The organism is Collimonas sp. OK307 (assembly GCF_900113705.1).
Classification (GTDB): domain Bacteria; phylum Pseudomonadota; class Gammaproteobacteria; order Burkholderiales; family Burkholderiaceae_D; genus Collimonas.
This window is the reverse complement of the sequence record NZ_FOQI01000004.1, coordinates 1-57374: the sequence shown is the minus strand read 5'-3', so window position 1 is coordinate 57374 and position 57374 is coordinate 1. Positions and strand designations below refer to the sequence as shown.

The following is a 57374-nucleotide window of genomic DNA, read 5'->3' as shown; positions in this document are numbered from 1 at the left end:
CTGGTCGGCGGAAAACAGGTTGACGCAAATCCGTCTAGGGCATGAATGGCCCGGGATCGGCAATCGTTCCTTCGATTGCCCGCAAGGCGACTTGCCATTGCATTGCCAAGAGCATGTATCCGGTACGCCTAACCCCTACTTTCGGCGGGTCGAGATATCGGTATTCGACAACGCCAATTCGGAGCGACGCATAGTCAACCTGTCGCAGGTGGTGCCGAATGCGCGTTAACAGCATGTTGAAGAAAGGCGCGTCCGGATTTACCCTGGTCGAAATGATTATTGCCATCACCATCCTGGCGATGGTGGCGATACTTGGCTGGCGCGGGCTTGACGGCATTGTACGGTCGCGCATCGCGTTGACTAATGAAATGGAACAGACGCGCGGCATGCAATTGACGTTTGCGCAACTGCAAAGCGATTGTGCGCAAATCGCGCCCGTCAGCCTGATGTCGGGGCGTCCCACCCTGCTGGCTACACCGGGTCGTTTGTTGATGGTGCGGCTGGTGTTTGCCGAGCAGCAGCCGACCCGTGTCCAGATAGTCGATTACCGTTTGCGCAACGGCCAGCTAAGGCGGCAAGAATCGGCGCCGACGCGCGACTTGAATGTACTCGATACCATGTGGCAGAGCGCACTCGAAGATACCGCCGATGGCAGCGCGAGTAGTCAGTCGGTGCTGTTGCAATCTGATATCGCCAGCATGCAGATGCAGTTGTGGGGCAGCGATGGCCAGGGCTGGCGGCCTGCAGCCGCTGCCAATACCGGCAACCAGGGCACCGGCAGTGTCAACACCAACGCCAACCATTGGACCGGTTTGCAAGTCGCCTTGCAACTGCTCGGCCACGATAACACCATGGCCAAGACTTTCCTGCTGGGGGCGTCATGAGCAAACAGTTGCAGAGGCGATGCGCGCAACGCGGAGTAGCGGTGGTGACGGCCTTGTTGCTGACGACATTGGCGATAACCATTGTCGCCAGTTTGTTTTGGCAACAGCAAGTGCAGGTGCGCTCGATTGAGAACCAGCGCCTGCAATTGCAGAGAGACTGGATCATGCGCGGCGCGCTGGATTGGGCCAGCATGATTTTGCGCGCCAGCGCCAGGCAGTTCAACTACGACCACCTGGGCCAACCGTGGGCCACTCCCTTGGCCGACACGCGCCTGGATCAATATGCCCAGGACGGCCAATCTGCCGATGCCGCCGGTGATGCCATTCTTTCCGGCAGCATTATCGATGCCCAGTCGCGCTATAACCTGAATAACCTGAGTCTCAATGGCCTCCCGGTTCCGGATGAGGTGGCAAACTTCAAACGCCTGCTAGGTTATTTGCACCTGCCAACCGGCCTGGCTACAGCTACCGCACAAGCCATCGCCGACAGCCAACCCGTCACGGCGCCCGCAGGACAGCAGACTGCCGCCAAATCGGGCAGTGGCACTTTGCCCATGCTGCAGGTAAACGATCTGCTGTCGGTACCTGGCTTCACGCCGGATATCGTACGTAAATTGCAAGATTATGTTGTGGTCCTGCCGTTGGCCGGAGCTGCTACCCCGATCAATGCGAATACCGCGCCAGCGGAAGTGCTGGCCGCCTATTTCGACAATTTATCGTTACCCGAGGCCAATACGGTGGTAGCGATGCGACGCACGGCGCCATTTCGCGATACGGACAATGTGCAGGCCCTGATGGGAAACCGGTTAGGGAAGATATTTTCGCCAACGGCAAAAATAGGACCCTCCAGCAATTTTTTTTTGGTGTACGGCAAGATTCGCATGGGGCGCGCTGCACTTAATACCGTATCCTTGATACAGCGCCCCGCCAACAACCGAGCCAGCAGCGAAATCGTGTGGATTAGAGAACAATAAATGGAAGAAGCGTTTTGAGTACCTTATTTATCCGCTTACCCGCCCGGGCCACGCTCGACAGCGCGGCGACGGTCGCCATGCCCGATTGCCGCTTCGCGCTGGTAGCCGATAGCGGCCGCATTGAACGCCAGGGAGTTGAGCAGCTATCCGGTTTGGCCGAAACCATCGCCGCCGCCGCTCGCGTGGTGTTGATACTGGCCGCTGCCGACGTCAACCTGTTGCAATTACAGGTTCCGCCGCTATCCGACGCCAAGCTGAAAATGGCGTTGCCGAATCTGGTGGAAGAACAACTGCTGGTCGATCCTTTCGACTGCGTGATCGTCGTCGGCCGCAAGCGCAGTGGTGCTGCAGAGACTGCAAATAAGCTACGCCTGATCGCCGTGGTGCAAAGAGACTGGCTGGAGTTGTTGGTCAAAACCCTGCTGGCGCTGGGCGCCCGCAATCTGCAGGCGTGGCCGGCCCAGCTGTGCCTACCCTTGCGCGAACCGGAAACGGCAGTCGCCGCCATTACCGATCACGGCGGTGATATCGATGTCGCAGTGCGTATCTCCGCAGAGCAGGGCATAGGCTGGTCTTTATCGCCCGCTTCGGGACAGTCGGTGGCGCAGGAGGTACTGGACGGCATCGCGGCCATCTTGCCGCAGCAGTCAATCATCTTGTATGTGCCGCAATCCAGCCTGGCGCTATTTCAGGACCTCGAACAAGGGCAAGGAAAAACAACGGTGCTGGCCGACGACTGGTCGCACTGGATTACGGGCGCAGAGGAACTGCCCCGTAGTGGCATGGATTTGATGAGTGGCCTGACGGCAAGCGCGGCCGGCACCGAGTTCAGCTGGCGCCGCTGGCGCTGGCCGCTGGGGTTGGCGGCAGCTTTGTTATTGGTGAATATCGTTAGCCTGAATTACGACTGGTTGCGCATGCGGCACGAAGCCGCCAGCCTGCGTGCCGGCATGATGCAGAGTTATCGTGCAGCCTTCCCGAAAGAAACCGTGATCGTCGATCCGATCGCGCAGGCCAAACAAAAGATCGCTGCTGCACAGCGTGATGGCGGCCAGCTCGCGGCGGATGATTTCCTGGCACTGTCCGCTGTCTTCGGCGCCGCGTGGGCCGGATCGCCGCAGAGTGCGGACAGTACCGCGATCAGCAGCCTCGAATATCGCGACCACCATTTGTTGGTGCGTTTGAAAAACGCCGCTGATGCCGACGCGGCGGAAGCACAAGTCAAGAGCGCGCTGGAGAGCAGCCAACTAACGCTGAGCAAGCCGGCTACCGGCGTGTGGCAAATCGGAGGTCGTAAGTAATGCAAGTAACGTCGACAAATAATCCGATACAGCAAACCTGGCAAAAAATCAGCACGCCGCTCAGTCTCTATTGGGCGCAAAGGAATCAGCGCGAACAACGCTTGCTGGCTGCAGCTGGAGCATTGATTCTGATCGCCGTGATTTATCTGCTCTTGCTGGATCCGGCGCTGAGCGGGCGCGCCCGCTTGCAAAAAGACTTGCCGGCGTTACGCCAGCAAGCCGCCGAATTGCAAGCCCTGACCGCCAAGGCAATCTCATTGTCTGGCCAGCAGGCAGAGCGGCCAGCGTCGCCACTCACCAAAGAGGCGGTTGAGACGGCATTGAAAAGCAAGGGGTTGAATCCACAAAGCGTGGTGCTCAGTGGCGACATGGCGAAAGTCCAGTTATCGGCGGTGGCGTTTGCCGGCTTGCTGGACTGGCTCGACGAAGCGCAAAAAACCGCACATTGGCAAGTAGCCGACGCCAATGTCACTGCACCGGGCGGAACCAATGCGCAGCCGGGTATTGTCAATGCCACGGTCACCTTGTGGCAGCAAAAGCATGAGTAATGGCCTCGCCAAAGGCCTCGCCAATGGCTCCGCGAAGCAATTGCAACTGCGGGAAATTTGATGCACGGTTTGAGCAGAGTATTGATGTGGGCGGCGGCCGCGCTCTTGAGTGTGCTGATCACGATATCGGCTTTTCTGCCTGCTGCGTGGCTGGCGCCGCTGGTGGAAAGTCGCACCGGCGGCAGGCTCACGCTGGGTGATGCGCAAGGCTCGTTGTGGCGAGGTTCGGCTTTTGTCGGGGCCGCGCCAAGCGGCAAAGACGCGGTGACGGCTTTATTGCCGGGGCGGTTTGCCTGGCGCTTGTCGCCATTGGTTTTACTGGGGCGGGTCGAGGTGACATTGGAGAATGCGGAAGTGCTGTCGAGCGCAGTCAGCATTCGCGGCAGCTGGAGTACATGGACCATCAGTCCGTCCAGCCTGGCTTTGCCGGCTGAGCGTTTGGCGGCACTGGGTGCGCCTTTGAATACCTTGCAGCCGGCGGGGCGGATGAAGCTGGGCTGGCAGCAATTGACGTTGGCGCGCGCCAGCAGCGGCGGCGTCGATTTAAACGGTGTCATGACGCTCGACATGCTGGCGATGGCATCGCGCTTGTCGCCGGTCAAGCCGCTCGGCAGTTATCGCATGCGGTTTGACTGGCAGGGCCGCCAGGCGAACCTGACGCTGGCGACGCTCGACGGGGCGATGCTGCTGAACGGTAGCGGCAAATTGCAAGACGGTCACTTGCAGTTTTCGGGTACCGCGGAAGCGGCGGCAGGACAAGAGGAAAAGTTGGCGACTTTACTGAGTTTACTCGGACAACGGCGTCAAGTGAATGGCAGAAACGTTATCGGACTAGAGTTCAAATCATGAAAGATAAAATGTATTTCACACTACTTTCAAGCACAAGCAACTGGCGCAATGCTGCGGCCGTCGCCCTGCTGACCTGCGCTACCGCGGTCCATGCGCAGCCGGTGCAGCCGATGCAACCGACACCCGGAAGCGGCAACAATGCCGCTGGCGGCGTGAACGGCCAGGCCGTGATGAATTTCGTCGGCGCCGATATCGAATCCGTGATCAAGGCCGTCGGCCAGTACACCAATACCACTTTCATCGTCGATCCGCGCGTCAAGGGTACCATCAACCTGGTATCGGAAAAGCCGTTGACTAAATCCCAGGCTTTCGATTTGCTGGCTTCGACGTTGCGGCTGCAAGGTTACGCAGTGGTGCGCGGCGACGGTTTTGTCAAAGTAGTGCCGGAAGCAGACGCCAAATTGCAAGTGGCGCCGACCCGGCCGGCGAATGTCAGGGGAGATCAGATTGCAACCCAGATCTTTTCGTTGAACTATGAATCGGCGACCAATATCCTGCCAGTGCTGCGGCCGCTGATTTCACCGAACAACACCATCAATGCCAACCCGGGCAATAACACGCTGGTGGTAACCGATTACGCCGAAAACCTGCAGCGCCTGGGGAAAATGATCGCGGCCCTTGATGTGCCGGCGGTCAGCGATCTGGATGTGATCCCGGTGCGTTACGCGGTGGCCAGCGATATCGCCGTGATGGCCAGCAAATTGCTGGATTCCGGTTCTGCCGCACCTGGCGCCGGCGACAGTGCCCGCACCATGATCATGGCCGACTCCAGGACCAATTCGGTGATCGTCCGGGCGCCGTCCGTGGGCCGTGCAAACCTGGCCAAGTCACTGATCGCCAAGCTCGACCAGCCGACCGCCAACGCCGGCAACGTGCATGTGGTTTATCTGAAAAACGCCGATGCCGGCAAGCTGGCCAAAACCTTGCGCGCGATTGTTTCGCAGGATGCTTCGGCCTCAACCAGCAGCCAATCCAGCAAGAATTCCAGTGGCGGTTCCGGCAGCATGCTGCAAGGTTCGGCCACTGGCGGGGTACTGAGTTCGAACAATTCGACGTCGCCGTCGTCGCCAACGCCATCGTCGTCTTCCGATGCGTCATCGCAATCGTCCGGCGGCAGCGGTAGCGGCGCCGCCGGCTTTATCCAGGCAGACGACTCCACCAATACCCTGATCATTACCGCCAGCGAACCGGTTTATCGCAACATCCGCGGTGTCATCGACCAGCTCGATACCCGTCGCGCACAGGTGTATGTGGAAGCCTTGATCGTCGAAGTCACGGATAGTGCTGCCAGTGAGATCGGGGTGCAGTGGCTGGCGTTGAGCGGAGATAAGAACAGCAATTACCGGGTCGGTGGCGGTACCGGATTTACGGGCACCAACACCGGGATCGTTGGTAACAATCTGTTCAACACGGCAATCGGCCAGGCTGTCAATACCGGTACCAGCGCTACGGTACCGACGGTCGGTAGCGGTTTGCAGCTCGGCATATTCCGCCAGATTGCCGGCAAAATCGGTTTGGGTGCTTTAGCCAGCGCCTTGAATTCCACTACCGGCAGCAATGTATTGTCGATGCCGAATCTGCTGACGCTGGATAATGAAGAGGCCAAGATCATCGTAGGTCAAAACGTGCCATTTGTAACCGGTTCGACCCTGACCACCGGCGCCGGCACGAGCAGCCCGTTCACCACCATCGATCGCAAGGACGTTGGTACCGCATTGAAGATAAAGCCGCATATTTCTGAAGGCGGCACGGTGCGTCTTGAAATTTCGCAAGAGGTGTCGGCGGTGATTGCCAACACGGCCAATGCTGCCAACGGACCGACCACTACCAAACGTTCCCTGGATACCAATGTTGTGATTGACGACGGCGAGATCATCGCCTTGGGTGGCCTGATTGGCGATAACAACCAGAACGGCGTGCAAAAAGTGCCGCTGCTGGGCGATTTACCATTTATCGGTAACCTCTTTAAATATCAGTCTGGCTCCCGCGAAAAAACCAATTTGATGATATTTTTGCGCCCGGTTATTGTGCGCGACAAAGAGACCAGCAATCTGTTAGCCGTAGATCGCTATGACTACATGCGCAAGCAACAGATTAAAGTGCAGCCTGGCAGCAGCATTCTGACAAATTTCGGCTCATCGGTGACATCCAAGCTTGAAGATGGCGGCCCGTTCATCGATCTGCGCAAGCAGCAGGACGGGACAGATGGCGCAGGCACACAGCATCAGCCAGCGTCTGAGCAATTCCAGTTGCCAATGCCGAAACCGGTGACAGCACCGGCGCCAGGCTTTGTGAATGACAGAGCGCCATGAACGACCCCAGAATGACCGACACGCGTCTGCTGCCATACGCCTTTGCCCGCGATTTTTCGTTGCTGGCACAGCGTACCGAGGATGCGAATGGCGCTGACAATGCGGTGGAGTTGTGGATCTCAGAAGCCACCCAGCCTAGCGCCATTGCCGAAGTCAGCCGCCGCTTTGGCCGTGTCAAATTCCGCAAACTGTCGCGCGACGAACTGGAAGAGGCGATTGCCAAAGCCTATGCCGGCGCCGGCGGCGACGCCGCGCAAGTGGTGGATGAATTTGAATCCGACCTCGACCTCGCCAAGCTGATGCAAGACATGCCGGCGATCGAGGATTTGCTGGAGTCGTCCGATGATGCGCCGGTGATCCGCATGATCAACGTATTGCTGACCCAGGCTTTGCGCGAGGGCGCCTCAGACATCCATATCGAACCGTTCGAGCAGATTTCAGTGGTGCGCTTCCGCATCGACGGCAGTTTGCGCGATGTGGTGCGGCCCAAGAAAGCTGTCCATGCCTCGCTGATTTCCCGTATCAAGATCATGGCGCAACTGGATATCGCCGAAAAACGCCTGCCGCAAGATGGCCGCATCACTTTGCGCGTCGGCGGCAAGCCGGTCGATGTGCGGGTCTCGACTTTACCTACCGGCCATGGCGAGCGTGCGGTGCTGCGCCTGCTGGACAAGGAAGCCGGCCGGCTCGATCTGCAGCATCTCGGCATGAGTCCAGCAGTGTTGCCGCAGTTCGATCGCCTGATTGCACAGCCGCATGGCATCGTGCTGGTCACCGGGCCGACCGGTTCCGGCAAGACCACCACGTTGTACGCAGCGCTCTCGCGCTTGAATACCAGCAGCACCAATATCCTGACGGTGGAAGATCCGATCGAGTACGAACTCGCCGGGGTCGGCCAGACCCAGGTCAATGCGCGTATCGACATGACATTTGCCAAAGCCTTGCGGGCGATCTTGCGGCAAGATCCGGATGTCATCATGATCGGTGAAATCCGCGATCTGGAAACTGCCCAGATTGCAGTGCAGGCGTCGCTCACCGGCCATCTGGTGCTGGCGACCTTGCATACCAACGATTCTGCCGCCGCGGTGACCCGTTTGCTGGACATGGGCATCGAACCGTTCCTGTTGTCGTCGTCCCTGCTGGGCGTGGTGGCGCAACGCCTGGTCCGGAAACTGTGCACCCATTGCCGCCGTCACGATGGCCAGCTGTGGCATGCGGTCGGTTGCGAGCAATGCGGCCATACCGGTTATCACGGCCGGGTCGGCGTCTATGAGTTGTTGCTGACGACCGATGAAATTACCGCGCAGATCCACAACCGGGCTTCGGAAGCGGAGATACAGCAAGTGGCGCAGCGCAATGGCATGCAGACCATGCGCCAGGATGGCGAGCGCTGGCTGGCCGAGGGCATTACTACCCAGGCCGAATTGTTACGCGTCACGAAAGAGTAAGTAACTAAAGGGTAATTGAGGAATAAGCGAAGAGTAGAGGAGCAGCGTGCCAGCATTTCGTTACGAAGCGGTAGATACCGCCGGCAGCACCACCAAAGGTGTGGTGAATGCGGACAGCGCCAAGATGGCGCGCGCCGACCTGCGCGCCCAAGGTTTGCTGCCGCTGACGGTAGAAGCGATTGCGCAGCAGGTGGATGCTGCCGGCAACTTGAAACGGCGCGGTTTTGGCGAACATCTGTCGACGGTAGAAATCGCCTTGTTTACGCGCCAGCTAGCCAGCTTGCTGGAAGCCAGCCTGCCGCTGGAGCAAGCGTTGACGGCGCTGCTGGAACAATCCGAGCGTAGTTACCAGCGCGACCTGATCGCATCGATCCGATCCGATGTGATGGGCGGCGCCTCGCTATCCAGCGCGCTGGCCGGGCATCCGCGCGATTTTGCCGAAATTTATCGGGCGCTGGTTGCGTCGGGTGAGCAGATCGGCCAGTTGTCGCGCGTGTTGTCCCGACTTGCCGACTACATCGAACGGCGCAACTCGCTGGTGCAGAAGGTTAAACTGGCATTCACCTATCCGGCGATCGTGACTGTGGTGGCGTTTGTGATCGTCATCTTTCTGCTGACGTACGTGGTGCCGCAGATCGTTTCCGTGTTCGCCAACACCAAGCAGAAATTGCCGATGCTGACGGTAATGATGCTGGCCACTTCCGATTTTGTCCGCAACTATGGCTGGATCGTCCTGATTGCGGTGATTGCACTGTTCTACGCATGGCGCACGGCGCTCAAAAATCCCGCCACCAAGATGCGCTGGCATACCTGGCTGTTGAGTGCGCCGCTGTATGGCAAATTCGAACGCAGCTTGAATACCGCGCGCTTCGCCAGCACGCTGGCGATTACCACCGGCTCTGGCGTACCGATTTTGAAAGCGCTGCAAACCAGCCGCGATACCTTGTCCAACGTCGCCATGCGGCAGCAGGTCGATACTGCCGCCACCAGTGTGCGCGAGGGTGTCGGCCTGGCGCGCGCACTGGCGGCCCACAAGCATTTTCCGCCGATGCTGATTCACATGATACGGGCCGGTGAAGTGACCGGTGAATTGCCCGCCATGCTGGAGCGCGCGGCCAGTGCCCAGGAGCAGGATCTGGAACGGCGTGCGATGACCATTGCGGGCTTGCTGGAACCGGCCTTGATTCTGGCGATGGGGGTGGTGGTGTTGTTGATTGTGCTGGCAGTGCTGATGCCTATTATTGAAATCAACCAGTTGGTGCGCTAGGACAAAATCAGGGAAAAACGTGAATCTACCATTAACAAAAAAACTGGGGCGGCCAAGCAAGCGCCTGCCGGAATTTCTCAGCCTGCTGCTGTTCATGCTGCTGTGTGCCTGCACGGCATACTGGGTGATGCAGCTGATCAAACCGCCACTGCGCGCGGTGACAGCGCCGCCGCAAGCAGAGCAGGCGCAGGTCGACGTCTCACTGGCGGCAGGTTTGTTCGGCGGCCGCGGCACGGTTACCGTTGCCAGCAATTACCAGCTGTTGGGTGTGGTGGCTGCTAAAAAGGATGAAGACAGTGTGGCGATTCTGAGCGCCGACGGCAAGCCGGCGCAGGCGGTGCGACAAGGTAAGGAATTATTGCCGGGCACCAGCATCAAGGAAGTGCATGCCACTTATGTCTTGTTGTCTGAGGGGGGAGTGTTGAAGCGCGTGATGCTGCCGGAAGATGTGCGTTCCAAGTCGGGAATGGTCAGTCCCGCGCCGATACCGGCGTCGGGCCGGGCACCGGCCGCCGCTCCTAATCAAGATCTACCACCGGAACAGCCGGCGGTGCCGGTGCAGGACAAGTAGGGTGGGCACCTGTACCCAAGTGCGACATAAAATTTCCCCATGCCGATTATCTCGTTAATACGTGGGTAATAGGGCTGCCTTACATATTTATTGCAGTCGCAGAGGACTTTAGTCGGGTTATTAAATTAAGAAAATCCCGATATCATAAAGACCAGCCCCGCTTTAGACTGTTTGCTCCAAGTCAGAAGGGGGGAGTAGCATGAACCACATTTTTCCATCGTGGCTAGTGGCATTCGCATTGATAACGTGGGGCTCCTATGTCAGCGCCCAATCATGCAGCATTTATTTCACTTCCCCGCCTGCGGACAGCGTATTGCGCACAGGTACTGTAATCATCCGAGCCGCTGGTGCGCCAGCGGTTTGGTCAACCAATTGGGATCTTGTCGGTATTGATAAAAATGACGGTTTTTTCTTTGGTGAGCTAGGAGCTCTTCCCAATCCAATGCCATTTTTTGACTATGACAATCCGGTCGGACTAGACGAAGGCCGTACCACGTTCAAAGTGTATGGCGAGATTGGTTTGGGAATACCACCGCTTTGCGAAGCGTCAGGCTCGATGCGTTTGTTCTATATCAGGCCAGGGGATCAGTGTTATGCAATGGTGGAAGAGCTGGATAAACTCCCGCTGCCGCCAAATGACCCAGTCAATGGCTTTGTTGCCAATCAGCGTTGTATCGCCAAATACTCTTGTGGCAACCGCCCGCAAATGCAAGATAAAGCCTGGCTGACCACGGTCGTGCCGGCTTTTGTGCAGCCATTTTTGGATAAATCGGGGAAATGGAATGGAGTGATTGGAGAATGCCGCCTGCAAAGCAGTAAGCTACCGTCGTATATTCGAAAGCGTTCTTGCGAGAAATGGATGGCAGATTACCATATTGCGCAAGATCTTCAACATGCGTTGAATGCTAATGGATGCGGCACGTCACGCGACTGGGACGAAGTGGGCGGCTATATCAAGGAATGTGTTGCGGAACAGAATAATGCACTTGAGGCCGCAGTGATCAATTTAATTGTGGCGAAAAATCGCAATAAGGTAAGACAGATTTGTACCCAGCAGGATGGAATGCAGAGTCTTGCTTCTCAACACTGGGAGAATTGACATGAAACTAATTTACAGGATTATTCTGTTATGCCTTGCAACTTCCAGTGCACAGGGTGCTGCCATCGGAGGATATAGAGGCGACGCGCCAAATGTGGAATTGCGAATTAGTATCAATGGTCAAGCAGTCTTAGGTGAGCGAGAGTTGGAGGAATTGTCATTGTCGGCAACAGAACAGGAGCTTCGCGTCGCCTTTGATCAGAGTTTAACTTCGCTCACAAGAGGACAAAGCGTGCAGCTTACGGTTGAGATGATTGAGTCGAATGGCATTCGAAGCGATGTCACTGCGAATCCTGCGATGTTCTATGATGCAGTCGGTAGAGACACGCTGTCAGTAAGTAATGATGGTTTTGTCACCGCGCTGCCCGACAGTTCCGGATCCGTCATAGGGCAGCTGTTGGTACTGTATAACACGCCGGAAAAATCTGGTTTTAATTATGTATATTTTGATATAGACCCAAATAAATAGGGGAGGACTTGTTTCCGAAGGTAGATAAAAATTTACTGCCCCTATCTGTTGATGGATTGCCGCCGGGGATGAACCCAGCGGCAATCTTGTTGCTTACAGCACGTAGCGCGACAGGTCTTCGTTCACTACCAAGGCCCCCAGGCGCTGATCGACATAAGCAGCATCGATCACCATGGTTTTATCGGTGGCGTTAGTCGCCGAAAACGAGATTTCTTCCAGCAGCTTTTCCATCACCGTGTACAGCCGGCGGGCGCCGATGTTCTCGGTTTTTTCATTGACCGAGAACGCGATTTCCGCGAGTCGCTGCACACCTTCTTTAGCAAATTCCAGCGTGATGCCTTCGGTAGCCAGCAACGCTTCATATTGCTTGGTCAGGCAGGCGTCGGTACCGGTCATGATTCTTTCGAAATCGCTGATCGACAACGAATCGAGCTCGACCCGGATCGGGAACCGGCCTTGCAATTCCGGAATCAGATCCGACGGTTTCGCCAGATGGAAGGCGCCGGATGCGATAAACAGGATGTGATCGGTCTTGATCATGCCGTACTTGGTGTTGACCGTGGTGCCCTCGACCAGCGGCAGCAAATCGCGCTGCACGCCGGCGCGCGAAACATCGGCGCCGCCGTTTTGCGAACGGGTAGCGATCTTGTCGATCTCATCAAGAAACACAATGCCGTTTTGCTCGACGTTGGTGATCGCTTTCTGCTTCAGCTCATCTTCGTTGACCAGTTTGGCGGCTTCCTCTTCGATCAAGACTTTCATTGCATCCTTGATCTTGATCTTGCGATTTTTCTTGCGGTTGCTGCCGATACCGGAAAACATGGATTTGATCTGCTCGGTCATTTCTTCCATGCCGGGCGGCGCCATGATTTCCATTTGCGATGCCGCTTCCGACAATTCGATCTCGATTTCCTTATCGTCGAGCACGCCTTCGCGCAGCCGTTTGCGGAAAGTCTGGCGGGTATTGCTGCCTTTATCAGCAGAGCTGTCACTGTCTCCGGAACTCTGCTCAGGATGGAAGCCGAAATCGCGCGCCGGCGGCACCAGGATATCGATGATACGGTCTTCTGCAGCATCTTCCGCGCGGGTGCGGACTTTGCGCATTTCAGCTTCGCGGGTTTGCTTGATACCGATGTCGATCAGGTCGCGGATGATGGTGTCGACATCGCGGCCGACATAACCGACCTCGGTGAATTTTGTGGCCTCGATCTTGATGAACGGCGCGTCGGCCAGCTTGGCCAGGCGGCGCGCGATTTCGGTCTTACCGACACCGGTAGGTCCGATCATCAGGATATTCTTAGGCGTGATTTCGTGACGCAGCGGTTCTGCTACCTGCTGCCGGCGCCAGCGGTTACGCAACGCAATCGCCACCGCGCGCTTGGCGCGATCCTGGCCGACTACATGTTTATCCAGTTCTGAAACAATTTCTTGGGGAGTCATGTTCATGTTTTTTTCCGCGTTTGATAGGTGAGCTCGCAAGCCATGCAGGGCCGGGCCTACTTTTGAATCAGGCAAATGCCTGCCCAGGCTTGCCGGGCAGGGCGGCAATGAAATCTTAGTCGAGGGTTTCGATGATGTGCGACTGGTTGGTATAGATACAAAGATCACCTGCAATCACCAGCGATTTCTTGACGATATCCGCCGGCGACAACTCGGTGTTTTCGTGCAGCGCCGTGGCTGCCGACTGGGCGAATGTCCCGCCCGAACCGATCGCCCCGATGCCATTGGTAGGCTCCAGCACGTCGCCGTTACCGGTGATGACGAGTGTGGTTTCGCGGTCGGCCGTCAACAGCATGGCTTCCAGCCGCCGCAACATGCGGTCGGTGCGCCATTCCTTGGCCAGGTCGACCGAGGCCCGCATCAAGTTGCCCTGGTGTTTTTCCAGTTTTGATTCAAACAGATCGAGCAAGGTGAACGCATCGGCCGTGCCGCCGGCGAAACCGACCAGTACCTTGCCCTGGTACAGCTTGCGGACTTTGCGGGCGGTGCCCTTCATGACGACATTGCCGAGTGTTACCTGACCATCGCCACCCAAGGCGACACTGTTGCCGCGTCGCACTGAAAGAATGGTGGTGCCGTGAAATTGTTCCATTTTTGCTAGCCTCAGAAAGTGCGGACAGATTTGGAGATCAGACCGCTCATGCCGGGCGCTGGGTGCCCGTGCTGCATGATGTGATTCGCTATCGAATAATAAATCGATACTGTTCCAAAAAAATGGGGGCGGCTGACGTGATTACAAGCGCTGAATTACGTAGATTTAGCGTTGTTTTTTTATTACTGCAGAGATTTGATTTTATTGAAACTTAATTTAAAACTTAATTCGTTAAGCTTAATTCTTGCGCGGCACCACACGTACCACTTCTTGTATACCTACGACCTTGAACAAGGCTGTCACAAGGTGGTTGACGCTATGGAATTCAATCGCATTGCCGTTACTGGCCAGCATTGACAAGCCATTCAGCAGTTCGCCGGCTGCGCTGAAATCCACCCGGACCAGGCGCGAGCAATCCATGATCGCAGGGCTGTAGGCATTGGCGTGGGTTTGAATTTTGGTCAGCAGCTCGTCGGTCCGGCCTTCAATCAATATCGGCATGAGCAGGCTGTTGTTGCCGCTCGTGCTGTTGCTTGCACTAAGGGTATTGTCCTCGGCGGCGGTGATGATCTTGGCGTGCGGTTTGACAAATGGCGGTGGCGAGACTTCAAACGTGATCGAGTAATCTATGCTTGCATCTTCGTAGGCTTCTTCGAGATTGAGCAGATGCAGGATTTCCAGCAGCAACAGCCAGGGGGCGGCGGTTTCGTCGCGCCGTCCGACCAGCAGGATCTCGCGGATCTTGACGGCCAGTTCATCGGCGCCGACCAATATCAGGTCGAGCCCGGATTTTTGCAGTTTTTTCAACATGCGCAGCAACAGGCCGCAGCCGATCGGATCGACCGAGCTGACCCGGGTGAATTCCAGGCGTACTGCCGGGTGGGTGGCGCTCAGTTTTTGCGCGCGCTCCAGCTGCTTGCCGATGTTGGCGTCGAGTTTGCCGGAGAAGGCTACCGCCGGTAGCGCGCCGGGCTTTTCCTGATTCTTCGCCTGCGGATCGAGAGTCATTATATCGATCCAGGTCGGCGGTGAAGTTTCAAATTTGTTGGCAAAATCGACAGACAGATTATCGAACTCCTGTTGCTTGCCGGTGATCTGGTACAGATCCAGCAGCATCCACCAGACAATATGCGTCGATGAACCGAGATCGTTTTCGGCAATTGCATTCAACAGCAGCGCTTCGGCAATGTCGCTCTGATCGCTGGCGAACAATACCGCTGCTTCTTCAATCACTTCCGGTGTATCGGATACGGATACTTCGATGCTGCCGCTGCGCGATTGATCGTCCAGGTATTCGGTGGTTCTGCTCATCACCGGCAGCGTCATCTGGGTCGTGTTAGAGCCCTGGGTAGTTGTGATCGGCGCGGCGCTGTTGGCCTCGAGAGATGCTTTGTGAGCGGGCGGCAGATGGACGAATTCAGACGACATCTCTGACTCGATCGCATCGATTTTCATGGTCGTCGTGCTACGCACCGCACCATCGCGCAGCGTGGTGGAGTTGGTCTGCCGCTCCGGGCTTTCACCAAACAGAACCGGCGCTTGATTGTCTGCCGCGGCTGGTACTTTTTCATCCACCGGTGAAGCGCCGTTTGGACGATTATTTTTGCCGAAGAGCGAGAAAATCCCCACGTGTTAATCCCGAAAGTAAGTTGCTGTTAAAGCTTTATGAGTAGCTATGTTTTTATTGAAAACCGGGTTGCGAGATACCGCTAACTACGGCTAACCGGCCGATACCTGTCCCGCAAATTTTCAGATGCGCTTTTGTCATCGTTTTTGCCATTGCTTTGCTATGTTTATGGCCACATTTTTGTTTTGATGCTGTTCTCGCTTTTGCGTGTTTTTATATATTCCGAAGAATAAAAAAGCACGATCAATCGATACCTCTAAAGGTAACACAAAGCAACTCGGGAAGTATGTCTGGAACACCCTAAGTTATGACATAAATATGTTGCAACATTTACATGTTGAACGTAAAAAATAGACATTTTGCCTATAAATACATAGTTAAAAGCAGACCGGAATTGTGCTGCCTGCATGCTTTTGCAAGCATGATTTCCTGGCTTGGCAATTCCGGCTTTCAGATACGAAAATTTAGAACCTGGTGCGTACGCCAAGAATCACGCTGCGGCCTGGTTGTGGTGCAACATCTTTCAACACCGAAGTCGCCAGACGGATGTCTTGATTCAACAAGTTCTTGGCCAAGGCAAACCAGGTGAGCTGGTAGGAACCGAGTTTCTGGGTATATGAAAGATTGGCGTCAATCTTGGTGTATGCCGGCGTCGCGCTGTCTTCAAAGGTTGCCAGCCGATCTTGTTGCAGCGCGCGCAGGATGGTGACGCCGCTACGCCATGGCCCTTGCACATAACCAAGGTCGATGCCGTAACGGCTAGCTGGCTGCAAAGGCAGGTTACCCATTTGCTTGAGTTTGCCGCGTGCAGTGTCGGCAAAGCCGCGTATTGAAAATCCCTCGCCGCGCAAGTTGTAGCTGATTTCCGCTTCGGCGCCACGGATGATGGCGTCGGCTTGCGACCAGAACCGCTCGGTGAAGTCGCCGTGGTCGTGATCATGGTCGTCTCCGTGATGATCGTGATCATCTTCAACCGGCTCGACCGTGCGGCCATAAACGAAATTGTCCACGTGGTTTTCGAACAAATTGGCTTTCCAGCGTATCAAGCCTGTGGTTTTCTGCAATGTGAGTTCAATGTTGCGTGAGGTCTCTTTTTTCAAAGCAGGATCGCCGATGTCGAAAGTGGCGGTAGCCTCATGCGGGCCGTGCGAATACAACTCTTCTGCGGTAGGTGCACGTTGTGCAATAGAGATGGTCGGCCCGAAACTGTACCCGGAAGCGAAGCGCCAGAGGCCGCCTATGGAGTAAGACGCCAGATTGAACTTGCGATCGGGCAGCGCGGCCGTTTCATCGGGTTGACGTTTCACCGATTCCAAGCGCAAGCCGGCGCTGGCGAGGTGGGGACCGAATTCACGTTCTTCGACTAAAAACGCGGCAAATGAGGTGGATTTTGTTTTAGGGACCGTGTCGGGTAAGCCGCTCGCAGCACCGAGCGAGGAGAAGCGTGCATCTTCGGTTTGCATGCCGAAAGTACCGTGCCATCCGGCCACAGGTTTGTGCGCCAGTTCCCATCGGCTTTCTGTCGATTGATTCGAGAAAATCGTGTGCGGAGTGCCGTCTTCCCCTTTCTCTGTGTGCGTGTAATCGGTATGGCCGAGCTTGAATGTGAATTTTTCGAAACCGACGAACGGGTCATCGATCTGGCCAGCGATGTCGTAACGGTTTTGATGCAGATCGATGAACGATTTTTCCTCGGTGGGGATACCGTAATGGTCAGCCAGGGTTGCCACCGATGCCCCTATATGACCCCAGGATGCAATATAGGAGGCGCCGAAGCCGACTCCGGTTTCATGGGTGAACGAGTTTGGCAAGCGCCCCGACGCTGAAGCAGGGGCGTTCTGGGTGGCATGTCCGGGAATTTTGTAATTTCCGGTGTCGCGCCAGTTGCCGTCCAGATGCATGCCTATCGGTCCGGTCGAGCCGTCCAGCATCACCGAGGTGCTTCTGCCATTGTCGCCGCTGCTATAGCGCACTTCGGTTTCGCCGCTGAGTTCCTCTTGCAACTGCGTCGGAATGCGGTCATTGACGACATTGACCAGGCCGCCGATCGCGCCGGAACCGTACAACAGTGCGGCCGGCCCGCGCAGGATTTCAATTTGACGGGCCGTCGCAGCCTCGGTGGCTACCGCGTGATCGTTGGACAGGCTGGAGACGTCTGCCACCGACATGCCGTTTTGCAGAATCTTGACGCGTGGACCTTCCATGCCGCGAATGATAGGGCGGGAAGCGCCGGCGCCGAAACCGGATGCCGATACACCGAGTTCCTGCGACAAAGTGTCTCCCAGCGATGTGCCGGTCTTGTTGCGTAATTCTTCACCGGACAATATTTTGGTCGGACTCAGGAGCTGGGTGTCGACATGGGGGTTGAGCGGGTTGGCGCTGACTACGATTTGTGGCAACGGTTTAATCTGCTCCGCGGCGTCGGGTTGAACATCTGCGGCGGAGGCTGCAGAAGAGAGAACGGTTAGCGCGGACAGAACCGCGCTGGATAACAGCGTACGTTGGACATGCATGATGATTCCTGGACAGGTAATGGTCGTCGGTGTTCGAGTCGATGCAAAATCGATGTGCAAAGCCGCACAATCAATCGCGCACGATCAAAGGCGACGGCAACAAATAACGATTTGTTTCGAATGGTGTGCTTCGCGATAAGCGAAGCCGGTAACTGCGTCCTGTCAGGAGCGGGGTGGTGCGCGAGGCGAGAAATGGCAGGTGAACGGGGCATGCCATGAAGCGAATGCCTGCCACAAGGCCAGCACATGTTTGCCGGGCAATGGCGGTAGTGTCAGCGGTGCCGAGTAGATTGTTGCCGCCAGGGTGGCATCGTCGAATGCGGCGCAAGAGTGATGTACTTTGCCGCCGCCTTCGATGGTGCGCTCGATTACCGACGTCATGTGCGTCAGTTGGGTCGATTGTTTGTTTTCCCAAGCCGCATGGACGATGCTATGCGTCAGCCCCAGCCATTGCGCGAACAGGATCGCCAATACCAGCACGGGCACAAAGGCGGCGTGCCGAAGGCGTCTTGAGCGGAATACCTGAGTGGACATCAAGGAATCTGGTAGCGTTGAAAACAACGACAGCGAAAGAGGGCAGCCATCAAGGATCAGGCTAAAAGCTACAGGAAAACCAATCAAGGCCGCAATGCTACCTACCTTGGCTTAAATTTTCCCATAGCCCCCGGGGCCGCTATCGAAGATCAATCGCCGTAAAGCTTTTGTTTCAGTTCGCGACGTTGCTGCGCTTCCAGCGACAAGGTTGCAGTCGGGCGTGCCAGCAAACGTGGAATGCCGATCGGTTCGCCGGTTTCTTCGCACCAGCCGTATTCACCGGCGTCAATCGATGCGATCGATTGCTGTACTTTCTTGAGCAATTTGCGTTCGCGATCGCGGGTACGCAATTCCAGGGCGTGTTCTTCTTCGATGGTGGCGCGGTCTGCCGGATCTGGTACCAGGACGGTTTCACGCAAATGCTCAGTGGTTTCTCCGGCGTTCTTGAGCAGGTCGATTTCTAACTGCTGCAAACGCGCTTTGAAGAAAGCCAGTTGCGCCTCATTCATGTAGTCCTTTTCGCTCATCTTGAGGATTTGCTCTTCGGTCAACAGAACGGATTCGGAGGTTGGTTTGGTTGTTTTAGTAGCCACTTCGCTTGCTTTCGATACGACGTTTTTATCAATTTTATCCGTTAATCCGGCACTTGCGGGCTTGTCGCTGGTGCTGCTAGCGCCGGATCTGGCCGTTGGGGAACTCGGTTTCTTTGTAACAGAACTACTGGTCTTTGCCGTTGTATTTAGCGTGATTTCATTTCGTGTTACTTCACTACGCGTTACCTTATTGCGTGTTGCCTTCTCTGCCGCCGGAGCGGAGCTGGTAACAGATTTGGCCGTCGCCGTTTTCTTGGCTAGGGATTTTACAACAGGTTTGGGGCTAGGTTTGGCAACTTTGGACGCAGCCTTACTTGCGGTTGCAACAGGGGACTCGGACTTCAGTGGCACCCTGGTGGAGATTTTTGCTGCTTTTTCAGCTATTTTTGCGCTGCTGGTTGCTACCTTAACTGCGCCTTTATCAGCGCTTTTACCTGCTTTACTGGCGGGAGTACTGGCTGGCCGGGTTTTCGGCGTCAATTTGCCTAGCGACGCCGCTGCCTTCTTGGCAACGGCCTTTTTAACGGTCAGGTTCATGGTCCTCTCCCTTAAATCAGCAGCCAGACGACGATGCGATTGGCCCGCTATCCAGTGATTTCCCAGCGCAAAACTGCCATAGTTTATACCAAACATTGCTCCAAACCGCGAATAAAGATGTCTTTCGGCAGATTCTTGCCAATGAAGACCATTTTGCTGCCGCGTGTCTCATTTGCATCCCATTTGCCGCCGACGTCGCTGCCCATGATTTGATGCACACCCTGAAACACAACCTTGCGGTCGGCGCCATCCATCAACAATACGCCTTTGTAGCGCAACATGCGCGGTCCGTATACTTGCACCAGGCCACCGAGGAATTCATCCAGGCGCGCAGTATCGAAGGGCCTTTCACTTTTGAACACAAAAGCGGCTATTTCATCATCGTGATGTGCATGATAATGGTCGTGATGGCCGTGGCCCTCATGTTCATGGGAGGGATGGTCGCAATCGTCGCCGCTGTGCTCGTGCGCGTGCTCTTCCGTTGCCAAAAAGTCAGGGTCGATTTCCAGCTTGGCGTTGAGATTGAAACCGCGGATATCCAGGATTTCGTCGATCGGCGTGTGTTGCGGATCCAACGTAATGATCGGTGCACGCGGATTGATGCGTTTCAGGCGACTGGTCAAGACAGCAACTTCTTCCGCGCTCACCAGATCGGTTTTGGAGAGCAGCAACTTATCGGCAAAACCTACCTGGCGTTGCGCTTCTTCCTGTTGGTCGAGCTGCGACATTGCATGCTTTGCATCGACCACGGTGACGATCGCATCCAGCATGAAGTGCATTGCGACTTCATCGTCGACAAAGAAGGTTTGCGCTACCGGCCCCGGATTGGCCATGCCGGTGGTTTCGATAATCACGCGGTCAAAGTTCAGCTCGCCGGCTGCACGGCGCCGCGCCAGCGTGGTCAGGGCGACGATCAGGTCGCCGCGCACGGTGCAGCAGATGCAGCCGTTGTTCATTTCGACGATTTGCTCGGTGCTGTCTTGCACCAGGATTTCATTATCGATATTTTCCTGGCCGAATTCATTTTCAATCACGGCGATTTTATGGCCGTGCTGCTGTTGCAGGATGCGGTTGAGCAGAGTGGTTTTGCCGGCGCCGAGGAAGCCCGTCAGGATCGTGGTGGGAATGAGTGCCATAGTGAGATTCGGAAAAATGAAAACTAAAAACGATAAAAACCGGGTGGGAATTCAGCCCGGCAAACTGCTGTCATGAATGCAACAGACTAGTGCGCGCAATCGGCGCACCAGCCCTTGATGGTCAGTTCGATCTCATGACCTTGAAAGCCCTTGCCCAGTGTGTCTTGTAACGCTTGTTGCAGTTGTTTGCGCAGCTTGGCCGGTGTAGTGGTGCCGGCGTGGCTGTCGCCTAACGCCAGGATGCTGTCCAGGAAACCGGCGTCGCCGCTGCCGTCCAGGCAAAATACCTTGGCGCAGCGGGTGCATTTGAAATGCCCGTGCTGATGCTGGGCCTGATGCGTCGCACTGCCGTGCGGGCTGGAATCGCCGTGCTCGGCGCCGGCGCTATAGCGGAACACGCGATCGTCACCGGAAATCTTGTGCGCCAGGCCGGCGTCGGTCAGGCAATCGAGGGCGCGATACAGGGTTACCCGGTCCATCTCGGTAAACTGGTCCTGCATGTCCTGGTGTGAAAAAGCGCAACGGGCCTCCAGCAGGGCCGCCAGGACCTTGATGCGTGCAGGAGTGATGCGCAGTGCAACTTCGCGCAACTGCGCTTCGGCCAACGCCGCCGCATGCTGATGGGTGTTGCCCTTGGCGCTTGCGGCGGTAGCGGCAGATTTCAGTTTTTGGCCTGGGTTCATAATGCAGTATGGGTAGGTTAGATTTCAATTATGCCTGAAATGCAATTCAGTTGCATATTTGATGTGGTATGTGGATCGCAGCGTCCAGCCCAAGAGGTTGCAGCTTGCTGCTCATGCATCTGGGCTTATGTATCCGAGATTTTTTTTGCGCGCGGGTGGGCCGCATCATAAACCTGCGCCAGGCGCTGGAAGTCGAGCGAGGTGTATATCTGGGTAGCGGCGATCGATGCATGTCCCAGCAACTCTTGTACTGCGCGCAGATCGCCTGAGCCCTGCAGCATGTGCGAGGCGAATGAATGGCGCAGCACATGGGGATGGACGTTGCTGGCGATGCCGAGCGATTGCGCATGATGTTTCAGGCGCAATTGAATCACGCGCGGCGATACACGGGTACCGCGTTCGGTCAGGAACAGAGCTGCGGCATGCCCGTCCTTATCATCTTGATCATTTTTGAGCAGCGCCTGGCGTAGCGGCAGCCAGGCCGCAATCGCTTGTATTGCCGGTTTGCCCACTGGCACGCTACGTTTCTTGCCGCCTTTACCGGTGACGGTCACTTCGGCCGCGTCAAGGTCGATCCAGCCCGACGATTCATAGCCTGCTTGCTTGCAATAGCGCAGGTCCAGCCCTGCCAGTTCCGAGACGCGTAGCCCACTGGAATACAGCAGTTCAAACATCGCGTGATTGCATAACGCCATGCTGGAGCCGGCATCGGCCAATGGATTGCCACTGGCCACCAGATGAATCGCATCGTCGGGGGCCATGGCTTTCGGTAGCGGCTTGGCGCGCTTTGGCGCTTTTACGCCTTCGACCGGATTGCTGGCGAGCGTGGTCTGCTCTGCCAGCCATTCGAAAAAGCCGCGCCAGGCTGACAACTTGCGCGCAATCGAACTTGGATTCAATCCGCGCGAGTGCAGTTGCGCGGCAAATTTACGGATGTGAAAGTGCGTGACGGCGGCGAACTCCCAGCCGTCGCCGAGTGCCTGCGTGAAGCTTGCCAGTTCCTTCAAGTCGCGGGCATAGTTGCTGATCGTATGTGCTGATAGCTGGCGCTGTCCTGCCAGGCTATCCAGATAGCGGCTGAGGTAGGTCTGGTTGGTGTCGCCGCTCACGATGGCCGGGGATAAAGGGTAAACGGGTTAATCGAGCAGGCAGGCCAGCGCAGCACTTGCGGTCTCGCCAATCTGCACCAGGAAATCGGTTGCCATGTCGGCGCTAAAGCGTTGCGGATCAGGCGAGCCCAGCACCAGCAGGCCGAAGGTTGCCGAGGCGGTGGCGCTGCTGCTGGTGTTACGTAAGGGCAGTATGGCGACGGACTGGACATCCTGCTCCAGCCAGGAGGCTGCTTCGAAATCATTGTTGCTGCCGCAAAACGGCAGGCTCAAGCCACTGGCGAAAATCTTGGCATCCTCGGAAGCCGCGGCTGCAAACCAGGTGTGTGAATACTCCTCGGCGACGCCCCACAGCCGCAAGGTAGCCTGAGGTACTGCAAAACCGGTGCGCAGGCCGTCGACCAGCGTGTGCGGCAGGTCGACGTCGTTGCGGGCCAGCAGCAGGCTGCGGGTCCAGCTGTACAGTTTATGCGCGCTCGCATCATTTTCCTGGGCGTTGCGCACCATGTCGGCCAGGCGCAAATCCTGCAGTTTGATTTTTTCGCGGAGTATTTCCATTTGCCGCTCTTGTAGCGACACGGCCCGCCCTAACAGGGGGCTGGTGAGGCGAATCTTGGCCAGCAGTTCAGCGTGTTCTTCGAAAAAATGCGGGGAATCGATCAGATATTGGGCGATAGCATCGGGATCAAGTTGGAGGGTCATGTATGTCGGTGATGAAGAAAGGGAATGATCAAGAGTACACCGCTATGCCGGTGCGTGACAACTTTGGAGTCTTACGCTAATCGTCAGGCAATAAAAAAGGCCCACATGGCAAGCCATGTGGGCCTTTTACATCTCTAATCAAGCAACCTTACCCGCTTGCTGCTGCGGGTTCGGTCAGCTTAAATTAGAACTTGTGGCGGATACCAACAGCAACAGCTGTTTGGTTGCCAGTGTTGCCGAGGCTGTCGCCGAATACGCCTGGATTGACAGCATCCTTAGCGCGCAGGTTTGACACGAATGCGTACAGGTCAGTACGCTTCGACAGGAAGTAGTCAGTACCCAGGTTGAATTGGGTCAGCTTGCCCTTGTCGGAGCCTGCATCAGCAAATGTCAGCTTGTTGTATTGAACGCTAGCCAACAGGTGCAGAGGAGCAGTAACAGCGTAGTTCACGCCCAGTTCGAAGATGTCAGCCTTGGTGTTGTTGAAGCTGCCAACTGTGAAGCTGCCTGGTTGCAGGTTGCCGGTAACGCCCAGAGTCGATGTGTATGCCAGAGGTTGCTTAGTACGCGACCAGTTACCATACAGACGTGCTGGACCAGCTTGGTAGCTAGCGCCCAGGCTGAATGTTTTCAGAGCTGTGTCGCCAGCGTTGCCGTGACCAGCGAACGATGTGTTGCCCAGGATCGAAGTGTCGCTGGCGTTAGTGCCGCCAGGAGTGCCCAGTTTCGATTGGTAGTAAGCAGCGAACAGACCCAGTGGGCCGTTAGCGTACTGACCGCCCAGACCGAACGATTGACCGTTCGAAGTTTGGCCAGCTGCTTCGCCGAAACCGTAGATTGCGCTAGCTGTGAAGCCGGACAGATCTGGTGTGTTGTAACGGATGGAATTGTTGGTACGTGTACCTTCCAAACGGTTGAAGTTGTGACCGACGGAACCAGTTACGCCACCGAAATCTTGAACCGAAGTCCATTGGCTGACGTCGTCCAGGATGTCAGTTTGACGACCCAGCAGAACGGAACCGAAGTTGCCGCCCAGACCGACTACCGATTTACGACGGAACAGGTTAGTAGTGCCCTTGTCTTGGCCGTTCAATGCGCCGGTGTCGTTGTTGAAGCCAGCTTCCAATTGGAACAGAGCCTTCAGACCGCCGCCCAGATCTTCAACGCCTTTGAAACCCAGACGCGAACCTTGGATAACGCCGGAGTTAATGCTGAATTTGCTGCCAGTGCCGCCAGTGGATGTCAGAGCTTTGCTTGTGTAAACGACGCCAGTATCAACGATACCGTAGATGGTTACGGAGCTTTGAGCTTGTGCTGCACCTGCGATTGCGCCGAGTACGGCCAGTGCGATTAGTGATTTCTTCATTTGACGTCCTTTATTTAGAAAACTGTCTTAAGGATCCGTACATCTTGCCGGATGGATGAACATTAAGGGGTCTCGCTGGCAATGCCTGCGGTTTGGTTTCCTGTGACGCTATAAATTGGTCGAAATTGAAGAAGATTGTTAATTGTGTTGTATTTTTGTGACAAGCATGGAAGGGCTTTAGCTGTGCTTGCAGCGGCCCGGATTTGCGCAAACAGGGATATTGCGTCGTGTGCAATTTGGCAATTGCACCTGTTGCGTAACTAATATTAGGCTTTTTGCGAAGGCTAGTGAAGAGTTCTGGTTCGTATTTAGCGCTCCAAGGCTATTGCAAAAACAGAATATGCGTTGCCGTACAGACGATCCAGCCGGCCGAATAGCTGTTACCTGAATCGAGAGCCTCATATTTTAAAAGTCGAGTAACGTCAATTTGGCGAAATTAGAAGATTTTGATGATATTTGGGCGATGTTGCATGATTTCTTCGTTATTGTCCAAGAGCGGTGCCGGACAATGCTGCCACCGCAAAAATTTTTTGTCGGCTGGGAGTTGATGTTGCGTAAAAGATCCACATATCGTAAAAATCAAGCAAAAATAAAATTCCATCCATTTATCGAGCATAATTTACGTTTTGGTAATGAGTACTTATGGCTAAACGTGAAGACTTAGCGATTATTCGCGCAGCACGCGCCGGGCAGGCGGCTGCCCAGCTAGCCCTAGGCAAGCGCTATTTATTCGGCGGTAACGGCTTGCCGCAAAGTTTGTCGACAGCGCTGCATTGGCTGGAGCGGGCCGCGCAACAACAAGAATCCGAAGCCTGGATGTTGATTGGCAGCCATATCCCGCTTGAGGTGGCGCAGGCGGCCAGCGACCCGCTGGCATTGTGCGTTTGGTATGAACGTGCTTTTGACGCGGGCCAGATGCAGGCCGGTCTGGTGTTGGCGCAACTGGTACTGCACCGCGAAGGCAGCGATCCGAATGCGTTGCACGGACTGCGCGGCAAAGTTATCAAAGTGCTGGAGACCGCTGCCAATGCCGGCATCGCCGAAGCCCAATGGCTATTGGCCCAGCATGCCGACAGCGTGCCGGCCCAGGCGTCCGGTCGCGCGGTCATGTCAAACCCGCCATTGTCCGGGACCCAGCCAGCTTCCAAACCTGAACAAGACGCAACCTTGAAATGGACTGCGCGTGCCGCAGATGCCGGCGTGACGCAGGCTCAGCAATCGCTGGCGCAGCTGGCCTGGGAAAATGCCGATTGGCCGGTTTTCCTGGAGCGGGCGTTGCCGCTGGCCAGGGCGCTTTCAGAACAGTATGTCGATATCCTGGCGCAATTGAATGTGCCGTCGGAAACCCTGGAGCGGCAGCTGGGCGAAGAAAACCTGTCTTTGCTGGTGCGGTGTGCCCAAGTGTTGCAGACCAGCGATACCGTCGATGCTGCCGAAGTGCAGCAGTTTCTTGAACTGGCAGCGTATGGCGATGACAAAGCCGCCCAGCTGGCGCTGGGGCTGTGGCATGCCCGCATGAACAGCGAAGGCGAGCGCTTGCTGGTGGGGAGCGGTTCGGCTAACTACAAAAAGGCCATTCGCTGGCTGACGCTGGCAGGCGAGGCCGGTTTGGCTGATGCCTGGTACGCGTTGTCGCGGATTTATCTGAAATCCGAGTTTTCCCAGCGCAATCTGGTGGATATGCAGCGCCATCTGGAGCATGCAGCCGAAATGGGCCATTGCGCGGCGCAACTGGAATGCGGCCTGAGTGCCTGGCGCACCCGGCGCGAGAAACTGGCTAACGACGTGCGTGCGGTGTATTGGCTGCAAAAGGCCGCGGCTCAGGGCAGTAGTGAAGCGGCGGGATTGTTGGCAAAAATTGCCGATAGCGCGCAGCCGGCGCCGTGGGCCGAGGTCGCCCGGCAGCAATTGACGCGTGAACAAATCACGGCGCATCCGTTTCTGGCGGCACGGATCGAGTTGGCGACCTTATTCGGATTGAGCCGGCCGGAAGCGCTGTTGCTGGATTTGAACCTGGCCGACTGCGGGCACTGCCTGGTAGTCGATATCCGCACCCAGTACGCGCGCAGCAAGCGGCGTCTGATCCAGATCCAGACTGGCGACGAGCGTCAGGCATTGAGCCGGATCGCACGTTTGTTCGAAGATGTGGATTGCGGCCCGGACGGGCCGGAAGGAAATTACCGGCAACGCCTTTACCGCTTCAAAACCGCGGTGCCGGCAGCGGCGCCGGAAACTGAGGTGGATTGACCAAATCAGCTGATGCCGCTTTGCTTTAGCGCGTCAGCTAATTTCTATTTCGCCCTCGAATACCGACACTGCCGGACCAGTCATCAATACCGGCTGGTCGCTCCCGGCCCAGGCAATCGACAGTTCACCGCCGTGGGTTTGCACCTTCACCGGGGTGTCCAGCAAGCCGCGACGAATACCTGCCACCACTGCGGCACAAGCACCGGTGCCGCAAGCCAGCGTTTCGCCCGCGCCACGCTCGAATACACGCAACTTGATATGGTGGCGATCAATTACTTGCATGAAGCCGGCATTCACCCGTCTTGGAAACCGGGGATGATGTTCTATCAACGGACCGTCGATCAACACCGGTGCTGCTTCGCTGTCTTCAACCACCTGCACCGCGTGCGGATTGCCCATCGAAACCACTGATATCCAGATTTGTTTGCCCTGGATGTCCAGCGGCCAGAGCACATCCTCGCCCATCGCCTGGCTGCTCAGATTACTGGCATCAAACGGCACCGCGACGGGCGCCAGGATCGGTGCGCCCATATCGACAGTAATGCGGCCGTCGTTTTCCAGTGTCGGTTCAATGATGCCGGACATGGTTTCCACCCTGATCGTGCGCTTGCCGGTCAGGCCCTTGTCGGTTACGAATTTGACGAAGGCGCGGGCGCCGTTGCCGCATTGTTCGACTTCGCCGCCGTCGGCGTTGTAAATCCGATAGCGAAAATCGACGCCGTCCGCCTGCGATTTTTCAACCACAAGCATTTGATCTGCGCCCACGCCAAAGCGGCGGTCGCCCAGTTGCTGCCATTGCGCCGCAGTGAAATCGACATGCTGGTGAATCGCGTCAATCACGACGAAATCATTACCAGCGCCGTGCATTTTTGTAAATTTGAGTTTCATAAGAACATTATGCTGGAAATGGTGCTACTGCGCAGCGCTGTCGGCATGATCTGGCGCGGGTGGTGAATAAACATCGGCTTGCCCGGGCGGCCGCGTCTTGAAGCGCTTGTGCGCCCAAAAATATTCGGCAGGCGCTTCCAGGATGCGGTCTTCGATAAAGGCGTTCATGCGGCGGGTTGCCTCTGTGATATCGTCGCCCGGATAATTTTCCCAGGCCGGATAAAAGGTGACCTTCCAGCCTTTGTAACCGGGCAAAAAGGTCGCGATCATCGGCACCACCCTGGCTTTGGTAGCAGCCGCAATCCGCGCGGTGGCGGTGAGAGTCGCCGCCTGGACGCCAAAAAACGGTACGAATTCGGCGTCCTTCATGCCGAAGTCCATATCCGGCAACATGATAAAGGGAAACCCTTCGCGCATTGCCCGGATGATGGGTTTGACGCCCTGCTCGCGGGTAAACAGTTTGACCGGGCGAAAACGCGAACGCCCCTTCAACAGCGCAGCATCGATCACGCCATCTTGCTGGCGTGTATAGATAGTGCAAATCGATGTCGAAGAATTCAGCACCAAGGCAATACCGGGAATTTCCAGGCAAACGAAATGCGGGCACAACAGAATGGTCGGGCCGGCCTGCAAGGTGTCGAGCGGCAGATCCGATTCAATCTTGATCAGGCGCCGCAAACGGTTTTCCGACGCCCACCACAACACACTGCGCTCCAGCACGCTGCGCGAGTAAGCCTGGAAGTGGCGACGCGCCAACACCACGCGTTCAGCTTCCGGCATGTCAGGAAAGCAAAGCCGCAGATTGGTCAGCGTGATATGCCGCCGTGGTTTCATGATGATAAACAGCAATGAGCCCAAGGCTTCGCCTACCGGGCCCAGGATCCACAGCGGTAAAAAATGCGCCAGCCACAACAAACCGAGCAAGGCCCTCATGCCTGCGACTCCCGGGCTGCAGACGCCGATGGTGCAGCGACTCCGGGCGGTGTCTTGTACCGGTTGTAGCTCCAGATATATTGCGCCGGGCAGCGAGCGATCAGCTTTTCCATGGCCAGGTTGATGGCCAGCGTGCGTTGTTCCGTGGTGTGACCAGGGGTTTCATCGAATGGCACGAAGCGGATCACATAACCGCGGCCGTACGGCAAGCGTTCGGCGTACGACAGGATAATCGGCGCGCCGCTCATTTGTTGCAGTTTGGCCGGCAAGGTCATGGTGTAGGCCGGACGCCCGAAAAAATCGACCCATATGCCTTCGCCGTTCTGTGGCACCTGATCCGGGAGCAAGCCGATTGCCTGGCCCTTCTTGAGTGCCTTGAACAGGGTGCGGACACCTGCCAGGTTAGCGGGCGCCAACAGCAGGTTATGGCGGCTGCGCGCACCCTCGATCAATGGTTTGAGGGCGGCCTTGCGGGGCGGCCGATAGAGTGCGGTAAGAGGAGTCTTGGTGGCGATAGCCTGGGCTATGATTTCAAAGCAGCCGAGGTGCGGAGTCAGGAAAATCACACCGGTTTTGGCGTCCAGCGCTGTCTGCGCCAGTTCCCAGTTTTCGATGGTGGCGGTACGCAGCACACGCTGCGGCTCGGCGCACCAGATAAACGGCAGCTCGAACATGCTCTTGCCGGATTCACTGATGGCTTGCGGCAAAGCCGTTTGGTAACCGGCCCGGAACAGGTTGTCTTTTAATTTGTTGCGATAGGCGCCGGAGGCCAGGTACACCAGCCAGCCGCCCAGCGTCCCTATTGCGTGTAGGAAAAATAAAGGTAGGGTCGAGAGCAGGCGAAATAGCGTTACAAGCATTAGCAGAGCTCAAAAAGAGCCAAAAGTGGTTGGATTTTGCCGAATTTTTTCAAGAGGCGTAAAATAGCACAATAGTCTGAAAACCGGACGGCGTTGAAAAGCGCTTTTGGAACGCAGATAGATTGCCGGTCGGAATCATTGAATTCATCGGAATCATCATAATATATAGTAATTGTAGCAATTAGCATCATCCGCCGAGTTAATAGACAACTTGCGAGGCGGAATACAAATTTCGCTAAAGCGTCGCAGGCTCAACAGGTTTGACTGCGACATGGTCACCACTTGTTTTTTGTTGGAGCTTGCAATGGCACATGAATACCTCTTTACTTCGGAATCCGTTTCCGAAGGTCACCCTGATAAAGTCGCGGATCAAATTTCCGACGCGATTCTCGACGCAATTTTCACCCAGGACCCGCAAGCCCGGGTCGCTGCCGAAACCCTGTGCAATACCGGCCTGGTCGTGCTGGCAGGTGAAGTTACCACCTTTGCCAACGTCGATTACATCGCCGTTGCGCGCGAAACCATCAAGCGCATCGGCTACGACAACGCCGACTATGGCATCGATTACAAGAGTTGCTCGGTGCTGGTCGGTTACGACAAGCAATCGCCGGATATCGCCCAAGGCGTGGATGAAGGCAAGGGCCTCGATCTCGATCAAGGCGCGGGCGACCAGGGATTGATGTTCGGTTACGCCTGCGACGAAACGCCGGAACTGATGCCGGCTGCAATTTATTACGCCCACAGAATCGTCGAGCGCCAGTCGCAATTGCGGAAAGACGGCCGCCTGCCATGGTTGCGTCCGGACGCCAAATCGCAAGTCACGCTGAAATACGTCGATGGCATACCGGTCGCGATAGACACCGTGGTGTTGTCGACCCAGCATGCGCCGGAAATGCAGCACAAGGCAATCGAAGAAGCTGCGATCGAAGAAATCATCAAACCGGTAGTGCCGAAGGAATGGCTGCAAAATACCCGTTACCTGGTCAATCCGACCGGCCGTTTCGTTATCGGCGGTCCGCAAGGCGATTGCGGCCTGACCGGGCGCAAGATCATTGTCGATACCTACGGCGGTGCTGCACCGCACGGCGGTGGCGCATTCTCCGGCAAGGATCCATCCAAGGTCGACCGTTCGGCTGCCTATGCCGGCCGTTATGTGGCAAAAAATATCGTTGCCGCCGGCCTGGCTTCACGCTGCCAGATCCAGATATCCTATGCAATCGGCATCGCCAAGCCGACTTCGGTGATGGTGACCACTTTCGGCACCGGCAAGATCAGCGACGAAAAGCTGGCGCAACTGGTGCTTGAACATTTCGACCTGCGTCCGAAGGGGATCGTGCAAATGCTCGACTTGCTGCGTCCGATTTACCAAAAGACTGCAGCCTATGGCCATTTTGGCCGCGAAGAGCCCGAGTTCACGTGGGAGCGCACCGACAAGGCTGCGGCGTTGAAAGCTGCTGCGCTGTAATTGCAGTAATTGCTGCACAGGCCTGGCGGGGATATGCTTCCCTGCCGGGCTGTAATCACGCCAAACCAAGTCAAATTTTCGGCGATGCCAGAATCGTGCTTTGCACGAGGGTAACGACTTGCTACACTGACCACTTCAGTGACTCCCTAAAAGAATGATCCGGCAGCAGCACGTGATGTATTGCGCGTATTGCGCTTGATTCAACCAAGTCCCCACATGGCCTCCGCCCCCAAACCTGCTCCTGAATTCGCTGTTGAGTCCGCTACCGAAGCGCCATCCGATCCTGGTCAGTTGCGGCCGGTGATCACTACTTTGCCGCGCTTTCGCCTGGCGGCCTGGCTGGTGGCGTTAGTCGCACTGTTCCTGGTGATGAGCCTGCACATGCTGACGGCGCTGCTGGCCGGTTTGCTGGTGTATGAACTGGTTCGCACCTTGACGCCATTCGTTCAGCGTCGTCTCACCAGCCAACGGGCCCATTTGATTTCCGTGGTATTTCTGTCGGCGATTATTATCGGACTGCTGACGCTCGTCATTTTCGGATTGATTGCATTCTTCCACGGCGGTCCCGATCGCCTGCAAGTGCTGCAATCCAAATTATTGGTGGTGGTGGACCAGGCGCGCACCCAACTGCCGACGTGGCTGCAGCAATACCTGCCGGATGACATTGACGATATCCGTCAAATCATGAGCGACTGGCTGCAATCGCATAGCGGCGAAGTGCAACTGGCTGGCAAGGAAGCGGTGCAGGTATTCGTACATGTGCTGGTAGGCATGGTGCTGGGCGCCATGGTGGCCCTGAACGCGGCCCACCCGATGCCGCTGCTGCAACCGCTGGCCAGCGAATTGCTGGGGCGGGCGCATTTGCTGGCAGATGCTTTTCATCGCGTGGTGTTTGCCCAGATCAAGATTTCCCTGCTGAATACGATATTGACGGCGATCTTCCTGTTGGTGGTGCTGCGGCTCGGCGGCGTTCATCTGCCATTGACCAAGACCATGATCATCGTCACCTTCCTGGCGGGTTTGCTGCCGGTGATAGGCAACCTGATTTCCAACACGCTGATCGTCATGGTGGCCCTTTCGGTATCGGTCTATGTGGCATTGGCGGCGCTGGTGTTCCTGGTGCTGATCCACAAGCTGGAATATTTTCTCAATGCGCGGATTGTCGGCTCGCAAATCAACGCCCGCAGCTGGGAGTTGCTGCTGATGATGATCCTGGCCGAGGCGGCATTCGGCTTGCCCGGGTTGGTGGCCGCGCCGATTTATTATGCTTATATCAAGAGCGAGTTGCATGAGATGGGCTGGGTCTGAGGGCAAGCTGGTTATTTGCTAAGCCGGATAGCCGGAATATGTGCCTCAGCTAGCCGAAACCCTGCTGTTTTGCTTTAAAATAGCGGCTCGTATCCAAGGAGCGTTGCGACAGACATGGTCTGCCAGGCTTGGTACAGTCATTTTGCAACTGCGCTCACGTTACTTTTTTTCTAACGAAAGGAGGGCGTGATGAACGCCGCAGTTATGAACTCAACGACAACTTCCTCTTCAACCCGCGATTACGTGGTTGCCGATATCAGCTTGTCCGGCTGGGGCGACAAGGAAATCAAGATCGCCGAAACCGAAATGCCGGGCCTGATGGCGATCCGCGAAGAATTCGCCGCTGCACAACCGCTCAAAGGCGCACGCATTACCGGTTCGATCCACATGACGATCCAGACCGCAGTGCTGATCCAGACGCTGGAAGCATTGGGCGCCAAGGTACGTTGGGCATCTTGCAATATCTATTCGACCCAGGACCACGCCGCCGCCGCGATCGCCGCTGCCGGCACGCCGGTTTTTGCCTTCAAGGGCGAGTCGCTGGACGACTACTGGGATTTCACGCACCGCATTTTCGAATGGCCGGGTGAACAGCAAGCCAACATGATCCTGGACGACGGCGGCGATGCAACACTGTTGCTGCACCTCGGAACCCGTGCAGAAAAAGACATTTCGGTTTTGAACAATCCAGGCTCCGAAGAAGAGATCTGCCTGTTCAACGCAATCAAGAAAAAGCTGGCGACGGCGCCAAACTGGTATTCGACACGCCTGGCTCAAATCAAGGGCGTGACCGAAGAAACCACAACCGGCGTGCATCGCCTGTACCAGATGCACAAGGAAGGCAAGCTGGCGTTCCCGGCAATTAACGTCAACGATTCCGTTACCAAATCCAAGTTCGACAATCTGTACGGTTGCCGCGAATCGCTGGTCGATGGCATCAAGCGCGCTACCGACGTCATGATCGCCGGCAAAGTTGCCGTGATCGCGGGTTATGGTGACGTCGGCAAGGGCTCGGCACAAGCCATGCGCGCATTGTCTGCGCAAGTCTGGGTAACCGAAGTCGATCCGATCTGCGCCTTGCAGGCGGCGATGGAAGGTTATCGGGTCGTGACCATGGAATACGCCGCCGAACATGGCGACATCTTCGTCACCTGCACCGGCAACTACCATGTGATCACCCACGCTCACATGCAAAAGATGAAGGACCAGGCAATCGTCTGCAACATCGGTCACTTCGACAATGAAATCGAAGTCGCCGCGCTGAAGCAATACACTTGGGAAAACATCAAGCCGCAAGTCGACCACATCATTTTCCCGGACGGCAAACGCATCATCTTGCTAGCAGAAGGCCGCCTGGTTAACCTGGGTTGCGGTACCGGCCATCCGTCGTACGTGATGAGTTCTTCGTTCGCCAACCAGACCATCGCCCAGATCGAATTGTTCGTGAACACCAAAGCCTACCCGGTCGGCGTGTACACCTTGCCAAAACACCTGGATGAAAAAGTCGCGCGCCTGCAGTTGAAAAAACTGAATGCGCAGCTGTCGGTATTGACCGAAGAGCAAGCCGCTTATATCGGCGTCAAGCAAACCGGTCCGTACAAGCCGGAACACTACCGCTACTAATCGCGAGGCGGCGATCGGCGCACATATTGTGCCGATCGCCGTTCTTTCATCACCAAGAGGAACACACGATGCGTTTACTGATTACCTGGCTGATCAACACTTTGGCCTTGCTGGCGGTGCCATATTTGATGCACTCGGTGCAGTTTGCCAGTTTCGGCGCGGCGCTGATCGCGGCGCTGGTGCTGGGTTTCGTCAATACCCTGATTCGTCCGATCCTGTTACTGCTGACTTTACCGGCGACTTTGCTGACGCTGGGCTTGTTCATCTTCATCATCAATGGCCTGATGTTCTGGCTGGTGTCGCATCTGGTGAGCGGATTCTACGTGGCCAGTTTCTGGTCGGCGGTTGGCGGTGCTATCTTGTACAGCATTGTTTCGTGGGCACTCTCCACTTTGCTGTTGAAGAAAAATTGAATGATTGAGTGATACGGAAAATGGCAAAAAAGAATTTCAGCATTGAGTTTTTCCCGCCCAAGACCCCTGAGGGCGCGGAAAAATTGCGGGTGACGCGTGCCAAGCTGGCCGAGTTGCATCCCAGGTATTTTTCGGTCACCTTCGGCGCCGGCGGTTCGACGCAGAAGGGGACGCTGGATACCGTGCTCGACATCCGCAGCGAAGGTCATGAGGCGGCGCCGCATCTGTCGTGCCTGGGTAGCTCGCGCGAATCGCTGCGTTCGATTCTGGCGCAATACAAGGATAACGGCATCAAGCGCCTGGTTGCGTTGCGGGGTGACCTGCCTAGCGGTTACGGAGCGATGGATATTTCTTCCGGCGAATTCCGCTATGCCAACGAGCTGGTGGAATTCATTCGCGCTGAAACCGGAGACTGGTTTCATATCGAAGTCGCGGCCTATCCTGAAATGCATCCGCAAGCCAAGTCGCCGCAAGACGACGTGCAGCGTTATGTCAGCAAGGTGAAAGCCGGCGCCAACGGCGCCATTACGCAATATTTCTACAATGCGGATGCTTATTTCCGCTTTGTCGAAGAAGCGCAAAAACTGGGCGCGACGATACCGGTGATCGCCGGCATCATGCCGATCACTAATTATTCGCAGTTGATGCGTTTTTCAGATATGTGCGGCACCGAGATTCCGCGCTGGATTCGTCTCAAGCTCGCCAGCTACGGCGACGACACGGACTCGATCCGCGCCTTCGGCCTGGATGTGGTGACCCAGCTTTGCGAACGTCTGCTGGCAGGCGGTGCACCCGGCTTGCATTTCTACACGCTGAATCAATCGGCCGCGACTATCGCGATCTGGCAGCGTCTTAAGTTGTAAATTCACGCATTTATAACAATTGCTTCGGTGATGATCGCATCCAGCGCAACATCATGCGCTGCGCCGTCAAATTCGGCCAGTCCGCAGGCATAGGCAATGCCAATTGCCTGCGGGCGCAGCAATGCCGACGGCGCCAGCGTCCGATCATAAAATCCACCGCCGTAGCCCAGGCGTATCCGATGCTGGTTGAAGCCGACGCAGGGAATTAGCAGGGCCAGCGGTATGGCCGCTACGTCGCTGGCCGGGATGGCAACGCCGAACCCGTCTTTGACCATGGCTTCACCCGGAATCCAGCTGGCAAAGCGCAACGGACTATCGCTGCCGACCACCACCGGCAATGCCAGCCGCATTCCGCGCGCCGCCAGTTCGGCATAAGCCGGGCGCAAATCCGGTTCGCCGCGAATCGGCCAATAGACGCCGAGCGTGCCGTCCGGATGCGTATCCATCCAAAGTGTGGCCCAGGTAATTACCCGCCGTCCAAGTTCCGCGTCCCACTCCTGGCGGCAAGCCGCGCTGATCGACTTGCGTGTCGCCAGCAAGGTACGCCGCAGCAGCGTTTTGTCCGCGCCCGGCGTTGCATCACTGGCATCACATGCTATGCTAGACATCATCATCCGCATTCGTAAAATTAAGGTTGGCAGTTATATGTTTAAAAAGAAATGGCTCGCAGTGATCGCCGTCGCCGTGGCTTCTTCCGCTGTGATGACAGGCGCAGCTTATGCGCAAAAACGCTCCAATAGTGCCGCAACCGGGGCCGCTCCTGCCAGTTATGCAAGTCCGGACGATGCTTTCCTGGCCTTGCGCGATGCCTCACGCGCGAACAATGCAGACAGGACAGAGTTGCTGGCTTCTACTTTAAGCGATTATGACATTCCTTCCTATGTCGATTATTACCGCCTGAAGCCGTTGATTAAAGACCTGGTTGCCCCGCAATCTCAAATTCGCGAATATCTGGCGCGTTACGATGGCAGCGCCATCGCCGACCGCTTGCGCAATGACTGGCTGCTGGAGCTGGGTAAGGCTGGCGACTGGGCCACTTTCGATGAACAATATCCGAAATTCGTACTCGACGACGATACGCAATTGAAATGCTACGCGCTGACCTCGGCGGCGTTGAAAGGCACGAATGTCGCCGCAGAGGCGCGCGCCTTGCTGACCACGCCGAAGGATTTCGGCCCGGGTTGCACCGATTTGATCGGTACGCTGGCGCAAAATGGCCAGTTCACCGCAGATGACGTCTGGTTCCAGATCCGGCAAGCAGTAGAGGCAGGGTTTGGCGGCGTCGCGCGCCGCATGACACCGTATATCGATGCTGACGACTCCCAGGTGGGACAGGCCATCGAAAAATACGCCCTGATGGTTGCACGCGGCCCGGGAACCAGCCGGGAAAACCATGAGTTATTCATTATCGCCTTGGGGCGGGTAGCCAAAAACGATACCGTCAGGGCGGCGGCGTTGAGCGCATCCTCGGATCAGTTGACATCTTCCGAACGGTCCATGGCATGGGCGCAGATAGCGCTGCAATCCGCGCTCAAGTTGGAGCCGCAGGCCATCGATTATTGGCGGCAGGTAAAAGGAAACGCGGTATTGTCGATGGATGCTTATCAGTGGCGAGTCCGTTCTGCCTTGCGCGCCGGCGACTGGAAGCTGGTGCGTAGCGGTATCGCGGCAATGCCGGCGGCGTTACGCAGTGATCCGACCTGGATTTACTGGATGGGCCGGGCCGATCAGTTGGAAGGAAAATCCGAGCAGGCGCAGCAGCAATTCCAGTCGATCGCCGACCAGACTAATTTCTACGGCCAACTGGCGCTGGAAGAATTGGGGCAGAAGATTATTGCAGTTTCTTCCACGCAAGCATTCAGCCCGGCTGAAATGGCGCCGATGGCAAATAACCAGGGCTTCCGTCGCGCGTTGCGGTTTTTTGACATGAATTTGCGCTTTGAAGGCGTGCGCGAATGGAATTGGGAATTGCGCACGATGACTGACCGCCAATTGCTGACGGCGGCCGAATTCGCCCGCCAAAACAACGTCCTGGATCGCATGGTGAATACTTCGGACCGTACCAAGGTCGAAGTCGATTTCAGCCAGCGCTTTCCGTCGCCCCACCGCGACGTCATGACCACCAACACGCAAAGCCTGGGGCTCGACATGGCTTGGGTCTACGGCGTGATCCGGCAAGAGTCGCGTTTCGTCAGAAGTGCGCGCTCGAATGTTGGCGCCAGCGGTTTGATGCAGGTGATGCCGACGACCGCGCGCTGGGTCGCAAAAAAAATCGGCCTGAACGGTTTTACCAACGATCAGATATCCGATGTGAATACCAATATCCTGCTCGGCACCAATTATCTGAGCATGGTGTTATCCGATCTGGATGGCTCGCAAGCGCTGGCCTCGGCTGCCTACAACGCTGGCCCTGGCCGGCCGCGCGCCTGGCGTTCAACTTTGCCGGGTACGGTTGAAGGTGCGGTTTTTGCTGAGTCGATTCCGTTTAGCGAAACCCGTGGCTATGTAAAAAATGTACTCTCCAACGCCACTTATTACGCAGCCCTGTTCGAAGGCAAGCCGCAGTCCTTGAAAGCACGGTTGGGCATAGTCGCTCCCAAGGGTTTCGTCGAATCGGCGTTGCCGTGATATTGCATAGAATGTCGTCATCCGGAGCCGAATAGGCAAACACATGCTAGGCGCACCCATGCAAACTACAGAACTTGATCCCAGCTTGTCCGCCGCTTTGCAAAAAGCCGGGGCAGATGGCTTGGTACTGGTGATCGCCAACAAGAATTATTCTTCCTGGTCGATGCGGCCGTGGGTAGCGATGACGGCATTCGGGATTCCCTTCAAGGAGCACAAGATCCTGCTGCGGCAAGCGGATACCGCGAACCAGATCGGACGTTACTCCGCCAGCGGCCGGGTACCGATTCTGTTGGTAGGCGACAAGCCGATCTGGGATTCGTTGGCCATTTGCGAATATCTGGCAGAGCAGTTCCCTGATTTTGGCATGTGGCCGCAAGACTCCATGGCGCGTGCCACTGCCCGTTCGATATGCGCAGAAATGCACTCCGGCTTCGCCTCCTTGCGTTCGGCGATGCCGATGGATATCCGCGCGCACAAGCCTGGCCAGGGCCGTACTGCCGGCGCCCAGGCCGACATTGCCAGGGTCATCGAAATCTGGGAAAGCTGCTTATCCGAATTCGGCCATCATCAATTCTTGTTTGGCGCCTTTTCGATTGCCGATGCTTATTTTGCACCGGTGGTGATGCGTTTCCACAGTTACGGCGTATCGCTGGCGCCCGCCTTGCAAGCCTATGCCGAGCGGGTCCAGGCGCATCCCGCCGTGGCACGCTGGATACGCGAGGCGCTAGCGGAAACTGAAGTATTGCCAGACTAACCAGGTTCAATCAAAGCCATGAAAGTTTTTGAAGTCGGCGGCGCCGTACGCGACGAGTTGCTTGGGCTACCCGTAAAAGACCGCGATTACGTGGTGGTCGGCGCTACGCCGGAAGACATGGTGGCCAAGGGTTTCCGGCCGGTCGGCAAGGACTTCCCGGTATTCCTGCATCCTGACACGCACGAAGAATATGCGCTGGCGCGCACCGAACGTAAAACTGCGCCGGGCTACAAAGGTTTTGTATTTCATACCGATCCAGATGTCACGCTGGAGCAAGATCTGGTACGCCGCGATTTGACCATCAATGCTATCGCGCGTGCTGACGACGGCACTGTGGCGGATCCGTTTAACGGCCGGCAGGATCTGCAGGACCGCATATTTCGCCATGTCTCCGACGCTTTCGCCGAAGACCCCGTACGTATCTTGCGCGTCGCCCGGTTTGCCGCGCGCTTTACCGACTTCACGGTAGCGCCGCAGACCAATGCCCTGATGCGGCGCATGGTCGCCGCCGGTGAAGTCGATGCGCTGGTGCCGGAGCGGGTATGGCAGGAATTGGCGCGCGGCCTGATGGAAGCGCAGCCGTCGCGCATGTTCGACGTCTTGCGCGCGTGCGGAGCGCTGGCGCGCATCCTGCCTGAGCTGGATGTCTTGTGGGGCATACCGCAACCGGAAAAATATCATCCGGAAATCGATACCGGCGTGCACGTGATGATGGTGGTGGATACCGCCGCACGTGAAAATTATGCTTTGCCTGTGCGTTTCGCGGCGCTGATGCACGATTTGGGCAAGGGCGTGACGCCGGCCGCCGACTGGCCTAGCCATCACGGTCACGAGGGGTATGGCGTGGAACTGGTGGAGCGGGTTTGCCAGCGCCTTAAAGTGCCGGGCGAGGCGCGCGACCTGGCACTCATGACCGCGCGTGAACACGGCAATGTCGGCCGCGCATTCGAGCTGCGCGCGAATACGATAGTGAATTTGCTGGGACGCTGCGATGCCTTTCGCAAGCCGCAGCGATTTATCGATATGCTACGCGCCACCGAGTGTGATTATCGTGGCAGGACCGGATACGCGGGGCGTCCCTTTCCGCAATTCGCTTATCTGCAGGCGGCGTTGCAGGCAGCACAATCGGTCAACGCCGGCGTGATCGCCGGCATGTTCCAGCAGCAGCCGGAACGGATACCCGAAGCCATCCATGCAGCGCGTGTCGAAATGGTTGAGCAGATGATGCAAGCGCAACGACCATGATCCGAGGTAAGCTTATCCGACAGGAGAGCTAGCAAGATGACCGCTACAGATGCCAAAGTTGCTTCCGCAAGTAAGGTGCCGGGAAAAATCGGCGGTACCGGTGTGGACAAAGCCAAAGCATCGCGGCCCACGATTTTCGTCAAGGAATTGTCTCGCCGTGCCCGCAAACGCTTGCTGCGGCACTTCCTGGCGCTAAGCAGCGGCGATCGCCTGCTGCGCTTCGGCTCGGTGTTGTCGGATGATCTGGTCAGCCGCTATGTTGAAAATATCGATTTCTCCCGTGATACGGTATTCGGTGTCTACGACCGCAAATTGCGCTTGCTCGGTGTTGGTCATCTGGCATTTGCGCCACGCGAGGCGCTGCCATCGGTGAGTGCTTCCACCACCAAGGAGCGGGTGGCTGAATTCGGCGTCTCCGTCGCTGCTTCGGCGCGTGGCCTGGGAGTCGGCACACATTTGTTTGAACGCGCCGCGATACGCTGCCGAAACGTCGATATCGACACCTTGTACATGCATTGCCTGTCCTCAAACAAGGTGATGATGCACATCGCCAAGAAAGCCGGCATGGCGATTCATCGCGATTACGGTGAAGCGGATGCTTATCTGAAATTACCGCCGGCTAATCCGGCCAGCGTCTTGCAAGAAGCTGTCCAGGAGCAGGTGGCGACGCTGGATTACACCATCAAGGCGAATCTGCGGGCAGCGCTGAAATGGCTGGGCAATTTGCCTGGCATTAAGCGTGATTAACTAAGCGTGATTAATGAAGTGCCACTAAAGCAAAGGCAGCGCCGTCGTATCTTTAACCCGCTGCAAGGCAAAACTTGATTTGACGTCCAGTACCGCCGGATGGCGTAGCAAGGTCTCCATCATGAAGCGCGAAAAATGCGCCATGTCTTCCACATGCACCCGCAGCAGAAAATCCATCTCACCCGTCATCGCATAGCAGGCGACGACCTCTTGCCATTGTTCGACCGCCGCCGAAAATGAAGCACGCGGCGACATGGCCTGATGCTGAGCGGCCGCCTTGGTGCCGCTCAGGTACTGTGGATCGCTATGTTTTTCCAGGCGCACATTGATGTAGGCCAGCAGGCCCAGACCGATTTTGTCCGGCTCCAGCAGCGCCACATATTGCCGGATCACGCCAGCCTGTTCCAGGTGTTTGATGCGGCGCAGGCACGGCGACGGCGACAGGTTGACTCGTTCCGCCACTTCCTGATTGCTGAGGCGCCCATCCTCCTGCAAGATCGCCAGAATTTTTCGATCCGTTGCATCCATTGCAATCGTTGGCATAAGTCACCTTGAAGATAATAGTTTTTGTTATATTATTGCGCAAAATTTTATTTATGGGGCGAATTTTGCAATTAACTGCCGCTAACTCGGCCCTATACTGTAGCTACCAGAGAAGCAAACGCGTTTAGTCCAGGACAGAGAAAATGAATGCAAAAGTAATGGAAGCAAACTTGGAATCCGGCTTGAGCGCCGCCGATTCAAACACCGACGATTTTTTTGCCGCCGTCGCCGAGAAATCGGACGGTACCGTATTGCGTGGCGACTACAGCAAGATCGACGATCAATACGTGGTCAAGCAGGACTGGGATGCTTATACGCCGGAGCAGCACGCCTTGTGGCGCCGCTTGTATCAACGGCAAGCCAAGCTGATCCCGGGGCGCGCTTGCGATGTGTTCATCGAAAGCCTGGAAGCGTTGAATATCGGCGACGGTATTCCTCGCTTCGAGGAAAGCTCAGCCTTGCTGTTCAAGGCGACCGGCTGGACGCTGGTGGCAGTGCCTGGCCTGGTGCCGGATCACATTTTCTTCGGACATCTGGTAAACCGCCGCTTCCCGGTCACAGTCTGGCTGCGCGATCCGGAAGAATTCGACTACATCGTCGAACCAGATGTGTTCCATGATTTTTTCGGCCATGTTCCGTTGTTGTTCAACCCGATTTTTGCCGACCATTTACAGGACTACGGCAAGGGCGCCTTGAAGGCGATGAAACTGGGCGGCCTGGGTATGTTGGCTCGCCTGTATTGGTACACCGTTGAATTCGGCCTGATCCAGAGCCCGGAAGGCTTGCGTGTATACGGCGCCGGGATCTTGTCTTCAGGTGGTGAAATCGAACATTGCCTGACCAGTCCGGCGTCGCTACGGCTGCCGTTCGATGTCGAGCGCGTGATGCGCACCTTGTACAAGATCGATTCTTACCAGGAAACTTACTTCGTGATTAATGATTTCCAGCAGTTGTTCGACGATACCGCGCCGGACTTCACGCCGATATACGAACGCCTGAAAGCACTTGATCCGTTGCCGGCAAATACCCTGTTGCCTGGCGAAACAAACTTGTCGTTGAAGTAAAAGCCGGTAAAAGGCGGTAAAACGCAATAAAAAAGCGGATTCTGCCGGGGAGAGCAGAATCCGCAAACTAGTGATAATGGGAACACTAGAGGGAGGAATGCCCGACATGGCTGGTCCAGGGGAGGTATTCAGTCACATCAGACAAGTTGCCATTACACCCCTAGTTGATTTCCATTCCTATTCGATTTACCAGTTGTTACAGTTGTTACGTCCGCTACGCCGCGGCCAATTGCTGCGGCGTGCATTGAGTCAGCTACCCGCATGTGATAATGTGGCGCTGCTATCGTTGTGACGAATAGTAGTAAAAAAAAACAGGACGATTTGCCCACAAGGCAAAGACGTTTTACCGCGTTGGATAACCTCCACGCAGTGCAAGCAAAAACATAATTTTTGGCACGGAGACTGAATGAACGCACCACTCAAATCGGCGCAAGCCTTGTTGCCCACAGAAACGGCGCAAGCGTCTGAAGCTGATGGCATTTCCCTGGATGACAAATTTACATTGGAGCGTGGCCGTGCTTTCATGACGGGCACACAGGCCATGATTCGCTTGCCGATGTTGCAACGGCAACGCGATGTCCTGGCAGGTTTGAATACCGCCGGTTTCGTTACCGGTTATCGTGGCTCGCCGCTTGGTAGCGTCGATATGACTGCTGCCAAGGCAAAAAAATATCTGGACGCGCATCACGTCAAGTTTCACCCCGGCATGAACGAAGACCTGGCCGCTACCAGTGTATGGGGTACGCAGCAGGTCAACCTGTTCCCGGGCGCCCAATACGACGGCGTATTCGGCATGTGGTACGGCAAAGGCCCCGGCGTCGACCGTTGCGGCGATGTCTTCAAGCACGCCAATATGGCAGGTACTTCGAAGAATGGCGGCGTACTGGTGCTGGCCGGCGACGATCACGCAGCCAAATCGTCGACCACCGCCCATCAAAGCGAACACATCCTGAAAGCCTGCGGCATTCCGGTGCTGTATCCGTCCTCGGTGCAGGAGTATCTCGATTACGGCATGCATGGCTGGGCCATGAGCCGCTATACCGGTTTGTGGGTATCGATGAAATGCGTCACCGACCTGGTTGAATCCGGCGCCTCGGTCGATCTCGATCCTGACCGCGTCAAGATCGTCTTGCCGACTGATTTCGAACTGCCGCCAGATGGCTTGAATATCCGTTTACCCGACACCGTGCTGGGTCAGGAAGCGCGGATGAACAATTACAAATGGTATGCGGCGCTGGCCTATGCGCGCGTGAACAAGCTGAACCAGATCATCTGGGATAGCCCACGCGCCAAGATCGGCATTATCACGGCCGGCAAATCGTATCTGGATACCCGCCAGGCCCTGGCCGATCTGGGTATCGATGAAACCGTAGCGCGGGACATCGGTATTCGCCTGTACAAGATCGGCATGACCTGGCCGCTGGAAGCGGAAGGCGTGCGCGAGTTTGCCCAAGGCCTGGAAGAAATCCTGGTGGTCGAAGAGAAGCGCCAGATCCTGGAATACCAGGTCAAGGAAGAGCTGTATAACTGGCACGACGATGTGCGCCCACGTGTAGTCGGCAAGTTCGACGATACCGGCGAGTGGAGCAACCGCAGCGGCGCAGGCCATGGCGACTGGCTGTTGCCGGCGACTTATGAATTGAATCCGGCGCAGATCGCCAGAGCGATTGCGACCCGCATTTCGAAATACTTTGCCGGTCATCCGGTGGCGCAACGGGTGCAGCAACGCGTGGCCTACCTGGAAGCGAAGGAAGCGTTGCTGAATATCAGCAGCAAGCCCGATCCAAACAAAGATCGCGTGCCGCATTTCTGCTCCGGCTGTCCGCACAATACTTCGACCAAGCTGCCGGACGGCAGCCGTGGTCTGGCAGGCATCGGCTGTCATTACATGGTGTTGTGGATGGATCGGGAATCGTCGACGTTTACCCACATGGGCGGCGAAGGCGTGACCTGGGTCGGCCAGGCGCCGTTCACTTCGGAAAAGCACGTGTTTGCCAACCTGGGCGACGGTACTTATTTCCATTCCGGCCTGTTAGCGATTCGTGCCTCGGTCGCGGCCAAGGTGAATATCACCTACAAGATCCTGTTTAACGATGCGGTGGCGATGACCGGTGGCCAGGCCTTTGACGGCCCGTTGGACCCCGCCATGATTTCGCGCCAGATTGCGGCCGAAGGTGTGACGCCGATTATTGTCGTGACTGATGAACCCGAAAAATACGCCGCCGACACCAACTGGGCTCCTGGTGTAACGATTCGCCATCGCAGCGAACTGGATGCCGTGCAGCGTGAACTGCGTGAGATCGTCGGCACCTCTGCGATGATCTACGACCAGACCTGCGCTTCGGAAAAACGTCGCCGCCGGAAACGCAACGAATATCCGGATCCGGCCAAACGCGCCGTGATTAACGAAGCGGTGTGTGAAGGTTGCGGCGATTGCAGCGTGCAATCGAATTGCTTGTCGGTGGAACCGCTGGAAACCGAATTCGGCCGCAAACGCCAGATCAATCAATCCTCATGCAACAAGGACTTTTCTTGCGTGACCGGCTTTTGCCCGAGTTTCGTCACGGTCGAAGGCGGCAGTTTGAAGAAGCCGGCGAAAGTGGTGGCAACGCCAGCTAACACCGCAGCACCGGTTGCCAGCTTGCCGTCGCCTGTCTTGCCAAATACGATAAAACCGTTTGGCATTCTGGTTACGGGTATCGGCGGCACCGGCGTGGTGACTATCGGCCAGATTCTGGCGATGGCCGCGCACGTTGAAGGTAAGGGCTGTTCGGTGCTGGACATGAGTGGTTTGGCGCAAAAGGGCGGTCCGGTAATGTCGCATGTGCGGCTAGCCGATCATCCCGATGATATCTATTCAACCCGTGTCGGCACCGGCGATGCGGATCTGGTAATCGGTTGCGACTCCATCGTGAGCGCCAACCGCGATGCCTTGTCGCGCATGGGCGAAGGGCGTACTTACGCAGCGATCAATTCAACCCGCACACCTACCGCCGCTTTCGTCAAGAATCCGGATTGGCAGTTTCCGGATGCGTCGGCTGAGCACGATATACGCGCAGCCTGCGGCAGCGATCGCGTGGAATTCATCGATGCCGGTCGTATCGCCACTGCTTTGATGGGCGACGCCATCGCAACCAATATGTTCATGCTCGGCTATGCCTGGCAAAAGGGCTGGGTGCCATTGCAAGAAGCATCGCTGATGCGGGCAATTGAACTGAATGCCTTGCAAGTCGCCTTCAACAAACAGGCTTTTGTCTGGGGCCGCACTGCTGCCTGCGATTTGGCTGGACTGGAAAAACGTACCCGCCTTAGCGATACGCCGGCGCAGGTGATCGAGTTCAAGCGTACACCTGATCTGGATGCATTGATCAAGCGCCGTGTCGCTGTCCTGACTTCTTATCAGGATGCCGCCTATGCGGAGCAATATCGCGCCTTTGTCGAGCAGGTGCAGGCATCCGAAGCGAAATTGCCGCATGCAGAAAGTGGACGCACAGCGCAGCGGTTGAGCATGGCGGTTGCCACTTATCTGTTCAAGCTGATGGCTTATAAGGATGAGTACGAAGTCGCACGCTTATATACCGACGGTGCTTTCAAGGCCAAGATCGCGGGGATGTTTGAAGGCGACTACAAGCTAAAATTCCACCTGGCGCCGCCGCTGCTTGCGAAGCACGACGCGCATGGCCATCTGATCAAGCAGGAATTCGGTCCTTGGATGATGGGTGCTTTTGGTCTGCTGGCAAAACTGAAATTCCTGCGCGGCAGCGCCCTGGATATTTTCGGTTATACCGCCGAGCGCAAGGAAGAACGCGGGCTGATTGTGCATTACAAGGAAACCATCGCTTCTTTGTTATCGCAATTGACTGCCGATAACCTGGCCGCTGCAGTGGCAATCGCCAGCCTCCCTGAGGAAATTCGTGGTTATGGCCATGTCAAGGAACGGTATCTGGCTGCAGCCCGCGTCAAGGAAACGCAGCTGCTCGATCAGTTCAAGCATCCCTCGAAAGAACTCAAGTCGACATTGCCGGGATCGATCGCAGCTTAATTGATAAGCTGCGTGATAACCCGCGACCGCTTGTGATCACCTGAGGCCGGCAGATATTGGTGTGTCTTCTATGCACACATCAATATCTGCCCGGTCTGTCATCAGCTATTAATCTGTTCCTTGATCGCCGCAACCCGGCGCGTCAGACGCGGATGGGTACGGCAAATCTCGTTGAGGAAGCCGAACACCGGCGGCACCATCGCTTCTTGCTCCACGAAAGACTCGCAACTCATCGCCTGATTCAATCGGCGGCAGCCGCAGCCTAGCATCTGCAGCGAGCTGCGCGACGCCTCGAAATCCTTTGATAAATAAGCGCCGATGTTGTCGCAAGTGTATTCGCGCGAGCGGGAATAGGCTTTCCCCAAAAACGGTACGATATGTGCCGGCAATTTCAGGGTATTGAGCCAAGGGTTCAGATGTCCTGCGGCATGATGGCCAAGCTCATGACCGATCACAAAGCGTACCTGGGCATCGCTATTGGCTTCCACCAGGGCCGAGGTCAGGAACACATAACGGCCGCCAAGCAGGCGCCGCGCAAATGCATTGAAGACGCCGTTGGAGTTGTACAGAAACGTTTTCGGTGGTTCGGACAAGCCGATTTCCTGCGATCCCGCGACCACCATCTGGTGCAGCTCCGGAAATTGCTTAGGTCCTAAAAGAACCATGTTGCCGAATGCCGATGCGCGATAAACGGCGGCGGCGATCCAATAAAAAACAGTAATTGCCACGGCATAGCCAATATAGATATGCACCATCCGCGCCAATTTGGGATCCGACCACGATGCAACTACAGCCATTCCGATGGCAATCCAAAGCAAAATGCCGAAACCTATCATGAGGGCCTGATAGGTTTTTTCTTTCTGTGTGCGAAGCGAAGCAACCGTCTGTGACATTTAATTTCTCCGAATTTAAGTGATGCAAATCATTCACGCGGCATTGGCGCTTGCATCGATTGTACTTAGCATCTTGATAAATATATTGGCGCGACGGAAATATATTTCTTTTCCGCAATTGAGAAATGCGCTGCGCCTGGAGCGCAAGCCAGTTCGATATCGGGAATGGGGGGAGGGAGAAGAAGGATCAGCCTGGCAATGTCAGCCCCGATTCGGGGCTGACACCTTTATGGCCAGGTCTTATAGAGTTTGTTATTTACACGCGAACTGTCAGGACTTGCTCAAGCGGCCGGGCTTTGCCTGAATTGCTGGTATCCTCGCGCACGCAACGCACAGGCCGGGCAAGTGCCGCAGCCATAACCCCAGTCATGCAGCGCGCCACGCTCGCCCAGGTAGCAGGTGTGGGTATCGGCCCGGATCAGGTCGACGAGGGCATCGCCGCCCAGGTTCTGCGCCAGTTTCCAGGTTTCTGACTTGTCTATCCACATCAAAGGCGTTTCCAGTTTGAGCTGGGTCGCCATCCCCAGGTTCAGCGCCACCTGCAGGGCTTTCATGGTGTCGTCGCGGCAATCGGGATAGCCGGAAAAATCGGTTTCGCACATGCCGCCCACCAGCACATTCAGGCCGCGTCGATAGGCGACCGTCGCCGCAACCGTCATGAACAGGAGGTTGCGGCCTGGCACAAAGGTGTTTGGCAAGCCGTTTTCCTGCATCACGATTTCAACGTCTTCCGTCATTGCCGTCGACGATATTTTCGAAATCAGCGACAGGTCGATCATGTGGTCTTCGCCCAGTTTGTCGGCCCATTGCGGAAACTGGGAGCGGATCTTCTGTAGCAAGATCGGGCGTACCGTCAGTTCTACCGCGTGGCGCTGGCCGTAATCGAAGCCGATCGTCTCAACGCGTTCATAACGCGACAGAGCCCATGCCAGGCAGGTGGTGGAGTCCTGGCCGCCGCTAAACAGGACGATGGCGCCGTTTGGTGTAGTCATATGCTTTACTGTTCAAAGATTCAAGAAGAGATTGTATGCCTTAGTTGCTGGCCTTGTTGTTTACCTGCTGCAGGGTTTGCTCCACAAAATCCTTGTTCGGATCGGTAAACCGCAAGCGCACCGGGTACCATTCCAGAGAAGGCGCCAGCCAGATATCCAGCTGCTGATCCTTGGCGTCCGGCGGCGGCGCCTTGAAAATATGGACAACGTCCAGATCGCCCATCGGCGTCTTGATTTTCTCATTCTTGATGACTTTGAACGTCCACGGCTCCGCATCGTGCATGCCAGCTACGAAGAAGGTCCAGTCTGAACCCGGTTTGAACTGTTGCGACGCTGCCCGCGCCACCGAAATCAGCTGCCAGATGATGCTGGTGCGATCCTGCTCGCCACCCTTCAAGGGATAACTGTTGCTGGATTCGGTAAAGCCGATGGTGCCGCTATCGCGATGGAAAGTGGTGGTGGTGGCTTCCTTACGGAAGCGCTTGTTGATGAATTGGGTAGGTGCCAGGCCAAAGTTGTCGATGGCGCCTTCGCTCGTGGATTCGAGAATTTTTCCAAACAGCATGGCGCGGGTTTCCGACTTGACGCTGTAGTGCTTGTCCTCCACCAGCCATTTGACGCTGCCTTCGCCGCCTAGTGTAATGCCGCTTTGTTTGGCCTGGATCGTATAGCTCAGGTCGGCCGATGGCGGCAGATCTATCTTGTACTTGGTCGCTGGATGGTCGGTGGTGGCTGCAGAAGCTGTCAGCATGCTGCAGCAAAGTGCGGTGGCCATGGATAGGCGGAGTAAAGATAATTTCATGGTTTTCCAAATAAATGATGCCGTTTTCAAAAAGCTTGGTTAAGTAATACAGGAAGATCAATTTGCCGCTGCCGTATTCAATCGTTTCATCTTGGACAGTGACATATCCAGATAGTCGCCATCGGTTTCGGTAAACCGCAGTTTGACGGGATACCATTCCTGTTGCGGCGCTAGCCAGATATCCAGCCGCTGCTCGTGAGAACCCGCCTCCGGCACGCGAATGACATGCCAGGTATCGAAATCGTCGCCGCCAACCGTGATTTTTTCCTGTTCGATTACTTGCATGCGCCAGGTTTCTGCATCCAGCGGGCCTGCGACAAACAGGTCGATTACCGCACCCGGAGAAAATTGCGCGCTATCGCCGCGGCCGATGCTGGCCAGTTGCCAGACCACGCTGGCGCGATCTTGTTCACCGCCACCGCGCGGGTAGCTATTCGCCGAGGATGAAAAGACGATGGCATTGCGCTCGCGATGAAAAATGGTCTGGGTGGCGGGCTTGCGGAAACGTTTTTGGGTATATGTCACCGGCGCCACGCCAAAGTCGTTGATTTCACCTTCACTCTTGAAATCCAGAACGGTAATGAACAAGGCACCTGCCTCGCCGTTGATGGTGTAACTGCCACCATCGGTTTGCCAGGTGATTTTGCCGCTGCCATGATAATTCTGGCCTTTTTGCAAGGCTTCCACATCGTACTTCAGCTCTGCCGACGGCGGCGGATTGGTCTGATAGTGTTTGCCGGCGGGAGGTGCCGCGTCCGCCTGCGCCGGCGGTTCAGTTGCTGGCGCGGTGTCGGTGCTGGCAGCAGGCCCGGTTGAGGCGGGGCCGGTTGGCGCCGTTTCAGGCGACTCCGCGACCAGTGGCGTAACAGTCTCCTTGATGGGTGTGTCCGGGACTTCCACGGCGGGCACTGGCGCCGCTCGTGGTTTTGGCGCTGCCTTGGGGCGCGCCTGGGTATCAGGTTTTGGTTTTGGGGCTTGCGGTAGCAGTACGGGCTTTTCAACTGGCGGCAGCGGCAAGATAGTGGCGATGACCGGTCGACTGACCGGCGCCGCTACCTTGAATTGATGGCTACCCCAGACAAACAGAAGTAAGTGTAGCAACGCCGTAAACACCAGCACCCACAGCCACCGACGGCGGCTGGAGAAGGTGTAGCGTGAAATTGAAGGTGGGACGGAGGAAGACAACATCCGTATAGTGTAAACGTATCTGCCGGGATTAAGCTTGGCAAGAGTGGCGGCGGCGATAAACCACGTAAAATATTGCATTTACATCAAACAAGAATAGTCGCCGATGCAGCATCGATACCATCACTTCGCCAGCACTGTACTGGCATGCACGCTGGCCATGGGCGCCTTGGCGCCAACCGCATTTGCCGCTCCGGCAGCTGCCACCACGGCCAACTTGGCGCCGATCCGGCTTGGCATGATCGAAGGCATGTCGGGTCCTTTCGCCAATGCGGGTGAAGCTGTGGAACGTAATATCCGGTTTGCGGTGGAGCAGGTCAATGCGCGCGGCGGTGTGCGTTTGCCGGATGGCAAACACCCCCTGAGCCTGAGCGTGTTCGATAACAAACAAGGAGTAGAGGACGCGTTATTGCAGCTCAAGCAATTGACCGACCAGAAAATCCCGTTCGTGCTGGAAGGCAATAGCTCCGCAGTTGCCGGAGCGCTGGTCGACGCCATCAACAAACATAATGTCCGGACTCCGGACAATCGCGTCTTGTTCCTGAACTATTCGGCAGTCGATCCGGCATTGACCAATGAAAAGTGCAGTTTCTGGCATTTTCGTTTTGACGCCAATGCCGACATGCGCATGCGCGCGCTGGTAGAGGTCATCAAAAACGACAGCAAGGCAAAAAGCGTTTACCTGATCGGCCAGGACTACAGCTTCGGCCAGCAGGTCGCCAAGGCCGCGCGCCAGCAGTTGCAGGCGGCACGGCCGGATATCAGGATTGTCGGCGACGAATTGCATCCGATCGGCAAGGTCAAGGATTTTGCCCCCTACATAGCCAAAATTCGCGCCAGCGGCGCCGATACGGTAATCACCGGCAACTGGGGCAACGACCTGACCTTGCTGGTGAAAGCCGCCAAAGAGGCTGGCTTGCATCTCAAGTTCTATACTTTTTATGCTAATAGCCTGGGCGCGCCGGCGGCAATTGGCGATGCTGGCGTAGACACGGTACGCGCCGTCGCCGAGTGGCATCCGAACGCTGTCGACGGCAATGCCGCCAGCGATGCGTTTTACCGGAGTTTCCGTCAACGTTACCCGCAGCCAAAAGATGACTATCTGTTTCTGCGTATGGATGTCATGATCGACATGTTGGTGGCGGCGATCGAAAAAGCGCAAACTACAGACGCGGTAGCCGTTGCGCGGGCGCTGGAAGGAGCGCAGTACAAGAGCAAGTTTCACGAAGCCAGCATGCGTGCCGGCGATCACCAGTTGATACAACCCTTGTACGTCGCCGTGATGCAAAAGCTTGCCGACGGCGGCATCCGATTTGATAATGAAGGCAGCGGTTACGGCTTCAAGACCGAGCGCTATCTGGCGCCGGCGGCGACTGCCTTAGCCAGCACGTGCAAGATGCAGCGCCCGTGACGTTGACGATTTCATTCTGTCATGTGGATAACCCTGAAGGAGATGCACGATGAGCAGTTTAAATATTCCAGGAGCCGATGCAATGCAGGATAGTCTCGAATTTATCAAAAAAATGTGGGGTGGCCTGGGTGTGCCGGGCATGGTTGTTCCGACGCTGTCGGTGGAAGAAATCAACAAGAAAATCACAGACCTGAAGGCAGTCGAATCCTGGCTGAACCTTAACCTGAACATGTTGCGCACCACCATACAGGCGCTGGAAGTCCAAAGTGCGACTATTTCTGCGCTGCAGGCGATGGGAGCCGTCAGCCAAGCCGGTGGAGAGCATCAAGGCGGCGCTAGCGGCGAGCCAGCCGCAAACGCGTGGACGATGGCGTCAGGGTTCCCGTTTTCATTTATGAGTCCGGCGCAAGATGCGCCCGCCGCCACAACTCAAGCTGCGCAGCCGGTGGCTGCCGCTGAAACTGAAGCCGAAGCCGAAGCCCCGCCAGTTGCAAGTAGTGCAGCTGAATCCTCATTGGGGAATTCCAGCGCATGGTGGGATTTACTGCAGAATCAGTTCAAGCAAGCGGTCGATAGCGTGGTTGTGGCTGAAAAAAAGGCCGCGCCGGCCAAAGCTGCGGCGCAGGCCAAGCCGGCAGTCAAGCCGCGTAGCAGAGCAAGCAGCGGCGCAACGCCAAAGCCTGCCGGGAAGAAGAACACTGTCGCCGGCGGCAAGACAGCAGCGCGCGCAAGCAAAGCCAGGGTTGTTTCAAAATAATCAAAGCATTGCCTTGATGCGCAACCGGGAGTGTCAACCAGGCAAGCCCTGGTTGCCTCGTCAACTTGACTAGTGCCGGATAAGTGCAATGATAATAGATTGATGAGGCCCGATGTCTGGGCAAAAAACGCAAAATGATCATTTGATATTGTTGTTGTTTGAATATTGTTTTTAATGAAAACCCGGCGACCTGGCGGTTTAAAAACGGGCTTGTAACAATTTCTTGGTAAAATCGAATAGTTAACTCACTTGCTTAAGGTATGTATGCTGTATCCAGAACTGTTTAAATCGCTTGAACAAGTCCGCTGGAACATGGAGACCGATATTCCATGGGACAAGTTTGATGCCACCCAGCTGTCCGACGAACAAGCTCAAACTATTCGTATGAATGCGATTACGGAATGGTCTGCGCTGCCTGCAACCGAGATGTTCCTGCGCGATAACCACGGCGACAGCGATTTTTGCGCGTTCATGTCGGTATGGTTTTTCGAAGAACAGAAGCATTCGCTGGTATTGATGGAATATCTCCGCCGATTCCGGCCTGAACTGGTTCCTACCGAAGCTGAGCTGGACAACGTTCGTTTCGAATTCGACCCGGCGCCACCGCTGGAAACGCTGATGATGCATTTCTGCGGTGAGATTCGCCTCAATCACTGGTACCGTTGCGCTTCCGATTGGCATACAGAGCCTGTGATCAAGCAAATTTACAAGATCATCAGCCAGGACGAAGCACGTCATGGCGGCGCTTACCTGCGCTACATGAAGAAGGCTTTGAATGAAGTGGGTGACGGCGCTTCTGCCGCATTCGCCAAGATCGGCGTTTTGATGGCATCGGCCCGCCGTACCGAGAAGCCACTGCATCCGACCAATCTGCACGTGAATCAGTCGTTGTTCCCGAACGACACGGTGCAGAGCCGCCTGCCGGATCCGGAGTGGCTGGAACGCTGGCTGGACGAGCAAATCAAATTCGACGGTGTCTGGGAAAAGAAGGTGGTTGATCGTATCCTGCACAATATGTCGCTGTTGTTTGAGCGCACCTTTGATACGGTGCAAGAACTGAACCGCTATCGCAAGGAAGTGGTCGCACGCCTGGCGCCGGCGTCGGCCCCAGCTCCAGCTGTCTGATGTGAGCGACGCTAAGCTTTTAGCGTCGCCCGTAACTGCTGCAAATTGATTGAATCCAAAGCCGCAAGCGCAAGTATTGCGGCTTTTTTATTGCGGCTTTTTTATTTGCGCCCCTTTTATATTAGCCATGCCTAAATTTGAAACCAAGCTTTGCACCCGTGCTGAATTGAGCGCCCGCGTTGCTGCTTTGCCCCAGCCGGTGGTGTTGACCAATGGCGTATTCGATATCCTGCATCGTGGCCATGTCACCTATCTGGCGCAGGCGCGTGAACAAGGTGCGTCGCTGGTGGTGGCGGTAAATACCGATGCCTCGGTCAAGCGCCTGGGCAAAGGCGACGACCGGCCGATCAATATCTGTGCCGACCGCATGGCCGTATTGGCGGCGTTGGAAGCGGTCAGCCTGGTGGTCGAGTTTGATGAAGATACGGCGCTGGAAGTGGTGCAAGAGGCGCAGCCGGGGGTGTACGTCAAAGGTGGCGATTACCAGATGGATGCGATTCCGGAAGGTCAGGCAGTGCTGGCGTATGGCGGTCAGGTGGTCGCGATTCCGTTTGCCCATGATCGCTCAACCAGCAAATTGCTGAGCAAGGTGAGGCAGGGCTCTTGATCCTCTCGATCAATCGAGCAATAAAAAAGCGCGGATTCCGCGCTTTTTTATTACAGAAACCGTTTGTATTTAGTGTTGATGCGCCGCGTCGGTTTATTTACCGCTCAGATCGGTGACGATTACCGACACCTCGATCTTGCCAGCTTTCCGGAAAGTCAGTGTCAGCGGGAATTTGTCGCCAGCCTTCAATGGCTGGCTCAGGCCCATCAGCATGATGTGGTAGCCGTGGCCCGGCTTCATGTCGACAGTACTTGCCGGCGGCAGATCGAGCTCGCCGACTTCACGCATTTTCATGACATTGCCATCCATGGACATGGTGTGGATCTCAGAGCTTTTGGCGACCGACGAACTGACGCCGATCAGTTTGTCTGCTTCCTTGCCCTTGTTCTCGATACTCAGAAACGCACCGCCGCCAGGCTGGCCCGGAACTGTGGCGCGCGCATAGGGATGGCTGATATGCAGGCTGCCAAGGTCATACTCCTGGGCATAAGCGGAAACGCTGATGGCGAGAGCACAGAGAAACAGGGACACGGAACGCACGGACATGATGATCCTTCGATTAAATGGGGTAAATACCAACGGCAGATAACGGGGCTAGTTGTTTACAGGCGACTCAGGAAATACATCGTGCCAATTTGCAAGACGATGAATTATAGCAATCAGGCTCCGCCGCTATAACCATTTTGGCGCCACGCCTCATACACCACGACTGCCACCGTATTGGATAGATTCAAGCTGCGATTATCCGGGCGCATCGGCAAGCGAATCCGTTGCGAAGCTGGAAATGATTCGCGTAGCGCCGGATCGAGGCCACGGGTTTCCGAGCCAAACACAAATATGTCGCCTGCCTGGAACTGGAGATTGGCAAACGGCGTCGAGCCGTGTGTGGTCATGGCAAACATGCGGCCGGGGTCGTAGTTGCCGGCAGCGCGCATGCTGGCGACGAAGGCGTCCCAGTTGGCGTGCACCTGCATGGTGGCGTAGTCATGGTAATCCAGGCCGGCCCTGCGCATTTTGCTGTCATCCAGCGGAAAGCCGAGCGGTTCGATCAAATGCAATTGCGCGCCGGTATTGGCGCACAGGCGAATGATGTTGCCGGTATTCGGCGGGATTTCCGGTTCAACCAGTACGACGTGGAACAACTTGATTCTCCTTATATCTATATATAGATCGATGTATGGATCACGGATCGCGAGGCCGGCTATGGCGTCCTCGCGAACACGAAATTGGTGATGCGCCGGGCGCCATGCCGGCGTAGCGTCTTTGCCAGTGCGTGCAACGTCTCGCCGCTAGTCATGACATCGTCGACCACGCCTATGTGGCGGCCGTGTATATGCTGCACGGCTGCCGGTGGCACGGCAAACGCCTGGCGCAGGTTGCGACGTCGCTGTTCCAGTTCCGGCACCTGAGATTGGGGCGGCGTGTCGCGTTGCCGCAGCAGCAGTCCGTGTTGCAAATTAAGCCCAAGCATACGTGCCAGGGGTTTGGCTATCTCCAAAGCCTGATTGAAACCGCGCTGTCGCAATCGTTGTGCGCTGAGCGGCACCGCTGTCAGGATATCAGGCAAGTCCGCCGATAGCATCGGCTGGGTGCTGCTTGCCTGGCGCTGCGTCACATCGCATAACATTTGTGCAAACATCGGCGCCAACGCCAGCCGTCCACCGAATTTTAGCGCGAGAATCAACTGGTCAGTTGGCGCCGCATAGTCGCATGCCACGATGGTGGTATCGAAGGCACGGGGTTGTTTCAGGCAGTTGCCGCATAGCGCCGGGCCGGAACCGTGGAGTCGAGGGAGCTGATTCGCACATTGCCTGCAGCGCGGCGGGCAATCGGAAAAATAATGCTGCTTGCAACCGTCGCAAATAATGCGCTTGCCGCTTTTATTGCACAACGCGCAGCACGACGGCATGCTCTCCAGGATACGGGCAAGTTGCAGTTGCGGCCAATGGCGTAGCTGGGGAAATCGCAAAAGGTGAGTCTCGTTCTTATCAGATGTAGCGGAGAAGGATGGCAGCACTCCCAGCCTACAGGCATTCAAGCGTGTAAACTACTGGCGATTATCGCATTTCATCTCACTTGCCGGATCCTGATGCCTACCTCACTCCCTCCTATTGATACCAGCCAAAGTGCGCCGATTGACTTGCGCCGGGTACGCCAACTGTTTGCGCAGCCCGCGCTGGTGCGCGAATCCGAGTTCATGCGTCGCGAAATTTCAAGTCGTATGCATGAGCGTCTTGCTCTGGTGAAACTAACGCCGCAACGGGTGCTGGATGCCGGTTGTGGCGCCGGCCCGGATATATATACCTTGCAGCAGCGCTTCAGCGAAGCCGTCATTATTGGGCTGGATGCATCTGCCGCCATGCTGTCGATGGCAAAAGAGCAACGTCAGACCGCGCAGCTATCGGTTAATCGCCTGTTGAAGAAGTGGTTGCCATTCACCGGCAAAAGCGACGAGCTGGCATCGGCCTTGGTGTGCGGCGATTTCGCCCAGTTGCCATTGGCGCCGGGCGCGGTGGATCTGGTCTGGTCCAACCTGGCGCTGCACTGGCATCCGCAGCCGGATCGCGTGTTCGCCGAATGGCGCCGTATATTAAGAGTGGACGGCTTGCTGATGTTCTCGTGCTTCGGCCCTGACACCTTTAAAGAATTGCGTAATGCGTTTGCGGCCATCGATGATGGCGCGCATGTATTGCCGTTCGTCGATATGCATGATTTTGGCGACATGCTGGTCAATGCCGGCTTCTCGACGCCGGTCATGGACATGGAGACTATTACAGTGACTTATGACACAGTGGAGAAATTGTTAGCCGATGTCCGCGCCTGGGGTGGTAATCCATTGGCAACACGCGGCCGTGGCTTATTAGGGCGCGCCGCCGGGACCCGTATCAAGGCAGCGCTTGAAGCCACGCGCCGTCCGGACGGTAAATTGCCGCTTACCTTTGAGATTATCTATGGCCATGCGTTCCGGCCGGTACCCAAATCCACTAGCAGCGGTGAGTCTATCGTGCAGTGGGATTTAGGTAAAAAGAGATAAATCGAAATATTTTTAACAAAGTACTTGCGGGGGCGGGAGAGGGTTGCTATAGTTCGCCTCCCGTTGAGAACGACGCGAAATAAACGAAGCAGCCGAGAGGTAAAAAGGCTGTTTTAGGGTGCGGAGTTTGAGGGAAATAAAGCGGGTTGAAGTTGGTGTGGGCGGTAAGAAGTTTTTCGGAAATGAATAAAAAAGTAGTTGACGAAAAACTGGAAACGCCACATAATCTCATCTCTCTGCTGCTGACAAACAAAACGATTTGACGGCGACGCGAACCGGGGTTCTGGTGACGCGAAGTAGAAGGTTCTTTAACAATTAACAGTCGATAAGT

55 protein-coding genes and 1 riboswitch (1 of these 56 running past the window's edge) are annotated in these 57374 nt (G+C 56.2%); of the genes, 31 read left to right on the top strand and 24 right to left on the bottom strand.

Translation table 11 applies throughout. The features are described from left to right. From gspI to BM205_RS07225, 12 genes are all read left to right on the top strand, one after another. Positions 1-229 carry the 3' portion of a type II secretion system minor pseudopilin GspI gene (gene gspI / locus BM205_RS07280; RefSeq protein ID WP_092413861.1) on the top strand. The gene continues 170 nt to the left of window position 1, outside the view, so the window shows 229 of its 399 coding nt (coding positions 171-399); the start codon falls outside the window, past its left edge; it ends in the stop codon at positions 227-229. Beyond that, positions 219-884, top strand: coding sequence for a PulJ/GspJ family protein (locus BM205_RS07275; RefSeq protein ID WP_092413860.1), 666 nt, complete (start codon positions 219-221; stop codon positions 882-884). The genes gspI and BM205_RS07275 overlap by 11 nt, the downstream gene beginning before the upstream one ends. Continuing rightward, positions 881-1858: a type II secretion system minor pseudopilin GspK gene (gene gspK, locus BM205_RS07270; RefSeq protein WP_092413859.1), complete on the top strand. Its 978-nt coding sequence runs from the start codon at positions 881-883 to the stop codon at positions 1856-1858. The genes BM205_RS07275 and gspK overlap by 4 nt, the downstream gene beginning before the upstream one ends. Before the next feature lie 14 nt (positions 1859-1872). Further along, on the top strand, positions 1873-3159 hold the full coding sequence (gene gspL, locus BM205_RS07265; protein ID WP_254783786.1) for a type II secretion system protein GspL: 1287 nt from the start codon (positions 1873-1875) through the stop codon (positions 3157-3159). Continuing rightward, complete coding sequence (gspM, locus tag BM205_RS07260; protein WP_092413857.1) at positions 3159-3707, top strand: type II secretion system protein GspM; 549 nt, start codon at positions 3159-3161, stop codon at positions 3705-3707. Before gspL ends, gspM begins: the two co-directional genes overlap by 1 nt. 69 nt (positions 3708-3776) lie before the next feature. Continuing rightward, positions 3777-4556: a type II secretion system protein N gene (locus BM205_RS07255; protein ID WP_371326468.1), complete on the top strand. Its 780-nt coding sequence runs from the start codon at positions 3777-3779 to the stop codon at positions 4554-4556. Then, entirely contained in the window at positions 4553-6868 is a 2316-nt protein-coding gene (gene gspD, locus BM205_RS07250; protein WP_092413855.1) for a type II secretion system secretin GspD, read from the top strand. The genes BM205_RS07255 and gspD overlap by 4 nt, the downstream gene beginning before the upstream one ends. Further along, complete coding sequence (gene gspE, locus BM205_RS07245; protein ID WP_175511197.1) at positions 6865-8316, top strand: type II secretion system ATPase GspE; 1452 nt, start codon at positions 6865-6867, stop codon at positions 8314-8316. Before gspD ends, gspE begins: the two co-directional genes overlap by 4 nt. A gap of 46 nt (positions 8317-8362) precedes the next feature. After that, entirely contained in the window at positions 8363-9583 is a 1221-nt protein-coding gene (gspF, locus tag BM205_RS07240; RefSeq protein WP_092413853.1) for a type II secretion system inner membrane protein GspF, read from the top strand. Positions 9584-9602: 19 nt separating this feature from the next. Then, complete coding sequence (locus tag BM205_RS07235) at positions 9603-10154, top strand: type II secretion system protein N (RefSeq protein WP_092413852.1); 552 nt, start codon at positions 9603-9605, stop codon at positions 10152-10154. Positions 10155-10353: 199 nt separating this feature from the next. Beyond that, a complete protein-coding gene (locus BM205_RS07230) occupies positions 10354-11253 on the top strand; it encodes a hypothetical protein (protein ID WP_139227222.1) in 900 nt (299 codons plus the stop codon). Between the two features lies 1 nt (position 11254). Further along, positions 11255-11722, top strand: coding sequence for an Ig-like domain-containing protein (locus tag BM205_RS07225; RefSeq protein WP_092413850.1), 468 nt, complete (start codon positions 11255-11257; stop codon positions 11720-11722). A 93-nt stretch (positions 11723-11815) separates the two neighbouring features. On the opposite strand, the gene hslU is transcribed toward BM205_RS07225, so the two are convergent. From hslU to dksA, 6 genes are all read right to left on the bottom strand, one after another. After that, positions 11816-13168, bottom strand: coding sequence for an ATP-dependent protease ATPase subunit HslU (gene hslU / locus BM205_RS07220; RefSeq protein ID WP_092413849.1), 1353 nt, complete (start codon positions 13166-13168; stop codon positions 11816-11818). Positions 13169-13277: 109 nt separating this feature from the next. Next, positions 13278-13814 carry an ATP-dependent protease subunit HslV gene (hslV, locus tag BM205_RS07215; protein WP_092413848.1) on the bottom strand — a complete coding sequence of 179 codons (537 nt, stop codon included), beginning with the start codon at positions 13812-13814 and terminating at the stop codon, positions 13278-13280. 237 nt (positions 13815-14051) lie between these two features. Next, positions 14052-15443: an STAS domain-containing protein gene (locus BM205_RS07210; protein ID WP_092413847.1), complete on the bottom strand. Its 1392-nt coding sequence runs from the start codon at positions 15441-15443 to the stop codon at positions 14052-14054. 462 nt (positions 15444-15905) lie between these two features. Then, positions 15906-17954, bottom strand: coding sequence for a TonB-dependent receptor (locus BM205_RS07205; protein WP_092413846.1), 2049 nt, complete (start codon positions 17952-17954; stop codon positions 15906-15908). A gap of 162 nt (positions 17955-18116) precedes the next feature. Further along, positions 18117-18488 (bottom strand): hypothetical protein, encoded by a 372-nt coding sequence (locus BM205_RS07200; protein WP_092413845.1) that lies wholly within the window; start codon positions 18486-18488, stop codon positions 18117-18119. 149 nt (positions 18489-18637) lie between these two features. Continuing rightward, complete coding sequence (gene dksA, locus BM205_RS07195) at positions 18638-19042, bottom strand: RNA polymerase-binding protein DksA (RefSeq protein ID WP_038497220.1); 405 nt, start codon at positions 19040-19042, stop codon at positions 18638-18640. Between the two features lie 19 nt (positions 19043-19061). Between dksA and BM205_RS07190 the strand changes: the two genes are divergently transcribed. Next, positions 19062-19676 carry a hypothetical protein gene (locus BM205_RS07190; protein ID WP_092413844.1) on the top strand — a complete coding sequence of 205 codons (615 nt, stop codon included), beginning with the start codon at positions 19062-19064 and terminating at the stop codon, positions 19674-19676. Between the two features lie 25 nt (positions 19677-19701). Here the strand turns inward: BM205_RS07190 and BM205_RS07185 are convergent, their stop codons facing one another. The 5 genes from BM205_RS07185 to BM205_RS07165 all read right to left on the bottom strand — a co-directional run bounded on the left by BM205_RS07185 (position 19702) and on the right by BM205_RS07165 (position 24614). Further along, complete coding sequence (locus BM205_RS07185) at positions 19702-20754, bottom strand: CobW family GTP-binding protein (RefSeq protein ID WP_092413843.1); 1053 nt, start codon at positions 20752-20754, stop codon at positions 19702-19704. A gap of 86 nt (positions 20755-20840) precedes the next feature. Beyond that, positions 20841-21437, bottom strand: a complete 597-nt coding sequence (locus BM205_RS07180; RefSeq protein WP_092413842.1) for a Fur family transcriptional regulator — start codon at positions 21435-21437, stop codon at positions 20841-20843. A 125-nt stretch (positions 21438-21562) separates the two neighbouring features. After that, positions 21563-22546 (bottom strand): tyrosine recombinase XerC, encoded by a 984-nt coding sequence (gene xerC / locus BM205_RS07175; protein ID WP_092413841.1) that lies wholly within the window; start codon positions 22544-22546, stop codon positions 21563-21565. Between the two features lie 27 nt (positions 22547-22573). Continuing rightward, positions 22574-23248, bottom strand: coding sequence for a DUF484 family protein (locus tag BM205_RS07170; RefSeq protein WP_092413840.1), 675 nt, complete (start codon positions 23246-23248; stop codon positions 22574-22576). Positions 23249-23432: 184 nt separating this feature from the next. Further along, on the bottom strand, positions 23433-24614 hold the full coding sequence (locus tag BM205_RS07165; protein ID WP_092413839.1) for a porin: 1182 nt from the start codon (positions 24612-24614) through the stop codon (positions 23433-23435). A gap of 427 nt (positions 24615-25041) precedes the next feature. Here BM205_RS07165 and BM205_RS24235 point away from each other — a divergent pair, with 427 nt between their 5' ends. Beyond that, complete coding sequence (locus BM205_RS24235; RefSeq protein WP_175511196.1) at positions 25042-25278, top strand: hypothetical protein; 237 nt, start codon at positions 25042-25044, stop codon at positions 25276-25278. After that, a complete protein-coding gene (locus tag BM205_RS07155) occupies positions 25257-26861 on the top strand; it encodes a tetratricopeptide repeat protein (protein WP_092413837.1) in 1605 nt (534 codons plus the stop codon). Before BM205_RS24235 ends, BM205_RS07155 begins: the two co-directional genes overlap by 22 nt. A gap of 33 nt (positions 26862-26894) precedes the next feature. Here the strand turns inward: BM205_RS07155 and dapF are convergent, their stop codons facing one another. Genes dapF through BM205_RS07140 form a run of 3 tightly spaced genes read right to left on the bottom strand, consistent with a single transcriptional unit; the run spans position 26895 to position 29542 of the window. Next, positions 26895-27749 (bottom strand): diaminopimelate epimerase, encoded by an 855-nt coding sequence (dapF, locus tag BM205_RS07150; RefSeq protein WP_092413836.1) that lies wholly within the window; start codon positions 27747-27749, stop codon positions 26895-26897. Between the two features lie 24 nt (positions 27750-27773). After that, positions 27774-28682, bottom strand: a complete 909-nt coding sequence (locus BM205_RS07145; protein ID WP_092413835.1) for an LpxL/LpxP family acyltransferase — start codon at positions 28680-28682, stop codon at positions 27774-27776. Beyond that, on the bottom strand, positions 28679-29542 hold the full coding sequence (locus BM205_RS07140; RefSeq protein ID WP_092413834.1) for a lysophospholipid acyltransferase family protein: 864 nt from the start codon (positions 29540-29542) through the stop codon (positions 28679-28681). The genes BM205_RS07145 and BM205_RS07140 overlap by 4 nt, the downstream gene beginning before the upstream one ends. Positions 29543-29846: 304 nt before the next feature. Between BM205_RS07140 and metK the strand changes: the two genes are divergently transcribed. The 5 genes from metK to metF all read left to right on the top strand — a co-directional run bounded on the left by metK (position 29847) and on the right by metF (position 35214). Next, the gene (gene metK / locus BM205_RS07135; RefSeq protein ID WP_092413833.1) at positions 29847-31007 is read left to right on the top strand and encodes a methionine adenosyltransferase; all 1161 of its coding nucleotides are present in this window, start codon (positions 29847-29849) and stop codon (positions 31005-31007) included. Between the two features lie 216 nt (positions 31008-31223). Continuing rightward, positions 31224-32315 (top strand): AI-2E family transporter, encoded by a 1092-nt coding sequence (locus BM205_RS07130; protein WP_254783784.1) that lies wholly within the window; start codon positions 31224-31226, stop codon positions 32313-32315. 88 nt (positions 32316-32403) lie between these two features. Then, a riboswitch (S-adenosyl-L-homocysteine riboswitch) is annotated at positions 32404-32478 on the top strand. A gap of 26 nt (positions 32479-32504) precedes the next feature. Beyond that, complete coding sequence (ahcY, locus tag BM205_RS07125; RefSeq protein ID WP_092413832.1) at positions 32505-33938, top strand: adenosylhomocysteinase; 1434 nt, start codon at positions 32505-32507, stop codon at positions 33936-33938. 68 nt (positions 33939-34006) lie between these two features. Beyond that, the gene (locus tag BM205_RS07120; protein ID WP_041742591.1) at positions 34007-34351 is read left to right on the top strand and encodes a phage holin family protein; all 345 of its coding nucleotides are present in this window, start codon (positions 34007-34009) and stop codon (positions 34349-34351) included. Positions 34352-34371: 20 nt separating this feature from the next. Next, the gene (gene metF / locus BM205_RS07115) at positions 34372-35214 is read left to right on the top strand and encodes a methylenetetrahydrofolate reductase [NAD(P)H] (protein WP_092413831.1); all 843 of its coding nucleotides are present in this window, start codon (positions 34372-34374) and stop codon (positions 35212-35214) included. A gap of 2 nt (positions 35215-35216) precedes the next feature. Here metF and BM205_RS07110 read toward each other — a convergent pair whose 3' ends face one another. After that, the gene (locus BM205_RS07110; protein WP_371326465.1) at positions 35217-35828 is read right to left on the bottom strand and encodes a 5-formyltetrahydrofolate cyclo-ligase; all 612 of its coding nucleotides are present in this window, start codon (positions 35826-35828) and stop codon (positions 35217-35219) included. A gap of 31 nt (positions 35829-35859) precedes the next feature. On the opposite strand from BM205_RS07110, the gene BM205_RS07105 reads away from it, so the two are divergent. Genes BM205_RS07105 through BM205_RS07090 form a run of 4 tightly spaced genes read left to right on the top strand, consistent with a single transcriptional unit; the run spans position 35860 to position 40588 of the window. Beyond that, positions 35860-37842 carry a lytic transglycosylase domain-containing protein gene (locus BM205_RS07105; RefSeq protein WP_092413830.1) on the top strand — a complete coding sequence of 661 codons (1983 nt, stop codon included), beginning with the start codon at positions 35860-35862 and terminating at the stop codon, positions 37840-37842. 58 nt (positions 37843-37900) lie between these two features. Next, positions 37901-38596 carry a glutathione S-transferase family protein gene (locus BM205_RS07100; protein ID WP_092414046.1) on the top strand — a complete coding sequence of 232 codons (696 nt, stop codon included), beginning with the start codon at positions 37901-37903 and terminating at the stop codon, positions 38594-38596. A gap of 18 nt (positions 38597-38614) precedes the next feature. Further along, positions 38615-39841, top strand: coding sequence for a multifunctional CCA addition/repair protein (locus BM205_RS07095; protein ID WP_092413829.1), 1227 nt, complete (start codon positions 38615-38617; stop codon positions 39839-39841). Positions 39842-39877: 36 nt separating this feature from the next. Continuing rightward, positions 39878-40588, top strand: a complete 711-nt coding sequence (locus BM205_RS07090; RefSeq protein ID WP_092413828.1) for a GNAT family N-acetyltransferase — start codon at positions 39878-39880, stop codon at positions 40586-40588. Positions 40589-40612: 24 nt separating this feature from the next. Here the strand turns inward: BM205_RS07090 and BM205_RS07085 are convergent, their stop codons facing one another. Beyond that, positions 40613-41131, bottom strand: coding sequence for an Lrp/AsnC family transcriptional regulator (locus tag BM205_RS07085; protein ID WP_092413827.1), 519 nt, complete (start codon positions 41129-41131; stop codon positions 40613-40615). Between the two features lie 143 nt (positions 41132-41274). Here BM205_RS07085 and phhA point away from each other — a divergent pair, with 143 nt between their 5' ends. Then, positions 41275-42195 (top strand): phenylalanine 4-monooxygenase, encoded by a 921-nt coding sequence (phhA, locus tag BM205_RS07080; protein ID WP_254783783.1) that lies wholly within the window; start codon positions 41275-41277, stop codon positions 42193-42195. 406 nt (positions 42196-42601) lie between these two features. Next, positions 42602-46237 carry an indolepyruvate ferredoxin oxidoreductase family protein gene (locus BM205_RS07075; protein ID WP_092413825.1) on the top strand — a complete coding sequence of 1212 codons (3636 nt, stop codon included), beginning with the start codon at positions 42602-42604 and terminating at the stop codon, positions 46235-46237. Positions 46238-46338: 101 nt separating this feature from the next. Here BM205_RS07075 and BM205_RS07070 read toward each other — a convergent pair whose 3' ends face one another. The 4 genes from BM205_RS07070 to BM205_RS07055 all read right to left on the bottom strand — a co-directional run bounded on the left by BM205_RS07070 (position 46339) and on the right by BM205_RS07055 (position 50112). Further along, on the bottom strand, positions 46339-47130 hold the full coding sequence (locus BM205_RS07070) for a M48 family metallopeptidase (RefSeq protein ID WP_092413824.1): 792 nt from the start codon (positions 47128-47130) through the stop codon (positions 46339-46341). A gap of 281 nt (positions 47131-47411) precedes the next feature. After that, positions 47412-48122, bottom strand: a complete 711-nt coding sequence (gene queC, locus BM205_RS07065; RefSeq protein ID WP_092413823.1) for a 7-cyano-7-deazaguanine synthase QueC — start codon at positions 48120-48122, stop codon at positions 47412-47414. A 40-nt stretch (positions 48123-48162) separates the two neighbouring features. After that, positions 48163-48924 carry a DUF3108 domain-containing protein gene (locus tag BM205_RS07060; RefSeq protein ID WP_092413822.1) on the bottom strand — a complete coding sequence of 254 codons (762 nt, stop codon included), beginning with the start codon at positions 48922-48924 and terminating at the stop codon, positions 48163-48165. Between the two features lie 57 nt (positions 48925-48981). Next, a complete protein-coding gene (locus BM205_RS07055; protein WP_092413821.1) occupies positions 48982-50112 on the bottom strand; it encodes a DUF3108 domain-containing protein in 1131 nt (376 codons plus the stop codon). Between the two features lie 103 nt (positions 50113-50215). Between BM205_RS07055 and BM205_RS07050 the strand changes: the two genes are divergently transcribed. From BM205_RS07050 to rfaE2, 4 genes are all read left to right on the top strand, one after another. After that, entirely contained in the window at positions 50216-51520 is a 1305-nt protein-coding gene (locus BM205_RS07050; protein ID WP_175511195.1) for a branched-chain amino acid ABC transporter substrate-binding protein, read from the top strand. 49 nt (positions 51521-51569) lie between these two features. Continuing rightward, positions 51570-52277, top strand: a complete 708-nt coding sequence (locus BM205_RS07045) for a PhaM family polyhydroxyalkanoate granule multifunctional regulatory protein (RefSeq protein WP_175511194.1) — start codon at positions 51570-51572, stop codon at positions 52275-52277. A gap of 264 nt (positions 52278-52541) precedes the next feature. After that, on the top strand, positions 52542-53402 hold the full coding sequence (locus BM205_RS07040; protein WP_092413820.1) for a ferritin family protein: 861 nt from the start codon (positions 52542-52544) through the stop codon (positions 53400-53402). Positions 53403-53529: 127 nt separating this feature from the next. Next, on the top strand, positions 53530-54009 hold the full coding sequence (gene rfaE2, locus BM205_RS07035) for a D-glycero-beta-D-manno-heptose 1-phosphate adenylyltransferase (RefSeq protein WP_092414044.1): 480 nt from the start codon (positions 53530-53532) through the stop codon (positions 54007-54009). Positions 54010-54102: 93 nt separating this feature from the next. Here rfaE2 and BM205_RS07030 read toward each other — a convergent pair whose 3' ends face one another. From BM205_RS07030 to BM205_RS07020, 3 genes are all read right to left on the bottom strand, one after another. Further along, complete coding sequence (locus BM205_RS07030) at positions 54103-54555, bottom strand: copper chaperone PCu(A)C (RefSeq protein WP_092413819.1); 453 nt, start codon at positions 54553-54555, stop codon at positions 54103-54105. Between the two features lie 113 nt (positions 54556-54668). After that, on the bottom strand, positions 54669-55151 hold the full coding sequence (trmL, locus tag BM205_RS07025) for a tRNA (uridine(34)/cytosine(34)/5-carboxymethylaminomethyluridine(34)-2'-O)-methyltransferase TrmL (RefSeq protein ID WP_092413818.1): 483 nt from the start codon (positions 55149-55151) through the stop codon (positions 54669-54671). 59 nt (positions 55152-55210) lie between these two features. Continuing rightward, positions 55211-55978, bottom strand: a complete 768-nt coding sequence (locus BM205_RS07020; protein WP_254783782.1) for a ComF family protein — start codon at positions 55976-55978, stop codon at positions 55211-55213. A gap of 120 nt (positions 55979-56098) precedes the next feature. On the opposite strand from BM205_RS07020, the gene BM205_RS07015 reads away from it, so the two are divergent. Next, a complete protein-coding gene (locus tag BM205_RS07015; protein ID WP_092413817.1) occupies positions 56099-57043 on the top strand; it encodes a methyltransferase domain-containing protein in 945 nt (314 codons plus the stop codon). A 46-nt stretch (positions 57044-57089) separates the two neighbouring features. Here BM205_RS07015 and BM205_RS24425 read toward each other — a convergent pair. Next, positions 57090-57374 (bottom strand): hypothetical protein (locus BM205_RS24425; protein ID WP_217646029.1); only part of this gene is annotated, 285 nt, incomplete at its 5' end.

Excerpts from the sequence above, each read along its gene's own strand:
- BM205_RS07275 (WP_092413860.1), top strand. The coding sequence starts at position 219 with ATGCGCGTTAACAGCATGTTGAAGAAAGGCGCGTCCGGATTTACCCTG.
- gspK (WP_092413859.1), top strand. The coding sequence starts at position 881 with ATGAGCAAACAGTTGCAGAGGCGATGCGCGCAACGCGGAGTAGCGGTG.
- gspM (WP_092413857.1), top strand. The coding sequence starts at position 3,159 with ATGCAAGTAACGTCGACAAATAATCCGATACAGCAAACCTGGCAAAAA.
- gspD (WP_092413855.1), top strand. The coding sequence starts at position 4,553 with ATGAAAGATAAAATGTATTTCACACTACTTTCAAGCACAAGCAACTGG.
- gspE (WP_175511197.1), top strand. The coding sequence starts at position 6,865 with ATGAACGACCCCAGAATGACCGACACGCGTCTGCTGCCATACGCCTTT.
- BM205_RS07230 (WP_139227222.1), top strand. The coding sequence starts at position 10,354 with ATGAACCACATTTTTCCATCGTGGCTAGTGGCATTCGCATTGATAACG.
- BM205_RS07225 (WP_092413850.1), top strand. The coding sequence starts at position 11,255 with ATGAAACTAATTTACAGGATTATTCTGTTATGCCTTGCAACTTCCAGT.
- hslU (WP_092413849.1), bottom strand. The coding sequence starts at position 13,168 with ATGAACATGACTCCCCAAGAAATTGTTTCAGAACTGGATAAACATGTA.
- hslV (WP_092413848.1), bottom strand. The coding sequence starts at position 13,814 with ATGGAACAATTTCACGGCACCACCATTCTTTCAGTGCGACGCGGCAAC.
- BM205_RS07205 (WP_092413846.1), bottom strand. The coding sequence starts at position 17,954 with ATGCATGTCCAACGTACGCTGTTATCCAGCGCGGTTCTGTCCGCGCTA.
- BM205_RS07200 (WP_092413845.1), bottom strand. The coding sequence starts at position 18,488 with ATGTCCACTCAGGTATTCCGCTCAAGACGCCTTCGGCACGCCGCCTTT.
- BM205_RS07185 (WP_092413843.1), bottom strand. The coding sequence starts at position 20,754 with ATGGCACTCATTCCCACCACGATCCTGACGGGCTTCCTCGGCGCCGGC.
- BM205_RS07180 (WP_092413842.1), bottom strand. The coding sequence starts at position 21,437 with ATGAACCCAGGCCAAAAACTGAAATCTGCCGCTACCGCCGCAAGCGCC.
- BM205_RS07170 (WP_092413840.1), bottom strand. The coding sequence starts at position 23,248 with ATGACCCTCCAACTTGATCCCGATGCTATCGCCCAATATCTGATCGAT.
- BM205_RS07165 (WP_092413839.1), bottom strand. The coding sequence starts at position 24,614 with ATGAAGAAATCACTAATCGCACTGGCCGTACTCGGCGCAATCGCAGGT.
- BM205_RS07155 (WP_092413837.1), top strand. The coding sequence starts at position 25,257 with ATGGCTAAACGTGAAGACTTAGCGATTATTCGCGCAGCACGCGCCGGG.
- dapF (WP_092413836.1), bottom strand. The coding sequence starts at position 27,749 with ATGAAACTCAAATTTACAAAAATGCACGGCGCTGGTAATGATTTCGTC.
- BM205_RS07145 (WP_092413835.1), bottom strand. The coding sequence starts at position 28,682 with ATGAGGGCCTTGCTCGGTTTGTTGTGGCTGGCGCATTTTTTACCGCTG.
- BM205_RS07140 (WP_092413834.1), bottom strand. The coding sequence starts at position 29,542 with ATGCTTGTAACGCTATTTCGCCTGCTCTCGACCCTACCTTTATTTTTC.
- metK (WP_092413833.1), top strand. The coding sequence starts at position 29,847 with ATGGCACATGAATACCTCTTTACTTCGGAATCCGTTTCCGAAGGTCAC.
- BM205_RS07130 (WP_254783784.1), top strand. The coding sequence starts at position 31,224 with ATGGCCTCCGCCCCCAAACCTGCTCCTGAATTCGCTGTTGAGTCCGCT.
- ahcY (WP_092413832.1), top strand. The coding sequence starts at position 32,505 with ATGAACGCCGCAGTTATGAACTCAACGACAACTTCCTCTTCAACCCGC.
- BM205_RS07120 (WP_041742591.1), top strand. The coding sequence starts at position 34,007 with ATGCGTTTACTGATTACCTGGCTGATCAACACTTTGGCCTTGCTGGCG.
- metF (WP_092413831.1), top strand. The coding sequence starts at position 34,372 with ATGGCAAAAAAGAATTTCAGCATTGAGTTTTTCCCGCCCAAGACCCCT.
- BM205_RS07110 (WP_371326465.1), bottom strand. The coding sequence starts at position 35,828 with ATGATGATGTCTAGCATAGCATGTGATGCCAGTGATGCAACGCCGGGC.
- BM205_RS07105 (WP_092413830.1), top strand. The coding sequence starts at position 35,860 with ATGTTTAAAAAGAAATGGCTCGCAGTGATCGCCGTCGCCGTGGCTTCT.
- BM205_RS07100 (WP_092414046.1), top strand. The coding sequence starts at position 37,901 with ATGCAAACTACAGAACTTGATCCCAGCTTGTCCGCCGCTTTGCAAAAA.
- BM205_RS07095 (WP_092413829.1), top strand. The coding sequence starts at position 38,615 with ATGAAAGTTTTTGAAGTCGGCGGCGCCGTACGCGACGAGTTGCTTGGG.
- BM205_RS07090 (WP_092413828.1), top strand. The coding sequence starts at position 39,878 with ATGACCGCTACAGATGCCAAAGTTGCTTCCGCAAGTAAGGTGCCGGGA.
- BM205_RS07085 (WP_092413827.1), bottom strand. The coding sequence starts at position 41,131 with ATGCCAACGATTGCAATGGATGCAACGGATCGAAAAATTCTGGCGATC.
- phhA (WP_254783783.1), top strand. The coding sequence starts at position 41,275 with ATGAATGCAAAAGTAATGGAAGCAAACTTGGAATCCGGCTTGAGCGCC.
- BM205_RS07075 (WP_092413825.1), top strand. The coding sequence starts at position 42,602 with ATGAACGCACCACTCAAATCGGCGCAAGCCTTGTTGCCCACAGAAACG.
- BM205_RS07070 (WP_092413824.1), bottom strand. The coding sequence starts at position 47,130 with ATGTCACAGACGGTTGCTTCGCTTCGCACACAGAAAGAAAAAACCTAT.
- queC (WP_092413823.1), bottom strand. The coding sequence starts at position 48,122 with ATGACTACACCAAACGGCGCCATCGTCCTGTTTAGCGGCGGCCAGGAC.
- BM205_RS07060 (WP_092413822.1), bottom strand. The coding sequence starts at position 48,924 with ATGAAATTATCTTTACTCCGCCTATCCATGGCCACCGCACTTTGCTGC.
- BM205_RS07055 (WP_092413821.1), bottom strand. The coding sequence starts at position 50,112 with ATGTTGTCTTCCTCCGTCCCACCTTCAATTTCACGCTACACCTTCTCC.
- BM205_RS07050 (WP_175511195.1), top strand. The coding sequence starts at position 50,216 with ATGCAGCATCGATACCATCACTTCGCCAGCACTGTACTGGCATGCACG.
- BM205_RS07045 (WP_175511194.1), top strand. The coding sequence starts at position 51,570 with ATGAGCAGTTTAAATATTCCAGGAGCCGATGCAATGCAGGATAGTCTC.
- BM205_RS07040 (WP_092413820.1), top strand. The coding sequence starts at position 52,542 with ATGCTGTATCCAGAACTGTTTAAATCGCTTGAACAAGTCCGCTGGAAC.
- rfaE2 (WP_092414044.1), top strand. The coding sequence starts at position 53,530 with ATGCCTAAATTTGAAACCAAGCTTTGCACCCGTGCTGAATTGAGCGCC.
- BM205_RS07030 (WP_092413819.1), bottom strand. The coding sequence starts at position 54,555 with ATGTCCGTGCGTTCCGTGTCCCTGTTTCTCTGTGCTCTCGCCATCAGC.
- BM205_RS07015 (WP_092413817.1), top strand. The coding sequence starts at position 56,099 with ATGCCTACCTCACTCCCTCCTATTGATACCAGCCAAAGTGCGCCGATT.